This window comes from Mycobacterium asiaticum (assembly GCF_001673635.1).
Classification (GTDB): Bacteria; Actinomycetota; Actinomycetes; order Mycobacteriales; family Mycobacteriaceae; genus Mycobacterium; species Mycobacterium asiaticum_C.
Genome location: NZ_LZMH01000040.1, coordinates 1 through 57671, shown reverse-complemented (window position 1 = coordinate 57671; position 57671 = coordinate 1). Strand labels below are relative to the sequence as shown.

51 protein-coding genes and 4 pseudogenes (1 of these 55 running past the window's edge) are annotated in these 57671 nt (G+C 66.6%); 20 read left to right on the top strand and 35 right to left on the bottom strand.

Translation table 11 applies throughout. From position 1 onward, the window contains the following. Together A5645_RS11775 and A5645_RS11770 are read left to right on the top strand one after the other, a co-directional pair. A pseudogene (locus A5645_RS11775) lies at positions 1 to 299 on the top strand (serine/threonine-protein kinase) (its annotated part extends 706 nt beyond the left edge of the window); the annotation flags it as partial. 87 nt (positions 300 to 386) lie between these two features. Then, positions 387 to 1361, top strand: a complete 975-nt coding sequence (locus A5645_RS11770) for an alpha/beta hydrolase (protein WP_065129610.1) — start codon at positions 387 to 389, stop codon at positions 1359 to 1361. 39 nt (positions 1362 to 1400) lie between these two features. Here the strand turns inward: A5645_RS11770 and A5645_RS11765 are convergent, their stop codons facing one another. Next, positions 1401 to 2660, bottom strand: a complete 1260-nt coding sequence (locus A5645_RS11765) for a fatty acid desaturase family protein (RefSeq protein ID WP_065129609.1) — start codon at positions 2658 to 2660, stop codon at positions 1401 to 1403. A 291-nt stretch (positions 2661 to 2951) separates the two neighbouring features. Between A5645_RS11765 and A5645_RS11760 the strand changes: the two genes are divergently transcribed. Next, on the top strand, positions 2952 to 3449 hold the full coding sequence (locus tag A5645_RS11760; protein WP_065129608.1) for a nitroreductase/quinone reductase family protein: 498 nt from the start codon (positions 2952 to 2954) through the stop codon (positions 3447 to 3449). Positions 3450 to 3461: 12 nt separating this feature from the next. Here the strand turns inward: A5645_RS11760 and A5645_RS11755 are convergent, their stop codons facing one another. Beyond that, positions 3462 to 4211 carry an SDR family NAD(P)-dependent oxidoreductase gene (locus tag A5645_RS11755; RefSeq protein WP_065129607.1) on the bottom strand — a complete coding sequence of 250 codons (750 nt, stop codon included), beginning with the start codon at positions 4209 to 4211 and terminating at the stop codon, positions 3462 to 3464. 189 nt (positions 4212 to 4400) lie between these two features. Here A5645_RS11755 and A5645_RS11750 point away from each other — a divergent pair, with 189 nt between their 5' ends. Together A5645_RS11750 and A5645_RS11745 are read left to right on the top strand one after the other, a co-directional pair. Beyond that, positions 4401 to 6449, top strand: a complete 2049-nt coding sequence (locus A5645_RS11750) for a serine/threonine-protein kinase (protein WP_155767970.1) — start codon at positions 4401 to 4403, stop codon at positions 6447 to 6449. A gap of 135 nt (positions 6450 to 6584) precedes the next feature. Beyond that, a pseudogene (locus A5645_RS11745) lies at positions 6585 to 7433 on the top strand (alpha/beta fold hydrolase); the annotation flags it as partial. A 165-nt stretch (positions 7434 to 7598) separates the two neighbouring features. Here the strand turns inward: A5645_RS11745 and A5645_RS11740 are convergent. From A5645_RS11740 to A5645_RS11730, 3 genes are all read right to left on the bottom strand, one after another. Then, entirely contained in the window at positions 7599 to 9251 is a 1653-nt protein-coding gene (locus A5645_RS11740) for a PE domain-containing protein (protein WP_065129605.1), read from the bottom strand. Positions 9252 to 9335: 84 nt separating this feature from the next. After that, on the bottom strand, positions 9336 to 10112 hold the full coding sequence (locus tag A5645_RS11735; RefSeq protein ID WP_065038443.1) for an enoyl-CoA hydratase: 777 nt from the start codon (positions 10110 to 10112) through the stop codon (positions 9336 to 9338). 60 nt (positions 10113 to 10172) lie between these two features. Further along, entirely contained in the window at positions 10173 to 11648 is a 1476-nt protein-coding gene (locus A5645_RS11730; protein WP_065129604.1) for a flavin-containing monooxygenase, read from the bottom strand. 86 nt (positions 11649 to 11734) lie between these two features. On the opposite strand from A5645_RS11730, the gene A5645_RS11725 reads away from it, so the two are divergent. Continuing rightward, a complete protein-coding gene (locus A5645_RS11725; RefSeq protein WP_065129603.1) occupies positions 11735 to 12745 on the top strand; it encodes an AraC family transcriptional regulator in 1011 nt (336 codons plus the stop codon). On the opposite strand, the gene A5645_RS11720 is transcribed toward A5645_RS11725, so the two are convergent. Then, positions 12746 to 14206, bottom strand: coding sequence for a WS/DGAT/MGAT family O-acyltransferase (locus A5645_RS11720; RefSeq protein WP_065129602.1), 1461 nt, complete (start codon positions 14204 to 14206; stop codon positions 12746 to 12748). A 151-nt stretch (positions 14207 to 14357) separates the two neighbouring features. Between A5645_RS11720 and A5645_RS11715 the strand changes: the two genes are divergently transcribed. From A5645_RS11715 to A5645_RS29285, 3 genes are all read left to right on the top strand, one after another. After that, positions 14358 to 15113, top strand: a complete 756-nt coding sequence (locus A5645_RS11715) for an MBL fold metallo-hydrolase (protein ID WP_065129601.1) — start codon at positions 14358 to 14360, stop codon at positions 15111 to 15113. 288 nt (positions 15114 to 15401) lie between these two features. Then, the gene (locus A5645_RS11710) at positions 15402 to 15869 is read left to right on the top strand and encodes a lipoprotein LpqH (protein WP_065038448.1); all 468 of its coding nucleotides are present in this window, start codon (positions 15402 to 15404) and stop codon (positions 15867 to 15869) included. Between the two features lie 38 nt (positions 15870 to 15907). After that, the gene (locus A5645_RS29285) at positions 15908 to 16882 is read left to right on the top strand and encodes an MAP_0585 family protein (protein ID WP_366663763.1); all 975 of its coding nucleotides are present in this window, start codon (positions 15908 to 15910) and stop codon (positions 16880 to 16882) included. 70 nt (positions 16883 to 16952) lie between these two features. On the opposite strand, the gene A5645_RS11700 is transcribed toward A5645_RS29285, so the two are convergent. From A5645_RS11700 to A5645_RS11680, 7 genes are all read right to left on the bottom strand, one after another. Beyond that, positions 16953 to 17837 carry an alpha/beta fold hydrolase gene (locus A5645_RS11700; protein WP_216638301.1) on the bottom strand — a complete coding sequence of 295 codons (885 nt, stop codon included), beginning with the start codon at positions 17835 to 17837 and terminating at the stop codon, positions 16953 to 16955. Between the two features lie 9 nt (positions 17838 to 17846). Then, entirely contained in the window at positions 17847 to 19466 is a 1620-nt protein-coding gene (locus A5645_RS11695; RefSeq protein WP_065129600.1) for an MFS transporter, read from the bottom strand. A gap of 116 nt (positions 19467 to 19582) precedes the next feature. Next, positions 19583 to 19744, bottom strand: coding sequence for a hypothetical protein (locus tag A5645_RS27735; RefSeq protein ID WP_155767969.1), 162 nt, complete (start codon positions 19742 to 19744; stop codon positions 19583 to 19585). 33 nt (positions 19745 to 19777) lie between these two features. Next, positions 19778 to 19942 (bottom strand): hypothetical protein, encoded by a 165-nt coding sequence (locus A5645_RS28140; RefSeq protein ID WP_172830522.1) that lies wholly within the window; start codon positions 19940 to 19942, stop codon positions 19778 to 19780. Between the two features lie 61 nt (positions 19943 to 20003). After that, positions 20004 to 22277 (bottom strand): serine/threonine-protein kinase, encoded by a 2274-nt coding sequence (locus A5645_RS28330; protein ID WP_065129599.1) that lies wholly within the window; start codon positions 22275 to 22277, stop codon positions 20004 to 20006. 247 nt (positions 22278 to 22524) lie between these two features. Then, complete coding sequence (locus tag A5645_RS11685; RefSeq protein WP_155767968.1) at positions 22525 to 23214, bottom strand: GAP family protein; 690 nt, start codon at positions 23212 to 23214, stop codon at positions 22525 to 22527. A 35-nt stretch (positions 23215 to 23249) separates the two neighbouring features. Continuing rightward, a complete protein-coding gene (locus A5645_RS11680) occupies positions 23250 to 24410 on the bottom strand; it encodes a TDT family transporter (RefSeq protein WP_065129597.1) in 1161 nt (386 codons plus the stop codon). A gap of 76 nt (positions 24411 to 24486) precedes the next feature. Here A5645_RS11680 and A5645_RS11675 point away from each other — a divergent pair, with 76 nt between their 5' ends. Both A5645_RS11675 and A5645_RS11670 read left to right on the top strand, forming a co-directional pair. Further along, positions 24487 to 24726 (top strand): hypothetical protein, encoded by a 240-nt coding sequence (locus tag A5645_RS11675; protein WP_065129596.1) that lies wholly within the window; start codon positions 24487 to 24489, stop codon positions 24724 to 24726. A 12-nt stretch (positions 24727 to 24738) separates the two neighbouring features. Next, positions 24739 to 25116, top strand: a complete 378-nt coding sequence (locus A5645_RS11670) for an integrase (RefSeq protein WP_065038454.1) — start codon at positions 24739 to 24741, stop codon at positions 25114 to 25116. 11 nt (positions 25117 to 25127) lie between these two features. On the opposite strand, the gene A5645_RS11665 is transcribed toward A5645_RS11670, so the two are convergent. Together A5645_RS11665 and A5645_RS11660 are read right to left on the bottom strand one after the other, a co-directional pair. After that, positions 25128 to 25859 carry a DUF2510 domain-containing protein gene (locus A5645_RS11665; protein WP_065129595.1) on the bottom strand — a complete coding sequence of 244 codons (732 nt, stop codon included), beginning with the start codon at positions 25857 to 25859 and terminating at the stop codon, positions 25128 to 25130. 58 nt (positions 25860 to 25917) lie between these two features. Next, complete coding sequence (locus A5645_RS11660; RefSeq protein WP_065129594.1) at positions 25918 to 26577, bottom strand: LppP/LprE family lipoprotein; 660 nt, start codon at positions 26575 to 26577, stop codon at positions 25918 to 25920. A gap of 247 nt (positions 26578 to 26824) precedes the next feature. Between A5645_RS11660 and A5645_RS11655 the strand changes: the two genes are divergently transcribed. Continuing rightward, positions 26825 to 28393, top strand: a complete 1569-nt coding sequence (locus A5645_RS11655) for an LCP family protein (protein ID WP_065129593.1) — start codon at positions 26825 to 26827, stop codon at positions 28391 to 28393. Positions 28394 to 28522: 129 nt separating this feature from the next. Here A5645_RS11655 and A5645_RS11650 read toward each other — a convergent pair whose 3' ends face one another. From A5645_RS11650 to A5645_RS11635, 5 genes and pseudogenes are all read right to left on the bottom strand, one after another. Further along, complete coding sequence (locus A5645_RS11650) at positions 28523 to 29308, bottom strand: SDR family NAD(P)-dependent oxidoreductase (protein ID WP_065129592.1); 786 nt, start codon at positions 29306 to 29308, stop codon at positions 28523 to 28525. 27 nt (positions 29309 to 29335) lie between these two features. Continuing rightward, positions 29336 to 29896, bottom strand: a pseudogene (locus A5645_RS28690) (GH12 family glycosyl hydrolase domain-containing protein); the annotation flags it as partial. Positions 29897 to 30091: 195 nt separating this feature from the next. Next, positions 30092 to 30826, bottom strand: a pseudogene (locus A5645_RS28685) (cellulose binding domain-containing protein); the annotation flags it as partial. Between the two features lie 217 nt (positions 30827 to 31043). Next, positions 31044 to 31877, bottom strand: a complete 834-nt coding sequence (locus tag A5645_RS11640) for an SDR family oxidoreductase (protein WP_065129590.1) — start codon at positions 31875 to 31877, stop codon at positions 31044 to 31046. Between the two features lie 53 nt (positions 31878 to 31930). Then, positions 31931 to 32875 (bottom strand): enoyl-CoA hydratase, encoded by a 945-nt coding sequence (locus tag A5645_RS11635; RefSeq protein ID WP_065038461.1) that lies wholly within the window; start codon positions 32873 to 32875, stop codon positions 31931 to 31933. 139 nt (positions 32876 to 33014) lie between these two features. On the opposite strand from A5645_RS11635, the gene A5645_RS27725 reads away from it, so the two are divergent. The 3 genes from A5645_RS27725 to A5645_RS11625 are packed head-to-tail and all read left to right on the top strand — an operon-like array spanning position 33015 to position 35308. Continuing rightward, positions 33015 to 33179, top strand: coding sequence for a hypothetical protein (locus A5645_RS27725; RefSeq protein ID WP_099051228.1), 165 nt, complete (start codon positions 33015 to 33017; stop codon positions 33177 to 33179). Continuing rightward, positions 33179 to 34678 (top strand): alpha,alpha-trehalose-phosphate synthase (UDP-forming), encoded by a 1500-nt coding sequence (locus tag A5645_RS11630; RefSeq protein WP_065129589.1) that lies wholly within the window; start codon positions 33179 to 33181, stop codon positions 34676 to 34678. Before A5645_RS27725 ends, A5645_RS11630 begins: the two co-directional genes overlap by 1 nt. A gap of 51 nt (positions 34679 to 34729) precedes the next feature. Continuing rightward, positions 34730 to 35308: a hypothetical protein gene (locus A5645_RS11625; protein WP_065038463.1), complete on the top strand. Its 579-nt coding sequence runs from the start codon at positions 34730 to 34732 to the stop codon at positions 35306 to 35308. Position 35309: 1 nt separating this feature from the next. Here the strand turns inward: A5645_RS11625 and A5645_RS11620 are convergent, their stop codons facing one another. The 12 genes from A5645_RS11620 to A5645_RS11565 form a co-directional block, all read right to left on the bottom strand. Beyond that, on the bottom strand, positions 35310 to 35801 hold the full coding sequence (locus A5645_RS11620) for a mammalian cell entry protein (RefSeq protein WP_065038464.1): 492 nt from the start codon (positions 35799 to 35801) through the stop codon (positions 35310 to 35312). After that, positions 35801 to 36598 (bottom strand): Rv1363c family protein, encoded by a 798-nt coding sequence (locus A5645_RS11615; protein WP_065038465.1) that lies wholly within the window; start codon positions 36596 to 36598, stop codon positions 35801 to 35803. Before A5645_RS11615 ends, A5645_RS11620 begins: the two co-directional genes overlap by 1 nt. Before the next feature lie 39 nt (positions 36599 to 36637). After that, positions 36638 to 38308, bottom strand: coding sequence for a virulence factor Mce family protein (locus A5645_RS11610; RefSeq protein ID WP_065038466.1), 1671 nt, complete (start codon positions 38306 to 38308; stop codon positions 36638 to 36640). Between the two features lie 10 nt (positions 38309 to 38318). Beyond that, the gene (locus A5645_RS11605; RefSeq protein WP_065038467.1) at positions 38319 to 39476 is read right to left on the bottom strand and encodes an MCE family protein; all 1158 of its coding nucleotides are present in this window, start codon (positions 39474 to 39476) and stop codon (positions 38319 to 38321) included. Beyond that, positions 39473 to 40930 carry a virulence factor Mce family protein gene (locus tag A5645_RS11600; RefSeq protein ID WP_065038468.1) on the bottom strand — a complete coding sequence of 486 codons (1458 nt, stop codon included), beginning with the start codon at positions 40928 to 40930 and terminating at the stop codon, positions 39473 to 39475. The genes A5645_RS11605 and A5645_RS11600 overlap by 4 nt, the downstream gene beginning before the upstream one ends. Then, complete coding sequence (locus A5645_RS11595; protein ID WP_155767967.1) at positions 40927 to 41988, bottom strand: MCE family protein; 1062 nt, start codon at positions 41986 to 41988, stop codon at positions 40927 to 40929. Before A5645_RS11595 ends, A5645_RS11600 begins: the two co-directional genes overlap by 4 nt. Beyond that, entirely contained in the window at positions 41978 to 43030 is a 1053-nt protein-coding gene (locus A5645_RS11590; RefSeq protein ID WP_065038469.1) for an MCE family protein, read from the bottom strand. The genes A5645_RS11595 and A5645_RS11590 overlap by 11 nt, the downstream gene beginning before the upstream one ends. Then, complete coding sequence (locus A5645_RS11585) at positions 43030 to 44232, bottom strand: virulence factor Mce family protein (RefSeq protein WP_065129588.1); 1203 nt, start codon at positions 44230 to 44232, stop codon at positions 43030 to 43032. Before A5645_RS11585 ends, A5645_RS11590 begins: the two co-directional genes overlap by 1 nt. A gap of 5 nt (positions 44233 to 44237) precedes the next feature. Further along, the gene (locus tag A5645_RS11580) at positions 44238 to 45080 is read right to left on the bottom strand and encodes an MlaE family ABC transporter permease (protein ID WP_065038471.1); all 843 of its coding nucleotides are present in this window, start codon (positions 45078 to 45080) and stop codon (positions 44238 to 44240) included. A 45-nt stretch (positions 45081 to 45125) separates the two neighbouring features. Further along, positions 45126 to 45890, bottom strand: coding sequence for an MlaE family ABC transporter permease (locus A5645_RS11575; RefSeq protein WP_065038472.1), 765 nt, complete (start codon positions 45888 to 45890; stop codon positions 45126 to 45128). A gap of 236 nt (positions 45891 to 46126) precedes the next feature. Next, positions 46127 to 47035: a 3-oxoacyl-ACP reductase gene (locus A5645_RS11570; RefSeq protein ID WP_065129587.1), complete on the bottom strand. Its 909-nt coding sequence runs from the start codon at positions 47033 to 47035 to the stop codon at positions 46127 to 46129. A 34-nt stretch (positions 47036 to 47069) separates the two neighbouring features. Continuing rightward, positions 47070 to 47261, bottom strand: a complete 192-nt coding sequence (locus A5645_RS11565; protein WP_065038486.1) for a ferredoxin — start codon at positions 47259 to 47261, stop codon at positions 47070 to 47072. Between the two features lie 225 nt (positions 47262 to 47486). Between A5645_RS11565 and A5645_RS11560 the strand changes: the two genes are divergently transcribed. The 4 genes from A5645_RS11560 (at position 47487) to A5645_RS11545 (ending at position 52068) form a co-directional block, all read left to right on the top strand. Beyond that, entirely contained in the window at positions 47487 to 48668 is a 1182-nt protein-coding gene (locus A5645_RS11560; RefSeq protein ID WP_065129586.1) for an acyl-CoA dehydrogenase, read from the top strand. Between the two features lie 24 nt (positions 48669 to 48692). Continuing rightward, positions 48693 to 49790: an acyl-CoA dehydrogenase family protein gene (locus tag A5645_RS11555; RefSeq protein ID WP_065129585.1), complete on the top strand. Its 1098-nt coding sequence runs from the start codon at positions 48693 to 48695 to the stop codon at positions 49788 to 49790. Positions 49791 to 49891: 101 nt separating this feature from the next. Then, positions 49892 to 51397 (top strand): long-chain-fatty-acid--CoA ligase FadD17, encoded by a 1506-nt coding sequence (gene fadD17, locus A5645_RS11550; protein WP_065129584.1) that lies wholly within the window; start codon positions 49892 to 49894, stop codon positions 51395 to 51397. Then, positions 51394 to 52068, top strand: coding sequence for a serine hydrolase (locus A5645_RS11545; protein WP_065129583.1), 675 nt, complete (start codon positions 51394 to 51396; stop codon positions 52066 to 52068). Before fadD17 ends, A5645_RS11545 begins: the two co-directional genes overlap by 4 nt. On the opposite strand, the gene A5645_RS11540 is transcribed toward A5645_RS11545, so the two are convergent. From A5645_RS11540 to A5645_RS11530, 3 genes are read right to left on the bottom strand one after another with little or no spacing between them, the layout of a single operon-like run. After that, positions 52054 to 53601 carry an acetolactate synthase large subunit gene (locus A5645_RS11540; protein WP_065038478.1) on the bottom strand — a complete coding sequence of 516 codons (1548 nt, stop codon included), beginning with the start codon at positions 53599 to 53601 and terminating at the stop codon, positions 52054 to 52056. The genes A5645_RS11545 and A5645_RS11540 overlap by 15 nt on opposite strands. Then, a complete protein-coding gene (locus A5645_RS11535) occupies positions 53598 to 54428 on the bottom strand; it encodes an amidohydrolase family protein (protein WP_065129582.1) in 831 nt (276 codons plus the stop codon). The genes A5645_RS11540 and A5645_RS11535 overlap by 4 nt, the downstream gene beginning before the upstream one ends. Positions 54429 to 54440: 12 nt before the next feature. After that, positions 54441 to 55214 (bottom strand): fructosamine kinase family protein, encoded by a 774-nt coding sequence (locus A5645_RS11530; protein ID WP_065129581.1) that lies wholly within the window; start codon positions 55212 to 55214, stop codon positions 54441 to 54443. 414 nt (positions 55215 to 55628) lie between these two features. Between A5645_RS11530 and A5645_RS11525 the strand changes: the two genes are divergently transcribed. Further along, positions 55629 to 57671 (top strand): PE family protein (locus A5645_RS11525; RefSeq protein WP_155767966.1); only part of this gene is annotated, 2043 nt, incomplete at its 3' end.

Sequence of the window (57671 nt, the reverse complement as noted above, 5' to 3'; positions counted from 1 at the left end):
CCCCGGCGATCGGAACCCGGCGTCCTGACTTGACGGATTTAGGCCCCGTTTTTTGCAAGGCTCTGGCAAAGTCGCCGGCGGACCGTTACGACACCTGCGTCCAGTTCGCTGACGAGCTCGCCGAATTACTCGGAACCGTGGCTGAGGCAACGGGCGCCACTGACGCAACCGCGGCCGCCATTCCGGCGGCAAAGCGCAAGCGCCCAGAACGGCCGGCGCTCGTGCCCGACGAACCCACGAGAACGCAATGGAGGATCACGGTCGCGCTGCTGCTGACCGTAAGTATCTTTGCGGTGGTCCTGTTGGTAGTCCATTTCCTGTGACCACCGGAGCAATCGGACGAGGCGCGGGCAAGGCCGTCGGCCAAGTAGGCGACTGCTGAATAGATGCCGTACACCAACGTGATCGACCCGCAATTGCGTAGGCGGGCAAGGCTGTTCCGGGTGCTGATGGCCAACCAGGACGAACGTAGGCTGCGGCGCATGCGCCGCATCGAAGGCGCCATCGGGCGATACGCCCAGCGCCGCGCGGTCTCCGGGATACAACGTCAGATTGAGTGGATCCCGCGCGCCGACGGGTCCCGGCTGCGCGTCGTGGTGTACACCCCGCTCGAGCCGCAACGGGGCGTCGCCGGTGTGCTGTACCTGCACGGCGGCGGCTACGCGCTTGGCTCGCCCGACCTGGAGGCGGTGGGCTGCCGAGCGCTGATCGAGCAGAGCGACTGCGTGGTCGTGTCACCGGACTACCGGCTCAGTACCGAAGCCCCCTACCCGGCGGCCCTGGAAGACTGCTACGCCGCGTTGATCTGGTTGCGGGACAACGCCGAACGCCTGGGGGTGCGCAGCGACCAACTGGCCGTATTCGGGGGCAGCGCCGGCGGCGGATTGACCGCAGCAGTGACGCTGTACGCGCGAGACAAAGGCGAAGTGGGTATCGCATTTCAGATGCCGCTGTATCCCATGATCGATGACCGCGCCGGCACACCGTTCGCACAACACAACGACGCACCGGTGTGGGACGCGGCGACGAACAAGGCGGCGTGGCAGATGTATCTCGGTGATTTGTATGGCACAGAACATGTTCCGGCCTACGCCGCACCGGCCCGCGCCACCGACTTCCGCGGGTTGCCGCCGACATTCACCTTCGTCGGTGACATCGACACGTTCCGCGACGAGACGATCGCCTACATGGAAGGGCTGAAGGCGGCGCAGGTTCCCACCGAGTTCCGGGTCTTCCCCGGCTGCTATCACGGCTTCGAAGGCTTCGCCGGCAAGGTGGAAATCAGCCAGCGGGCAATCCAGTACCGCAACCGCTGGTTCCGGTATGCACTCGACACCTACTTCTGCGCACAACCCGGCTGATCGGTGCCTGTGCCGGCGCGAAACCACCAGCGCCGCACATCAGCGGATCATCGGCTCCCACGACCCCTTGGCCTGTCTGCGTCTCATGGTCACCCGCTGGCGTAAAGCCGTACGCAAACCGATTCGACCCGACAGGGACGCGTGGGCGTCAGCCGGGACCGGCCGCATCGGAGCAGTCAGGAATCTCCGTTCCGATGCGGTTTCCGGCGCGTCATCGGACGTCGCCTTCATAAACCTGTCGGGTAAGGCCAATTTGTGAATGGTGCGGGTCGTCAAAAAGAGTTGGCGAGCCAGCGGTCCGCTTGTGTAGGGCAGGTCGTACTTATTGCACAACGCCTGTACGCGCTCGGCGATCTCGGCGTAGCGGTTACTGGGCAAATCGGGAAACAGGTGGTGTTCTATCTGGTAGCAGAGATTGCCGCTGGCAAAGGCCAACATTGGGCCGGCATCGAAGTTCGCCGTACCGAGCATCTGACGTAGGTACCAGTCAGCTCTGCTTTCGCCCGCTAGGACGACGGCGTCGAACTTCTCCGCGCCGTCGGGGAAGTGTCCGCAGAAGATCACCATGTATGCCCACAGGTTGCGCAACAGATTCGCGGTTGCGTTTGCGGCGAGGATCCGAGGCCACCGCGCTCCGCACAGCGCTGGGAACACAACAAAGTCCTTGACGAGCTGGCGCGCACTCTTTATCAGCAAGGCATTCTTGGCGTCCGGCGCTCCGGCGACGGCCCGCGGCGCAGTACGTGCTGCGCGCAGGCCGTGCAAAGCGACACCCCATTCAAACGTAATGGCCAACAAGATGTTTCGCAGCGGCTGGAGCAGATGACGACCTTCCCACGGCTGATCACGGGTTACCCGCATGAACCCGAAGCCCAGGTCGTCGTCCATGTCCAGGACGTTGGTGAATACGTGGTGGCGATAGTTGTGGGAATACCTCCACTGCGCCGATACGCCCGCCATGTCCCACTCCCAAGTACTGGAGTGAATCTTGGGGTTTCTCATCCAATCCCACTGGCCGTGGCCGACATTGTGGCCGATCTCCATGTTCTCCACACATTTAGCGAAGGCCAGAGACGCCGCGCCGATAACCCAACCCGCTCGGGAGCGGCTGATGCCGAGTATCAAGCGCGACGCCACCTCGAGCGCTCTCTGGAACGCAATGGTGCGGTGAATATATGCCGCGTCGCGTTCGCCGCGCGACATCTCGATGTCCTGGCGGATTTGATCCAGTTCTGCCCCGAGCGCCTCGATATCGGCTGGGCTCAGATGCGCGTACTGTGCGATATCGGTAATCGCCATCAGATGATGTCCTCGCTTTGCAAGCGGCGCCATCGTCTTCGACGGAGAGCACGCAATGGGCACGGCCCTTCAGGTGTGCCGAGTCCTCTTGACAGTACCCGAGCGGGGCGGCGCACCTCTCGGATCCGCGCGGCGAGCCCCTGAGCAGGGAGATCCCGACCTTGTCGCTGTCATCGACACAGCGCCCATGGTCAAGGTTGTCGCGGATTCTTCCGAAGCCGGCGCACGGGAGGGGGCAATCTCATAAGAATGGGTCAATACATCTGACCGCCGCCGGAGGGGAGCAATTTGATGGGGGACGCCGACGCCGCTGCGATTCGTGCGCAGCGCGCCAACTGGATGCAGCACCACCTGGCGACGTACCTGAACTCCGGCGGCACTCAAGGCCATATCGTCGATCTCAGCGACCTGGGCGGTCGCGAACTGACGACGCACTGCCTGATCAGGTACACGGGCCGCAAGTCCGGCAAGACGTACATCAAGCCCCTCATCTACGGCAACGTCGGCGGTGAGGTCGTCATCGTCGCGTCCAAGGGGGGCGCCGACACGAACCCCGAGTGGTACCTCAACATCGTGGCCGGCAAGACCATCGGGGTGCAGATCGCCACTCAGGCGTTCGAGGCCACCTGGCGGGAGCCCGAAGCCACCGAGCGTCACGACGTGTGGGAGTACATGTGCCACCTGTACCCGCCGTACGTCGCCTATCAGCGGTCGACGAGCCGGCACATCCCGCTGGTGATGTTGCGGACGGTGCGGTCGATCGACGTGTTCACGCCGGGACCTGGCTGAGGATCGCTACTGCTAGACGGTGAGGTAGCCGCCGTCGACTGCGAGGGTGGTGCCGGTGACGTAGGAGGCCGCGGCGCTGCACAGGAACAGCACCGCCGGGGAAATCTCTTCAGGCAATCCCATACGAGCCATCGGGATGTGCCGTATCTCGGGGTCGAGCAGTTCCGGGATGCCCGTCATCGGTCTGGTCATGCGGGTTTGGATCAGCCCGGGCGCCACCGCGTTCACCCGGATACCGTCGTCCACCCAGCGCCGGGCAAGGTTCTTGGTGAAGGCGACCATTCCGGCCTTTGCTGAGCTGTAGGCGGGAACCGCGACAGCGGACACGAACGCCGACATGGAGGCGATGGTGACAACGCTGCTTCCGCCGGTCATGCTGCTCGCCTTCAGCCGTTCGTGACAGGCCATGTTCAACCGCATGTGAGCGAACATGTTGACCGCTACCGATCCGGCGAATCCATCGGGATCCCATTCGTCCCTATGACCGGCGTAGGGCGCGCCCCCGTTGTTGATGAGGACGTCGAGGCTGCCGAGCGAGGCAGCGAGGGCATCGATCGAATCGTGTTCCGACAGTTGGCATTGCGCATATGTGAAGCCGCTGAGGTCGGCACCGGAATAGTCGTTCGCCGATGCCCGTGTGCCGGTGATCGTGACCGTGGCTCCCGCTGCTGCAAAATCAGACGCGATCGCATACCCGATGCCGCGCGTGCCGCCGGTGACCAATACGTTCGCACCGGTGAAGTCGAAGCTCACCGTGTTCATTACGCGGACCTCGATTCGTCGGTCGACCGGCCGATACCGGCGTTTCCATTACAGCAACTGTTACCGACGTCTGGGCTACGTGTGCGCAATATATGACATTTCTTTGAGTTCTCGAGATCTGTTCGCGCACGTTGACTTTCCGGCTTGAATCAGTTGGCTGAGGGGTTTCTACGTTTTTTCAGGAGGATCGTGGAAGAAGAGGGGACGCCGTTCGGCCGTTACCGGCTGCTCGAACTGCTGGGCCGCGGCGGCATGGGCGAGGTATGGCGGGCGTACGACATCGAAACTCAGCGCGTGGTCGCGGTGAAGGTGCTGCCGCCGAACCTGGCCGGCGATCCGGCATTCGTGCAGCGGTTCCGCCGGGAGGCGCTGGCCGCCGCGGGCCTCAACGATCCACACGTCGTCCCGATCCACCACTTCGGTGAGATCGAGGGTCGCCTCTATGTGGACATGCGGCTGATCAACGGCCGTGACCTGCAGAGCATCATCGCCGAAGGCCCAATGGATCCCGCGCGTGCGGTGAAGATCATCGAGCAGGTCGCCTCGGCGCTGCACGACGCACACCGGATCGGCCTGGTGCACCGTGACGTCAAGCCCTCCAACATCCTGGTCACCCCGAACGACTTCGCTTACCTGATCGACTTCGGCATCGCCAGCGCGGCCGGGGAAACGCGAATGACGGGTACCGGCAGCGTAATTGGGACTTGGGCCTACATGGCCCCGGAGCGGTTGAGCAGCGGCGCGAATGACCCGCGCAGCGACACGTACGCGCTGGCCTGTGTCTTCCACGAATGCCTGACGGGCAGCCAGCCGTACCCGGGCCGGAGCATCGAGCAGCAGATCGGTGGCCATCTGGGGCTGCCGGCCCCGCGCCCGTCTACGCTTCGGCGGGGGCTGCCGGTGCAGCTTGACGGCGTCATCGCGATCGGGATGGCCAAGAATCCGGACCAGCGCTATTCCACACCGACCGAGCTGGCCGCCGCGGCCCGCGCGGCCATCACCCAACCGACGACGACGCATAACACCGGGTCGCGCGGAGCAGAGCCGGCCCAGCACGACTCCCAGACCGTGGCGCTCCCGACGGGCGCACCGCGCAACTACTACCCGGCTGCGCCCAGCGGCGTATCACACACCGACCCGACGCAGTACCGCCGATACGGCGCCGGCTCTGACGCGCCACCGCCCGGCCCGTCGCGCGCCAGTACCGCGCTGCCGCCCCCCGAGCCCCCGGCGAGCCCGCACGGGCCTGCCGCCGAGCCGGCGAGGCCGGCGAAGCCGGCCGCCAAATCGGATCCCAAACGCCGCAAGGTCATCCTGGCCAGCAGCATCGCGGCGGTGATCGTGGTCATCGGCCTGGTCGCCGCCTTCGCGCTGACCAAGAGCGGCCCCGGTGGCGGCGGCCCCACGACCGCGCCGCTGGCCAACAGTGGCCCGCTCACCGGCACCTACACCCTCGCGTTCGGTCAGAGCATCGGTCTGAACGGGAAGCCGGAGCCAGGGCAGGACCCGGCGGGGAACGAGACGTGGAAGTTGCGGTCGATGTGCGGCGCGAAGGGCTGCGTGGCCACCGGTTCGCGGAGCTCCGGGTCCTTCAAGCACCCGACCAGCCTGGTGTTCGACGACATCAACGGGCGCTGGGTCGCGGTCACGCTGGACACCGAGCGGTGCAACAACCACGACATCGAGGAGTGGCATTGGATCTATCTGCTGCCCCGCCCGGACGGCAGCATGGCCGGTGAGTGGATCGACGACTCGGTGGAGTGTTACAGCAAGCGCAGTGTGACGTTCACCCGAACCGGTGACGCGGATATCGCCGGGCTGCCCGACCCGGCCGGCTTGCCGGCCCGGGTGGCGTCCCCGGCGCTCGGACTGCGCGGGTTCTACCGCTCGAGGGTGACCACAGCGGCCGGTCAACCCAAGCTGGCCGATCAGGATTTCAGCGTCGACACGTTCTGTCTGCGCGCCGGCGACCGATGCCTGAGCCGTTTTGTGCTGACCGATTTCTCTGACCACCAGTTGTTCATCTACGCCAACAACGCGTGGACGGAGAACTCGGAGGAGGACGTGCCCTGCCCGGCCGGCGGGACCAGTCATGTCCGCATGACGGGTGTGTTCCCGCTGCCCAAGCCTGCGCAGGATCCCGTCACGTCGATCTCCGGGCACGGCATGGAGGATGCGACGGGCAGCGCGTGCAAGGGCGGTCCCTACGACCAGGTCTTCACCCGGATCAGGGACTGAAAGCCGCTTCGGCGCTCGTCGGAAAACGGCGCCAAGCATGCCTTTAGAAACTCCCAAGAATGTTGCAAGGCCCGCGCCACAGACTCACTTCACCAGGAACTAACCGTTCACACCGAAGTGACCTAGCAGGCCAAAATGAGCAACCTCCGAACCATCACATTGCACGGCGACCGCGTCGCATACCGCGACGAAGGCGCCGGTGAGGTACTGCTGTTGATCCACGGCATCGGCGGCAGTTCGAACCACTGGCGGTCGATCATCCCGACCCTGTCCAAGAAGTACCGCGTCATCGCTCCGGATCTATTGGGGCACGGTCAATCCGACAAGCCCCGCGGCGACTACTCGCTGGGCGCGTTCGCCGTCCTGCTCCGCGACTTCCTGGACGCCCTCGGTATCTCCCGGGCGACCATCATCGGCCACTCCCTCGGCGGCGGAATCACCATGCAGTTCGCCCACCAGCACCGCGACTACTGCGAGCGGATGATCCTGATCAGCAGCGGCGGCCTCGGCGGCGAGGTGAATCGCATCTTGCGCCTGGCGTCGCTGCCGGGCTCCGAATTCGTTCTGGGGCTCGTCTCCTCGAAGCCGGCGATCAAAGCCCGCCGGGCCTTCTCCGCGCTGAAGTCCGACGACCCGAACGCCCTACGGCTGCACGAACACTGGGAAGCCCACGCCGCGCTGGCGAACCGGGAGAACCGGCAGGCGCTGCTGCGGACACTGCGGGCGGTCGTGGACCGTCGGGGTCAGTACGTCTGCGCCTTGAACCGGCTGCACTTCAACGCCAGTGTGCCGGTGCTGATCATCAGCGGCGACCGGGACCCCGTGATCCCGGTTGCACACGCCTACGCCGCACACGAGAAGATGCCGCACAGCCGGCTACACATCATTCCCGGTGCCGCACACCATCCGCACGCGGAACAAACCGAGACCGTGGCCACTCTGATCGAGGACTTCATCGAAGCAGACGGCCGGCACATTGAGACTCCGGCCGCGGCGGCGCCGGTCTCGCTCAGCGACTGGTCGGCCTCGACCCACACCGGGTCGGGCCCGCGGTCGCGTGCGGTTGTCGAGCGCATCAGTCGGCGCCGGTCCCGCCGGCACCTGCAAGCGGTCCCGACGGTCGACGAATACCGTTGCGGCTGAGCGCGGTTAGGCGACCGCGTCGACCAGGTCGCGGGTCACCGCGAACGGGTACTGGAAGGTCGCCGCGCCGACCTGTTCGGCGCCATCGCGGATCTCGCTGAGGATCGTCGTCGGATCACCGGTGAAGAGCGATTCGAAAATGTCCCAGGCCGCATATTGCGGCGCCGTGATGAGGTTGCGGAAGTCGACGAACAACTTCGTCGGCAAGTTCGCCGGGGCGATCGGTATGCCGTCCCAGCTGTTCATGGTCCAGCCGCCGCCCGGGCTGCCGGTGACCACCACCTGACCGGTGTTCGGCAGCGTGTGGGTGAGCAGCAGCAGAGGATTGGGGTTGTCGACGTTCATCAGCGTGCCGACACCGATGGTGAACGCACTCGAGTATGCGACCGCGGGGGTGCCGCCGTTCGCCATGGCGTTGCCGTACATGGCGTTCATCGCGGCGGTGAAGTTGCGATTGAAGACGATCCCGTTGATGTCGGGACCCAACCCCAGATTCGGGAAGAGCGGGAATCCGAGCGTCCATGCCAGGGGCCCCACCAGATACAGCACGCCGATGGGGATCTGCGGCATGCCCTCCATCCAGCCGGCATTGATCTCGTTGAGACCGGGCAGGATCTGCGGGTTCGCGAACAACGCGTTAGCAGTCTCCTGGGTGCGCAGCAGCTGCGACGCGAAGATCCCCGAGTATTGGTTCGCCGGCGCCAACAGAGCGGCGACGTTCGCCGCCTCCTGCTGCCCGAGCGGCGTAAGCGAAACACCGGGTATGGCGGTGTCGATCCAGCCGTCGAGGTTGGCAAAGGTCTGACCGTGCCGCACGAAATCGATGACGACCGGTTGTTGACTGCCCACCACCGCGGCGGTTCCGCCCGTGCCGATGAACAACCCTCCGCGTCCATCCGGAGCGCCGGGCCCACCGAGGCCGCCGTTGCCGAACAACAGCGCCTGGCCACCGGCACCACCGGGGCCGCCGCCGATGCCGCCGTTGCCCATCAGCCAGCCACCGGCGCCACCGATACCGCCGGTGCCGCCGCCGAAGCCGGCGCCGCCAGGGCCGCCGTTGCCGATGAGTCCGGCGTTGCCGCCGTTGCCGCCGGGCGTCATGCCGGCGGTCGCGCTGTAACCGGCGCCGCCGTCACCGAACAGCAAACCGCCTGCACCGCCGTTGGGGTTCGCCGCCGTGCCGGGGGCTCCGTGGCCGATCAGCGCACGCCCGAACAGCATTGTGGTCGGGCCATTGATGATCGGATCGAGCGCCTGACCGTATGGGCTGCCGATCCAGGCGTTGCCGGCGGTGTGGACTGGACCGTAGACGAAGGTTTGGAACCCGTTGGCAAGGGAGGTGTCCAGGGTGGCCGCCGCGCCCTGGATCGAGGCGACGATAGCCGCCTCGGTGTTTGCGTACGAAACTGCGGACGCGCTCAGCGTGGCCACGAATTGCTCGTGGTATGTCGCCGCCTGCGCCGCGGCCGCTTGGTACTCGTCGGCGTAGTTGCCGAACAGCGCCGCGAGTGCCGCCGACACCTCGTCGGCGCCGGCCGCCGCCAGGGCGGTAGTCGGGGCCAGCGCGGCGAGATTGCCGGTCAGCACGGCCGAGCCGATCTGCGCCGCATTCGCTGCCGCCGTCTCGAAAATGTCCGGCGCCAAGAGCACAAAAGACATAGCCATACCCCCAGTGCTGTCGCGTAGAGACATCATGGGCCTTGAGCCAGCAATAGATGGCTGAATCGAAAGAAAAATGTGGCCCTATTTTTGACGCTTGCGGGACAGAAACGCCTGCATGTGCTGCTGCGGCTCGCCGGTCAAAAACGAACGGCCGAATTGTTCGACGCTGTCTTCGATCGCCCCGTGAATCGTCATGTCGAACCACTTATTCAGCAGACGTTTTTGTTGCCGCACCGCATGCGGGCCGAAGCCGGCGAGTTTCGCGGTCAACTCGGCAATGCGGATATCCAGCATTTCCGGTGCCAGCACTTCGTGCACCAAGCCCCAATCGGCGGCCGTCCGGGCGTCGATGGTTTCGCCGGTCATCAGCAGCCAGGCCGAGTGGGACGCGCCGATCAGCGCGGGCATCAGCGCCGCATGGATCACCGACGGGATCCCGACGGCCACTTCCGGCATGCCGAACCTGGCGCCGGATTCCGCGATGCGCAGGTCGCAGCACATCGCGACTTCCAGGCCGCCGCCGAGGCACCACCCGGCGAGTCGGGCGATGACGGGAAGGGGACAGTCGCGGATCGCCTCGCACAACCCCGCCAACCGGCGGATGAACACCTCGGCGGTGGACTGATCAAGGGTGACCATTTCGTGGATGTCGGCACCGCCGATGAAAGCCTTCTCCCCCGCACCGCGGAATACCACGACCCGCGCATCGGTATCCGCCCCGATGGCACGGAATGCGTCGGTCAGAGCCGAGATCGCCTCGCTGCCGATGATGTTCAGCGGACCGGCAGCGGTCAGCTCGATGGTCACCCGGCCGTCCTGGCGGGTGGATCGGACAAAACGGCTTTCGATTGTGTCCATGCGCTCGTTTTCGGCTCGACTCCGATGGTGGACACCCGAGCATAGGATTCGGCTGCCCCGCTACGCGACCGCCTCGGCGGGCACCCTGCTGAATTCGAGTACGCCGTCCTCGATCGGGTCCTCGAGCAGCAGCTGGCAATCCTTCTCGTAATGATTCAACGTCTGCCACGGCAACTTCGAACCCTGCCGCGGCAATATGTTTTTCGCGCGCGCAATGTACCCGGATTTCAAGGTGTCCATCACGCCGATGTCGGTCTTACAGCCGTGCAGGTCGCGCGGAGTCACCACCGCATAGCCGTTCAGATCCATGTGGCCGAGTAGCCGGGCCACGTACGCGCCGGCAATGTCGGACTTCAGCGTCCACGGTGCATTGGTATAGCCCATCAGCCAAGCAAAATTCGGGAGGTCCTGGATCAAGACCGCCTTGTAGACCATTCGGTCATAGAGGTTGACAGGTCGCTCGTTTACCGACAGTTGCATACCTCCCAGCATCTGCAGGCTCAGACCGGTCGCCGTGACGATGATGTCGGCCGGGATCTCCCGTCCTGATTTAGTCAAAATACCTGTGGCAGTGATGGATTCGATCTCATCGGTAACGATCGATGCGGCGCCGGAGGTGAGCGTCTTGAACAGATCACCGTCGGGGGCCATGCACATGCGCTCGTCCCATGGCTGGTATCGCGGCGTGAAATGACGCATGTCGAAGCCGGGTCCGAGCTGGTGTTGCACCAACAACAGCAAGAGACGTCTACTCAGGTGCGGCCAACGCCGGCATGCCGAATAGACCCGGCGCAGCAGAACGATGTTGCGCCTGCGGGCCAGGGCATAAACCCGTTCGGGGCGAACAAATCTCGCCAGCCACTGCGAAATCTTGTCGACCGAGGGCAGCGATAGGACGTAGGCGGGTGAACGCTGCAGCATGGTGACGTGGGCGGCGCTACCGGCAAGCGCCGGTACCAGCGTGACTGCCGTCGCACCGCTGCCGATCACGATGATGTTCTTGCCGGCGTACTCCAAATCCTCGGGCCAGTGCTGCGGGTGCACGATGGGACCCGAGAACCGGTTCGAGCCCGGCAGCGCGGGCAGGTAACCGGTGTCATGGTCGTAGTAGCCAGTGCATGCGATCAGGTAGCGGCAGCTGTACCTGCAGGTCTCGCCGGTCGTTTCGCGGTGCGCGGTCAACGTCCACCGGCCATCCGTCGAGGACCAGTGCGCGGCAACGATCCTCAACCCGTAATGAATCTTCTCGTCGACGCCGTAGGCAGCCGCCGTTTCGGCGATGTACTGCCGAATGGCTTCGCCCGACGCCAGCACCTGCGGATTCCGCCAGGGCCGAAATTCGTAGGCCATGGTGAGCATGTCCGCGTCAGAGCGGATTCCCGGGTAGCGAAACAAGTCCCACGTGCCACCGATCCGCTCGCGTCGCTCCAGGATCGCGATCGACCGGCCGGGTTGGCGCGTCGTCAAGTGACATGCCGTCCCGATACCGGACAGTCCGGCACCGATGATCAGAACGTCGAAGTGCTGTGTGGTCATAGCATTCAGGATGAGCGCCGCCGAGACCGACGGTCTTGACACGTTCCGACACTTCTTTATCATTTCCCGACACCGGGAGGTGATACATGAGCAGCCTGGTTCGTGCGACCGCCATGCGGGGCTATCCCGACCTGGTCCGAGAGCTGGGCGGTGACCCGCTCAGCTATCTCTCGCGATTCCACATCCCGGTCGGGATTGAGGAAGAGGAAGACGCGTTCATCCCTACGCCGGCGTTCGCGCGCATGATCGAAACGACCGCTGAGGAACTGAAGTGCCCGGATTTCGGGCTTCGCCTCTCTCGCATAAGGGGTCTGGACGCCGTCGGGCCCGTGGCAGTGATCCTGCGGAACTGCGACACGGTTCTGGAAGCCATGCAAACCAGCGCGCGCTATAGCTATGCGCATACCGCCGGGGTCAGAATCACCTCGGCCCGTCCCACCGAGACCGAAGTCCGGATGATTGTGGAGCAGGTTGAACCCGGTCTGCCGTACTCGTTGCAGGCGTATGAGATGAGCGTGGGTTTGATGGTGCGGACGAACCGCATCCTGGCCGGACCGCACACTCCGATCACGGTCTCATTCGTTTATGACCAATTCGGCTCCGACGCGGCCTACCGCGAAGCGCTGGGCTGCCCGGTGCGCTTCGGCCAATCCTGGTGCGGGGTAGAGCTTCCCAGTTACGTGCTGCAGCAACGCATCAACCACGCCGATCCTGAGGCCAGGCGCATAGCCATCAAGTATCTGGAGGCGACATGCCTGCCGAGCACGGCACCGCTGTCGGATCGGGTGGCCGAGTTGGTCCGTCGGTTGCTGCCCCTCGGGCATTGCAGCGGTGAGGTCATTGCCGACAGGTTGGCCGTGCATCCGCGAACACTGCAGCGGCGGTTGGCAACGGAAGGCACGAGCTGTCAGGACGTCATCGACCGGGAACGTCGCACCCTGGCGGCGCAATATCTTGCCGAGCCCCGGTTGCGGCTGGGTCAGATTGCGAGCCTGCTCGGCTATACCGAGCAGAGCGCGCTCAACCGTTCCTGCCGGCGTTGGTTCGACAAGACGCCGCGAGAGTGCCGGCAGGAGTGGGCCGGCGGGGCTGAATAATCAACCCGCGTCCTCCAATTCGTCGAGCGCTTCCCCGGTGTAGACCGCCAGCCTTTGCAGGTGCGGCAGCGTGTCTCGACAACCGATGAACCCGAAATTCAGGGTGCTGGCATAACTCTGCAGCGTGACGTTGAGCGCCTGACTGTGCGCCACCAGCGAGACGGGGAACGAGGCCTCCATCCGACTGCCCCGCAGGTAAAGCACGTCCTGGGGACCAGGCACATTGCTGACGCAAAGGTTGAACGTATAGGGCCACGGCGTCTTCACCCCGGTGAGGGTGCTCGCCAGCTGCATCCCGAACGGCGCCATCAGCGCCGCGGTGTACGCCAGGATCGCTTCCCGATTCATTTTCGCCAGTTCGGCTTTCGCGATTCGGGTGGTGGTGGTGACGGCGCGTAGGCGTTCGATCGGGTCGGCGACGTCGGTGCCCAACGTCGCCAGGATCGTGGCCACGGCATTGCCGCCACCCTCGTCGTCCTTGGGACGCACGTTGACCGGCAGCATCGCGATCAGTGACTTGTCGGGCAGCTCGCCGAGCTCGTCGAGGAACCGCCGCAGACTGCCCCCGACGATCGTCAGCGCGACATCGTTGACGGTCGCATCATGGGCCGCCCCAATCTTTTTCAGCCGGTCCAACTCGTACTGCTGGGTCGCGAAGCGGCGGTTTCGGCTGATGCGGGTGTTCAGGATCGACCGCGGCGCCTGCACCGAGCCGATCAGGTTGCGGTATTCGTTGTCGCTTCGCAGCTGGGTGTTGATGATGGCTTTGGTCAGGTCCAGGGTGGACCGGCCGGCGCCGGCCACTGAGCCCATCGCACTGCCCACCCCGCTGACCACACCACCGAGGTTGTTCACCACGCTGCCCACGCTGCCTAGCAGACTTCCGGCAATGCCGCCGCCGGATTCCTCCTTGGTCGCCGAGACCCGCCCGGGCGTGGGAATGTTGAAGAACAGCGGATGGGTGGTGTCGTGCGGGTCGGTGGACAGACTGCGCGCCAGCATCTTCTGCCCGGTGTAGCCGTCGACCAGAGCGTGATGCATCTTGACGTAGAGAGCGAAACGGCCGCCTTCGAGGCCTTCGATGAAGTGCATCTCCCACGGCGGACGGCGCAGGTCCAGAGCGTTACTGTGCAAGCGGGACACCAGGATTCCGAGTTCGCGCTCATCTCCCGGGCTGGCCAGCGCCGAGCGCCGCACATGGTAGTCCAGATCGAAGTTGTCGTCGTAGACCCACGACTGGATCGGGCTGAACAACAGGTCCGGCTGGCTCAACTTGAGATTCCACGGATCCACGACCGTGCTGGCCTTGCTCTCGTCGACGAGCTGGCGCAAGAAGTCCTTCGGTGCGTCGGGCGGCGGCGTGAAGGGCATCAGGCCACCGACATGCATCATCGTGCTGGACGTCTCGGCGTAGAGGAAGAACATGTCTTGCGGACCGAGCCGCCGGGCGGTCTTGCCCATGGCCTACTCCTTCTATCCCTGTCGCGCACTCACCGAAACAACCCACCAGTTTGTGACCGTAGTCGAAACCGAAGGCCCGCGGATATGCGAAAAAGGCTGCCGCCGACTCGGCCGCCGCGGGAGGATGGAGCCCCAGCCCGGAGGAGGGCGCATGCGATCGCGGGTCCAGCTACTGCCGGTGACGGAGCAGGTGTGGTGCTTCCGCCAGCGCAGCTACGTCTGTTGTTCGTACGCGGTCGTGGACGACGACGGCGTTGTCCTGGTCGACGCCGGAATGACGTCGGATGCGGCCCCTATACTCAACGGCCTGGACATGCTGGGGCGGAGTCCGGCCGATGTGCACACGATCCTGTTGTCTCATTGGCACAACGATCATGCGGCGGGGGCTGCACGGATGAAGACCTTGTCGGGCGCCCGGGTTCACTACCACGGAGGCGACCGGTCGTACTTCATGCGGGAAACCGCGCGCGGTGGTTTCCCCGGTTGGTTGAGCAAGCAGGTTCCCGAACGCGGTCCACTCGTGCTGGCCCGCGGGCTCTTGAGCGCCGCGACATCCACAGCCGTGGCGGCGGATGTGCTGGTGCGCAACGGCGATCTGCTGCTGGGCCAGTTCCGAGTGTTGGAGACGCCGGGTCACACGCCGGGCCATGTCGCCTACTTCTACGAACCCGACGGCGTGCTGTTCGCCGGGGATGCCCTGGCGGTGGTCGGCGGCAAGCTGCGGTTCATGGCGCGGCCGGTGACCCTCGAGCTGGACGACGCCCGCGCGTCGATGGCGGCGTTCCTGCAGTTACCGATTCGCTACGTATGCCCGGGGCACCGCGCGCCGCTGACCGAAAATGTCGCTGCGCAGCTTGATTCGTTGCGAGAGCGAGTGGCCGCGCCCGGCTGGCCACTGCTGGGCTAGTAGCGAGGCACCCACCCCGCAAGCCGGCGCGCCGCTGCAGAGACGAGCGGTTGCCGGACGCCGTCCCTTGGGGACGCGCGCTGGGCCGCACCGTCAGCATCGACATCTTCCACGACAGAGTGCGCAAGCTGGACAGATTTTTCGTTCCAACGTTTACAAAATTTTGGTTCGGGGTATCTGGCTGTCAATTTCTATGACGTGTATATGAGTTTCCCGCAAAGCGCGGTAAGTTTGCCGATACCTGGGCGCCGCGACGAGTGGGCACCCACGGCGCAGAGGAGTACTGCGATGAAGCGTCCGATCGTCGTCGCCGCGGCCGGCCTGGTCCTCGTGGCCGCTGGTTGCGCAGGGTGTTCCAGCAACAACTCTGACAAGGGTTCGCCGAGCCCCGGCCCAGCCGCCCCAGCGGGTCCACGGGTGATCGTTGACGGCCAGAACCAGAATGTCAGCGGTCCGGTTACCTGCACCCCGAACGGTGAAAACATCAATATCGGTGTCGGCGACGTGGCCAACGGCATCGGTGCGGTGGTGAGCACCGGTAGTCCGCCCATAGTTCACGCAGTCGGCCTAGGTGCCGTCAACGGTGTGACACTCGGCTACTCCGACGCCGCGCCGGGTCAAGCCGGCAATGCCGGGGCGGCGGTAAGCGGCAAGTATTACCAGATCAAGGGCACTGCGACCGGTTCTGACGTCAGCAACCCAGCCCAGCCGAAGACGCTCACCAAGCCGTTCGAATTGGACGTGACCTGCCCATAACGGGGGTTTAGACATCGCGGGCTCAAGCCCGAGAGGGGATGCAGCAAATGTCCATCAAACGTGTCGCAGCGGCCGGGGCCGCGGCGGTGGCGGTGAGCCTCGGCATTTCCGCGACAGCGATCAACGCAGGTCTGGCCAACTCGGCGCCGCAGGACCCCTGCCCGAGTTGGAACAAGGCCTGCAGTGGTGGCACCACCGCCAGCCCCAACCCCGGCCCCAACCCTCCTGGCTACGGAGGCACCGGGACCGTGCCGCCACCGGGATCATCTGTGCCCGGTGCCGGCACCCCGCCGCCTTCAACGTCGAAGCCGCCGAGTTCGACTCCGCCCCCGTCAACTACGGCGCCGCCGCGCAGCACAACGACGCAGCCGACGACGACAGCACCATGGAGTTCCACGACGGCGCCCACCACAACCTCGGCACCATGGGGTTCCACCACACCGCCCACCACAACCTCGGCACCATGGGGTTCCACCACACCGTCCACCACAACCTCGGCACCATGGGGTTCCTCCACACCGCCGACGACCTCAGGTCCGTGGGGCTCGACGACGCAACCAGGCGCGAGCACTTCCTACCCGCCGACCACTACCCCCGTCCTGAACGCGCCTACCACTCAGCCGCCGCACCCGCCCTACATTCCGCCGCACGGCGACTACTCACGCGGCACTGTGCAAATCGGCGGTCCCATCGACCTCACAGTCGGGTTCTACGTGCCTGGACTGGGGGCCCCGCCGCCACCGCGACCGAGCGGGTATGGCTGGAACAACGGCGCGGCGCCCGGCCACCCACCGCCACACTGGGAAGGACCTCCGCCGTCGAACGGCTGGGACGGGGCACCGCCCCCGGGCGGCTGGAACCGCCCCTGGGAGGGGCCGCCGCGTGACGTCAGCTACGGCCAGCAGTATTTCGCCCCGTTCAACTACAACACCTACACCGTCCTGCCAGTTTTCAATTGGCAATACGGAGGATGGGGCTACTGGTTCATGGGCGTGTGGGTTCCTTTGTACTGACCTGTACTGACCCGCACCTGGCACCGCTAACTATTGCGGCGACCTGACCGGGCCTGACGGGTAACTCCGATCAGCCCGTGGCGACATGCCGGTCTAGGAAATCCAGTACCGCGCCGGCAAAGACGTCGTTGCGATCACCGGCCACCATGTGGCCGGCCCCGCGGACGTCGGTGAACTCGACCTGCGGGAAGCGGGCGAGGAATTCCTCTGCGCGTTCCTGGCTGACCAAATCGCTCATCTTGCCCCGCACCAACAGCATCGGCACGCCGTCGCGCAGGATCGACTCGACGGCGTCGTGCATGCGATCGGGGTCGGTGACCTCGATGGGCGGGTGAGCCGCGGTGCCGTTGATGAACCGCGGATCCCAGTGCCAGTACCAGCGATCGCCGCGGCGGCGCAGGTTGGTGGTCAGCCCATCGAGATCGGTGGGCCGGGGCCGGTGCGGGTTGTATTCGGCGATCGCGTCGGCCACCTCGTCCAGCGAGGCGAAGCCCGTTTCCACGCGGTCGGACATGAAGTCGTGGATTCGCGCCGCGCCCGACTGCTCCATGTTGGGCACGATGTCGACCAGCACGATGGCACTGGCGATGCCCGGCGTGAGCTCGCCGGCCAGCAGCATCGAGGTGAACCCGCCGAGCGAGGCACCCACCAGCACCGGCTTGGCCGGCAGCCCGCGCAACACTTCCTCGACATCGCGGGCAAAGCTGACCACCCGGTAGTCGCCGTCGTCGGACCAGTCGGATTCGCCGTGGCCCCGCAAATCGACCGTCACCGCCTGGTAGCCGCGTTCGGCGACGGCCGCGGCCGCCTTTGCCCAGGAGCGGCGGGTCTGCCCACCGCCGTGCAAAAACACCACGGCCCGCGCTTGGGGGTCGCCCTGGCGGTCAGAGACGATGCGTAACCCGCCGGGTCGGTGGGTGATGAACGGTTCGGCAGCGCTGGAGACCGGAGCCATCAGGAAATACTAAGAGGTCGGGTGGCCTCGTAACCGGGATGACAGCCGACGACCACGCAACCGACGCACCGCGGCCAGCCGTTGACCGTCACGTCCGGGAGCGAACAACGGGATGGTGCAGGCCGCGACGGCGACGATTGCGGCCATGACCGCGTATGACGAACTGGTGGCCGCCACGAAGGCGTCCTTGCTGCGCTCCGCCAATGCAAGGCCTTGCGGTCCAAGGTGATTGGCGACCGCTAGCGCCTTGGTCAACGAATCCGACGCCGGACCCCGGACCGGTTGGGGGAGGTCACCGAGCGCACCCGCGATGCGATGGCTGTAGCTGCCGGCCAGGATCGAGCCGGCCAGGGCGATGCCCAGCGCGCCGCCCACCTCGCGGGTGGCGTCGTTGACCGCGGAGGCCACCCCCTGCTTCTCGTCCGGCGCAGCGCCCATGATCGCCGAAGTCGTTGGGGCGGTGCATAACCCGAAGCCGGTGCTGATGATCATCAGGGGCCAGCAGATCTGGAGGTAGGAGGAGTCGGCGGTCAGCGTGCACATGCACAAGAAGCCGATAGACACCAGCACCATGCTGGCGAAGACGACCACACGCAACCCCAGCCTTAGCAGATACCACGACGACAGCAGCGACAGCGCCAGCAACGGCACCGCCATCGGGCCCAGCGCCAGCGCGGCGATCAGCGCGGAATAGCCCTTCACCTGTTGGAGGTACTGCACCACCAGGAAGAACAGCCCGAATGTGGCCAGGAAGACCATGGTGATCGTCGCGGCGCCGGTGCCGAAATAGGGATTGGCGAACAGACGGATGTCGAGCAGCGGATCACGGCGCCGAAGCTCGATCACCCCGAATACCACCGCCAGCGCCGCCCCAGCGATCAGGCAGCCGAAGACGCGGGGATCGCTCCAGCCGTGCGCGGGTGCCTGCAGGATGCCGAACACGAACACCGCGACCGCCGCCCCGACGGTGGCTGCGCCCGGCACGTCCAGCCGCGGCGCGTCGGGGTCGCGCGACTCGGCGATGGTCAGGGTGAGCAGGAAAACCACCAACCCGCCGATCGCCAGGGTCCAGAAGATCGAGCGCCAGTCCCAGAACTCGACGAGCAGCCCTGCACCGATCATGCCGAACAGCCCACCCGATCCGGCGACGCCGGCCCAGATGCCGACCGCTTTGGTGCGCGCCTCCGGCGGGTAGGCCACTGTCAGCAACGACAGGGTCGCGGGCATGACAAAGGCGGCACCGGCCCCGGCCAACCCGCGGGCCGCAATGATCTGCACCGGGCTGTCGAAGATCAAGGGCGCGGCGGATGCGATCGAGAAGATGGCGACGCCGATAAGTAGGGCACTGCGCCTGCCGTACCGGTCGCCGATGGCGCCGGCGGGCAACAGCAGGCACGCGAGCAACAGCGTGTAGCTGTCCACGATCCAGGTCAGTTGCGTCTGGGTGGCCCCCGTGGCGGCTGCGATGTCGCTCAGCGCCGTGTTCAGGGCGACCATCGACGCGATGACGAGGGCCACCCCCGCGCAAGCGATGAACAGCGTCCACCCCCGTCGCGCACGGGAACCCTGCGCGAAGGAGTTCGGTGGCTGATCGGAGCGTTTGAGGGTTCTGACCGCGAAACCAGTCACGGGCCCTGCTTCCGTTGCAGTGGACAGCAGTAAAACAAGACTGTCAGTCTCGTAGCGAGACTCCCGGTCTCAGTACCCGCTGAGGCGCGCCGGAAAACGCGTCGGGGTCACGCGGTTTAAGCGCCGCCCGCCCGACCCGGTAACAGCCGGAACAGTCGACGGGCGATGCGGGTCAGCGGATTGTCCGAAGAATGCTGCGCATCCTTGATCCTGTTCAACGTCTGCTCGCCCTCCACGGCGTAGTCCTTCACTGATTCGTCGCCTTCTTCTGCGCGCATGAAACTCTCCTTGGTTAAGCGGGTTGACAAGCGTCACGCCGGAGTGAGCCGCTCGGGCGGGTCCTGCGGTGGTAGCCGCTCCGGCGGTTCGGATGGCGTGAGCCGTTCCGGCGTCTCCGACGGGGTGAGGCGTTCCGGCGCCTCTGCGGGCGTACCCCGTTCCGGCGTCTGGGGTCCGGTTGAACGTGCGTCGATCATCAACGGCTCCTTGCTGGACTCCCTGGTGCCTACCCGCGCTACCGGGGGGCCCAAACAGACGTCAGTCGCCGGTGCGGGTGAACTTCATCTCGTACGGACCGCCTTTGCAGGCGCTGCCCGATTCATCCTTGGTGCCGCTCCCGGCCAGCACGGCTATCGGGTCCTGCGGGGGCTCCGGCAGCGGGAACGTGCCTTTGATCTTGACGTGCGAGGTGCCGCCGGCCGGGCAGGACGCGTCGTACTCGTCGTCGCGGGTCCAGACGTCATTGGCGAATTGCAGCAACTGGGTGCCGCTGGTGCCGTTCCTGACGAACCGGCTCAGGCAGCGGTCTCCGGTACGCAGACAGATGGTGTCGACGGTGTAATCGGCTTCCTGCGGCTTCGGGGCGTTGGCGCCGGTGTAGGTGGTCAGCAGGTGGTAAGCGCCGTGCAGCGCCTCGGCAGGGGACACGACGCGCGCGCGCTGCTCGGCTGGGTCAGGGAGGCCGCCGAGTTCAGCGTCGCCGGTTCGGGTGAACGTCACCGACCGCTTGCTGTAGCAATCGAGGGAATCGGTGATCCACTCGCCGACCAGGGAGCCGTCGGATTGCGGCTTCAGCCAGACGTAATTCCACTTCTCGATGCTCTTCTCGTTGCATTTGCCGCCTTCGAGAGCGATCGCGATCCAGCGTCCCCGAACATCGTCGAACACCAGCTTGGGAGTGTGGTTGTAGGGCCCGTCGGTGCGCTGCGCCGTCGCGACGCACCCACTCCCGCCCTTGCCGGTGCAAGCGGAACGCAGCACCCACGTCTCCTGGCCGGGCGGTTCGGAATTCGCAACCTCCTTGCCCGCCAAAGACATCTTCGGACCGAAGTCAGCGGTGTAGGTGCCGGTGAACGGGCCGCCGTTGGACGGCGGCGTCGCTTCTTCGGTGCCCGACCGTTCGGTCGCCTGGCCGCTGCCCGGGCTGCCGCCACCGCCGCTCAGGGCGATCACGGCGACCACGGCGATGACGGCGAGCAGCGCACCGACCCCCGCCAGGATGAGCGGGGTGCGGCGCTTGCGCTTCGGTTTGCCGCCCTGCTCGCGGTTCGGTCTGCTGCCCGGATCGCGGCTGGGGCCGCTGTCCGGGGCGGCCGCTGGAGCGACTACCGGGAACGGGACGGGTGTGGGCGGGTCACTCGGGTGCCGGTAGAGCGTCGGCTCGTCGTTGATCGAGTGATGCTGGTTCGGGTCCGTGCTGGGCCGGCGTTGAGTGGGATCGGTGGGCGGCCGCTGCGGGGACGGATCCGGCGCCGGGCGGTACGGATTGGGGTCCGACGGCGGGCGGTAGGGGGCCGGCGGCGGCGACTGCGGGCGGCGCTGATTCGGGTCCGGCGGTGGGCGCCGCGGCGGCTCGCCCGGGGGGCGGCGCTGCGACTGGTCGGGGTAGGCCGGGCCGCCGCGTCGCGGCGCGGGGGGCGGCTGCCTCGGCGGACCGGGTGGCGGTGCGAGCTGGGTGCGCTGCTGGACGGGTTCGGGCCGGCGCAGCGGGATGGGGCGCGTTCCGGTCACCGCTTCCCGGGCGGCGGCCGCCATGTCGGTGACCGTCGGGTAGCGCTGCTCGGGATTCTTGGCCATTGCGGTCGCGATCACGTTGTCCAGCTCTTCGGGTATGCCGCGCCGCAGCGTGGACGGCCGCGGCGGCGGCAGGCTCAGGTGCCCCCCGATCTGCTGTTCCAGGCTGCTGCCGGGGAAAGGCTGGCTGCCGGTCAAGCACTCGTGCAGCACGCAGCCGAGCGCGTAGGTGTCACCGCGCGGGTCGGTCTGACCGGAGGTCACCCGTTCGGGCGCCATATAAGCCCAGGTGCCGATCACGTTGCCGGTGCCGGTCATGTGGGAATCCCCTGCCGCCCTGGCGATGCCGAAGTCGATCAGGTAGGCGAAATCGTCCTCGGTGACCAGGATGTTGGACGGCTTGACGTCGCGGTGCACCAAGCCGATCCGGTGCGCGGCGCGCAGCGCGGAGGCGATCTGTTCAATGATGTTGACCGCGCGTTCAGGTTCCAGCGCGCCATCGGCGATGATGTCTTGCAGGTCGCGGCCCACGACCAGCCGCATGTCGACGTACAGGCGTCCGTCGATCTCACCGAAATGGTGGATGGGCACCACGTGCGGGTCGTTGAGACCGGCCGCCGCCAGGGCCTCCCGGCGGAAGCGCTGTTCGAACGTCGGGTCGTTGGCGAGGTTGGCGGTCAGCACTTTGACGGCGACGACGCGTTGGGTCTCGGTGTCGTAGGCACGCCAGACCTCACCCATGCCGCCCCGGCCCAGCAATTCAAGGAACTGGTAGCGGCCGAATGTCGTGCCTTGCACTCGGCCCCCTCAGCGAAAACCAGATGATACTTCGGCAAATACATTAAAACCGCACCCGCAGGGACGCACGGCCGTCTTCAAGCTAAACATGAGAAACGACCGCCCGACAGCGTGTTCGATCAGCCGGCTTTACCCCCTGAGCGGAGAAGACCTGACGCTGGACGGCAGCAACGTCAACGTCAGGATGAGCGCCGCGGCAACCAGGGCCAGCACCCTGCCGGCGGCCGCGACTTTGTCACAAGCTTTGTCACAAGGCCTTGGCACCGTTGTAGAGCACCATCAACCCGATGAGCACCAGGACGGCGCCGAGCATTGCCGCATGGTTCTTCGACATCCAGTCCTTGAGTCTGGTCAGCGGTTCGTCCAAGCGGTCCCCGGCACTGACGTAAGCCAGGATCGGGATCGCCACCGTCGACGCGGAGACCACGACGAACACCGCGGACGCGAGGAATTTGCCGCCGGCATCGAACCCTCCGGTGCCGATGGCCACCCCGGCCGCCAGGCACAGCAGCGACACCTCCAGCCGGACCACCGTCAGAATCAGGGCCGTCACGCCGGCCCGCACCGGCGTGATGGTGCCGAACGCCCTCATCCAGCGCGGCTCCTGGGACTCGCGGTGCCGGGTCAGCCAGCGATAGATGCCGAACAGGATCAACGCCGACCCGAGCACGACACGCAGCCAGGACGCCCAGGCCGGCGGCGTCTTCTGCAGACCACCGAGCAGCCCGGCCGCCGAGACGAAGATCGCGGTCAGCGCGCACAGCCCCAGCAACCAGCCGCCCAGGAACGCCAACCCGGTAGGACGCGGCCGCGGCGAATGCAGGACCAGCACCGCCGGAATGATCGTCAACGGCGAGACCGCAATAACCAGAGCCAACGGGATGAGAGCCGTCAGCACCGAGCTCCAATGTCCTGTCACGGGCAGCAATCTTCCCACGGGGCAGTCAGCCGAAGCCCGAATTGACGCAAAGCTCAGTTTGCGTCGGCCGCGGCGTCCTTGCTGGCCTTCACGGGATCCGAACTCGGCGGCAGCTTGAGCAGAGTGCCGCCCACGCTGCCCTGCGCGGTCCGGACCGTCACCAGGATCCAGGTCAGCAGCAGGCCGAGATAGGCGATCATCGCGGCCACCCGAAACGCCGGAAGGTGGGTGTGGACGGCCAATTGCGAGGTACCTGTGACAAAGGTGCCTACCGGGAACGTCAGGCTCCACCACGTCAGGGCGAACGGCATGCCACGTCGCAGGGTGCGCACGGTCAGGGCGGTGGCAAGCGCGATCCACAGCACCGCGAAGCCCCACACCGGCACGCCGAAAATGATGGCGAATGCGTTCATCGCTTCGGACAGTCGGCGGTCGACCGCACCGGTGGACGCGGCCGCTGCCAGCAGTCCCGCGGCAGTGACGGACTGCCCGAGCGGGCCGAGCACGATCCACAACGTCGGCACCCGCGTCGACCCGGACGTACCGTAGAGAACCAGGCGACTCCAGATCATCGCGATGATGTTCGCCGATGCCAGCAGCGACAGCCCGAACATCGCGTAGCAGCCGTAAAGCATGGTCTCGCGGCCCGTCCCCGGCGGCATGTGCGGAAGCAGCAAGGCTCCCGTCGCTGCCGACACCATCGGCGGGACGACCGGCATCAGCCAGCCGCCGAACGCTGCGTCGGGCTCGACGTGCAGCTGGGTGAACATCAGGAACGGGATGCTCACCGCGGTGAACAGACCGCCCAGCGTGCCGGCCGTCCACAACACCCAGTCCAGGTCGACGGCGATCTGCTCGCCGATCAGGTCCCCGGAGACCAGCACGGCACCGGCGCCCACGGTCATCAGCGCCATCGGAGCGGCCCCGTAATAGTGGGCCATCTGCGGGTTGCGGGCGTGGGTGCGCGCGACCTTCGGGTTCCGCAGCCAGTGGCCGCCCACCAGCACGATGAGTACGACCAGCAGGACCGCCGCGAACACCCACACCCCGTGGGTGAACCCGCGCAGCCCCGGCACGTGCACGGGCAGGGTGGCGCCGGCGATGGCAACTATCCCGGTGCCCATCACCGAGGCGAACCAGTTGGGTCCGATGTTGCCCAGCACCTCGACGCGCGGGTGCGCCGACGACGCGTCGTCCGGGCTCACGGTGGCCATAGCTGAGCAACCTACTGCCGCGGCCGGTCGTACACTGCGGTCAGGGCAGGCTTGACGAAACGAGGTTCGTATCTCGATGAGAACGCCCCTGGTGATCGGGATATCCGTGCTGCTGGTGGCGGCAGCGCTGGCGATGCCGATCAAGCAGCGGTGTGGCGCGCCCGGCCGCACCTGCGCGACCGCGGTGGACGCCGACGGCAACGTCCACTACTACTACGAAGTCGAGCCAGTGGCGGTATTCCTGTTGGAAAACGTGTTGGGCTCGGATATCCCGGTCTTCTACACCTCAGGTGAAGAGGTCGAGAGAGCCAGATAGACGGGAGGACAGGTGCGGATAGCTGCGCTGGTGGTGTCGGCGTTGATGCTCGGCGGTGCCCTCGCGTCGGTACGGATGACGAACGTCGCGCTGGTCACCGCAAGCGAGGACTTCTGCGCCGCGCACTACCTGTGCCCTTCCGAGCCGCCTGCCGACGGCGCCGACCAGGCGACCGCAGAACGCCACGTCGTCGACGGCTACGTCGCCAAGCAGGCCAGTTGCACGCCGGACCTGCCGGCGGACCCGCAATCGGTCACCTGGGATCCGCCCGGCTTCCGGCCTGGGACCGGCGGCTCGGGGAACGTCAATGACGCGGATCCCAGTCTGGGCGGCCACTTCGTCGCCGACTACGTCAACGGCCGCTGGCACATTGACTATCAGTACTGCTGACGGGTGTCCCGTCAGGCGCGGCACACCTGCGGCGCGAACTGGACGGTTGTCGTCGACGGCGTATTGAACTGAGCGCGCAGCGTCAGCTCCGGGGACACTGGCTGGCTGGCGACGTCGAACCGGTTGAGGTCGAGCAGCATCTCGACCGTGTCCGGCGCGGTGATGCGAGCGTTGGTGTCCCGGTCGAAGCGCATCCGGTTCTCCCCCGGGCTGGCCGTCCGCGTGCTGGTGATGGCGAGGTCGTTGGTGTCGGGCTCGGGACCCAGTTCGGCGAACGGGGTGCCGTTGTTGGCGATGCTGTAGGTCAGCACGTAACCCACGAACCGGGTCGCGCGGGTCCCGATCGGCACCGGGGGCAGCGGTTGGGCGAACCGAACCGCCAGTTGCAGCACGCTGCCCCGCGGGTGCTTGACGTCCACCGAGGACACCGTGATCTTGGGCGGCGGAACGTGCCCGCTCTCGGTGCGGCAACTGAGGCGGTTGGGCAGCCGTGCCCAGTCGTCTCGTGGCGAGGAAGTGAACACGGTGAAGCCGACGGCGATCAGCGCCACCACGAGGGCCAGTGGAAGCACCACCCGGAGCCCGATCGGCAGCACCGCCCAGCCCCTGCGCACCCGGGCTGCCAGGCCGGTGGGCGCCCCCGATGTCCGACGGTGGGTGGTCCACCCGGCGCCGTCCCAGTAGCGCTGGCCGCCGGACCCATCGGGGTCGACGTACCAGCCTGCCGGTGGCGAAGTTGGCACTGTCGCTCCATTCGATGCGGGAGAAGGCGGGCGGATCAACTACTCAGTACCGAACGGCTCACGGCGGTGAATCGAGCGACACCGGTGGTGTGTCGAGCATCTGGACCTTGTCGTCGCGCCACTGGTATCCGACCGTGGTCAGGGTGCCGTCGGGGCAGCTGTCACAGCTTTGGCCGGTCCGATAGGTCAGCACCACGGTCTTCCCGTTAGATGCCGGTGCCTCGAGTTCGGTGAACGAATACGCGTTGGGTGTCGCGGTCCCGACGAAGTCGCCGCGGTGAAACAACAGCGCCAGATCGGGGGCGCTGCGGGTCGCGTCGCGCACGGTCACCACCACGCCCGACAGCTCGGCGCACGGGTCGTAATTGCCCGACAGCACCTTTGGATCCCATTGCTTGCCGGTCTTGCGGTCGGGCGGAACCTTGGCCAGCGCCGCGGCGAGCGCCGCTGCCTGGTCGGGTCCGCACGGGTCCGTCGGCGCGCTGCCGGCGGCCGACGTCGGTGCGGCGGCGGTGGTCTGCTGCGGCGAGTCGGCCGCCCGCTGCGGGGCGTCCGCATGCTTGGCCACGTAGGTCGCTACGGCGGCGATCACGACCACGGCGATGAGCGCGGCGACCAGCCAAACGGCCCGGCCCGTCGATGGCGGCGTGGTGTCCAGGTCGTCGGACGGGTCGTAGGCGGGCGGCGGCCAGTCGGGATCGACGTCCTCAGCAACCATCCCAGATGCCGACCTTTCCCGTTGTGATCCCCTCCGGACGTGCCGAATTGTAGCCGAATGCGCTGGTCGCAGAAGTTTAGCGGCGCCGAGGCGGGCTACAGACACGGGTGAGCCTGCGCACAACAGCGACTTCGTGTTGGGGCCGTACAGCAAGCTACCGCATACTAGACGGCATGCGTCGAACGACTTCACCGCAAACCGCCGGCCGCGCGCCGGCCGGTTTCGCGGTGCTTGGTCGGGGGCGCTAGTGGGGCGTTCGGGCGGTGCGCACCGCCTGAAGAATCAACGTGCCGCCAAGCAGCCGTCGCGGGTGCGCAAACGGTTGTCGCGCGCTGTCATGGCGCTGGCCTCCGCGGTTGCGGTGGGAATGACGGGTGCCGGCTACTGGGTGGCGCACGGCGCACTCGGCGGAATCACGATCTCGCAGGCGCTGACCGCCGAGGACCCGCGGTCGACCGGCGACAGCATGAACATCCTGTTGATCGGGCTGGACTCCCGCAAGGACCAGGAGGGCAACGACCTGCCCTGGTCCATCCTCAAGCACCTGCACGCCGGGGATTCCGATCAAGGCGGCTACAACACCAACACGCTGATCCTGGTGCACGTCGGAGGCGACGGGAAGGTCGTCGCGTTCTCCATCCCACGTGACGACTGGGTGCCGTTCAACGGCGTGCCGGGCTACAACCACATCAAGATCAAGGAGGCGTACGGGCTCACCAAGCAGTACGTCGCCAACCAGCTCGCCAACCAGGGGGTGGGCTCGCAGCGCGAACTCGAGGCGCGGGGCCGCGAGGCCGGCCGGACCGCGACGCTGCGCGCGGTGCGCAGTCTGACCGGTGTCCCGATCGACTACTTCGCCGAGATCAACCTGGCGGGTTTCTACGACCTGGCCCAGACGCTGGGCGGGGTCGACGTGTGCCTGAACCACCCCGTCTACGACTCGTACTCGGGGGCCGACTTCCCCGCCGGACGTCAGCGACTGGACGCCTCCCAGGCCCTGTCCTTCGTGCGGCAGCGGCACGGTCTGGAAAACGGCGACCTGGACCGGACCCATCGCCAACAGGCTTTCCTGTCGTCGGTGATGCACGACTTGCAGGACTCGGGCACCTTCACCAACCTGGACCGGCTCAACAGCCTGATGGCCGTCGCCCGCAAGGACGTGGTGCTGTCGGCCGGCTGGGACGAGGGCCTGTTCCGCCGGATGGGCGAACTGGCGGGCGGCCCCGGTCAAAGTCAGGTCGAGTTCCGCACCCTGCCGGTCGTCCGCTACGACAACATCGACGGCCAGGACGTCAACATCATCGACCAGGCCGCGATCAAGGCGGAGATCGCCGCGGCGTTCGGGACGGCGACGCCGTCCACTGCACCCGCCACCACGAGCGCCAAGCCCAACCCGTCGACCGTCGTCGACGTGATCAACGCCGGCAGCATCAGCGGTATGGCCAGCCAGTTGTCCACCGCGTTGAAGAAGCGCGGCTATACCGCCGGCCAGGTCCGCGACCGCGAGTCGGGTGACCCGTCGTACACGACGATCCAATACGGGGCGGGCGCCGAGGCCGACGCGCAGAACATCGCCACTGTGCTCGGCGTCGACGCGCCCAAGCAGCCGGACTCCAGCATCTCGCCGGGGCACATCCGGGTGACCGTGGACACCAACTTCTCCCTGCCCGACGCGGACGACACGACCACGAGCACGACGACGACCACGACGACCAGCAAGGCCAACACGTACTACTACAACGGCACCGCCACCACCTACCCGACGCCCGATCACGGTAAGCCGATCGACGGCGGCGGGGTGCCCTGCGTGAACTAGCGCGAGCGGGCTCACCGCGTTGCCGCCGGTTGTCGCTTACCCGCCCAGCGTCACGCCAGTGTGGCTCTCGACGTCGGCCGTTGTGCCAGCGTGACGCTCGACGGCGAACGGGCGGGAGACGACCGCGAATTACGCGTGGGTGCCGCCGTCGATGCGGATTTCTGTCCCGGTGATGAACGCGCCGTCCTCCGACACCAGCATCGCGATGACACCGGCGATCACGGACGGGTCCGCCATGCCGGCGCCGCTGGATGTCTCGGTGGTCGGCAGGATCGGCATCAGCCGGCTGAACAGCGTCCAATCGGCGTCCTTGGGGATGTAGCCGCCGGTGGCGTCGGTGATGCCGGACTTGATGCTGCCGGGCGCCACGCACACCGCGCGCAGCCCGGCGCGGGCATATTCCAGCGCCAGCGCATGGGTGAAGGACTGGACCCCGCCCTTGCTGGCCGCGTAGGCCGCCATATACGGGTGGGCGAAGGCGGCCGAGGTGGAGCTGAAGTTCACGATCGTGCTGCGCGGGTTGTCCAGCAGCTTGGGCAGTGCCTCGCGGACCACCAGGAAGGTGCCGGTGAGATTGACGGCGATGATGCTGTTCCACAGCTCGAGGGTGGTTTGGTGAGTGTGGGCGGCCCGCAGGATGCCGGCCGCGTTGACCAGAGAGTCCAGACCGCCCAGCGTGTCGACGGCCGACCGCACACCCGCGATGACCGACTGCTCGTCGGCGACGTCGATCTCGTAGGTGGTCAGCCGATCACCGGCCGCTCCGGCTTTGTCCCGGGTGCGGGCAAGCCCGTCCGCCCCGATGTCGGCACCCACCACCGCGGCGCCCTCATCCAATAGGCGCACCACGGTTGCCTGACCGATCCCCGACCCGGCGCCGGTCACCAGGATTCGCTGGCCTTCCAGTCGTTTCACGGCACGAGCCTAACGCCCGTGCAGCCGTTAGTTGACGTTCGCGGAGAACGAGTCGACCCCCAGGCCCACGCCGCCGCTCCACGGCTCGAAGCCGGCCTGGATGCTGGTCAGGTACCACGAGTCGTTGATCGACTCCATGGTGCTGGTGTGGTCGACGAAGTCCATCACGTCGAAGGTCCAGACCTCGATCGGTTCGGTGGCGACGTAGGACATCACGTTGTTCTGTCCGTTACTCCCGTCCCAGACGACGAACGTCTTGCCGTTGATCGTCGTGTTGCCCACCGGGGAGCCGACGGGCTGGATGGGGCCCTGGTGGTTGAACCAGATCATGATCTCCTGGTCGTTGACCCCGGTGGTGGTGTAGGTGGAGTCCAGCCAGATGTCGTAGGACGCGTTCCAGGTGCCGGTCGGGACGTAGTTGTAGTCGATGCTGGTGGTCGCCGAATTGATCTGCCCCAGCTGGATCGGCAGGTTGGTGCCTATCGACGAAGTGCCGTAGTGCACCCCCTCGTAGATCGACGGGTATCCCAGCGGGGCGCCGTTGGTGGGCGCCGATCCGTTCATCTGGGTGATGGAGAAACCGGTGGGGGTGACGTTGATGGTCTGGCCGGCTGGGTTGTTCCAGGCGTTGTTCTGCACGACGTACCCGCCGGTGACCGTTGTCGTCCCGTACTGAGTCGAGATGACCGTGCCGCCGGTCGGCGTGGTCGGCGTGGTCGGCGTGGTCGGCGTGGTCGGCGTGGTCGGGGTGGTCGGGGTAGTCGTGACGGGGCTTCCGTTGATCAGCGAGCTGGACGGCGGGGCGTAAGCGCCGCTGTGCGCGGCCTGAAAGCCGACATCGATCGATGTGCCCGGCGCAATCGTGGCGTTGTGGTCGACCGGGGTGAAGGTGTACTGCTGCCCCGAAGACGCCAGTTGCCCACCCCACGCGCTGCTGATGGCGGAGCCGGTGGGCATGGTGAATTGCAACTGCCAGTTGTTTATCGGGGTGGCCGTGGAATTGGTGATTGTGTACTTCCCGATGAAGCCGCCATCCCACTGCGACGCGGTTGCATACTTCGCGGAAAGTCCAATCGGGGTAGGTGTAGTGGGTGTAGTGGGTGTAGTGGGGGTGGTCGGCGTCGTCGGTTCGGTCGGGACCGCGGTGGGTGGAGCTTGCGGCGGGCGACCACCATTGGCGAGCAGGCCGGCAATCCCTTGCAGTTGGCGTTCCGCGTTTTGCAGAGAAGCCACGATGGCCGCCTCGGTGCCGGCATACCAATGCGCCGCCGCGGTCAACGCCTGCACAAACCGGGCATTGATGGCCGCGGTCAGCTGGTTGCTGATCGCCTGATACTCGCGAGCCTGCACATTGAGGAAATCGGTGATGGCCGCCGAAATCTCGTCGGCGCCGGGTCCCAGCAAACCCGTTGTGGTGGCCGCGGCGGCCGCATTGGCCGTCTTGAGCGATGCGCCGATACCTGCCACATCGGCGGCCGTCAGCGTCAGTAACTCCGGTTCGACAATCGCGTATGACATGTCAAATTCCTTAGATCAGGAAACAATATTGGCGCTATAACGGGCATATCTCGAACCAATAACGGAACGTATATCGCAGGGACCGTAGCAGCAGAATCGTGCCAGCGCATGCGGAATCGCCATTTGTTCAAGGCAGCGCGTGCTGTCAATGAGTTTTACAAAATGTCACTGCGGCGCATTGTTGTAACGCCAAAATGCCGCGACGGGCGAAATCGAGTCAGACCACGCCGCGCAATGCGTCGCCGCCGAACATGGGCTCCATCATTGCGGAGTAATCCGGGCCGCGGCGCAGGATATGGCCGCCGTCGACGTTGATGCACTGGCCGGTGATGAAGCTCGCGGCATCGCTGAGCAGGAACATTGCCAGGTTTGCCACATCCTCGACTTCGCCGACCCGAGGCAGCGGCGTGCACTGCGCGTAGTCCCCGCTGATCTCCGGCGACTGGATGACGCTCGCATCGACGAGATCGGTGCGGATCAGGCCCGGCCGGATGCTGTTGACCCGAACCCAGGACGCCCCGAGTTCGTCGGCGGCCAGCTGCATCATGTGGTCGATGGCCGACTTGGTGACGCCGTACGGCCCGAACCAACGGTGGGTGTTGCTGGCCGCGATCGACGAGATCCCGACGAACGACCCGCCGCCGCCGCGCACCAGCTCGCGCGCGGCGTGCTTGAGCACGTACATGGTGCCGTTGACGTTGAGGTCGACGGTGCGCCGCCACGCGTCGGAATCGGTGTGGGTGATCGGCCCGACGGTCAACGAGCCACCCGCGCTGTGCACGACGCCGTGCAGGCGCCCGTGCCACGCCGTCACGGCGTCCACCGCGCGGGCGACCTCGTCCTCGTTGGTGACGTCGGTGGGCTCGTAACGCACCGCACCGGGCAGCTGCAGCCCCTCGATTTCCTCGACGGCACCGGCCAACCGGTCGGCATTGCGGCCGACGATCATCACGGACGCGCCAGCGGCAACCAGCCCGGTGGCCACCCCCTTGCCGATGCCGCTACCGCCACCGGTGACCAAGTACGTGCGGTCCTGGAAAGAAAGCTGCACCCGGGGCCCTTCCGCCGAAACTGAAACAGGTTCTAGCTATCGAACCACGGGCGCTACGGGGTATCGCGGCGGGCGACCTTGGTGGGCCGGGCGGTGCGCCAATCCTCGACGTCGGGAGGCAGTCCGACCGGCATGCGGTTCTCGTTATGTGCCGCCCAGTGCGCGTGGCCGAGTTCGTGCACGTGGAACGCGTGGCGCAGCGCCTCGGTGAATCCCATCGCGTCGGCCGCGGCGTTGACCGAGGCCTTGACCAACAGCGACGCCATGGTCGGGCGCTCGGCGATGCGCCGCGCGAATTCCAGCGTCTTCTCTTCGAGTTCGTCGACGGGGAAAACCTTGGACACCATGCCCAGCCGGTAGGCCTCGTCGGCGTCCAGCGAATCACCGGTCAACAACAGCTCTTTGGCCTTGCGCGCCCCGAATTCCCAAGGGTGCGCATAGTATTCGACACCCGGCATGCCCAGCCGGACCGCTACCACGTCGCTGAACTTCGCGTTGTCGGCCGCCACGATCAGATCGCACGCCCAGATCAGCATCAGACCGGCCGATATGGCGTTGCCCTGCACCTGGGCGATGGTGATCTTGCGCAGATCGCGCCAGCGCCGGGTGTTCTCGAAGAAGAAGTGCCATTCCTGGTGGTAGAGCTTCTCGACGATCGGTTCGAGCGTGGACCCGTGCGAGCGAAACGTCGGGTGCTGCTGCGGGCCGGGTTTGCGTTCCAGCAGCGCCGCCTCCGAGCCCAGGTCGTGGCCGGCCGAGAAATTGCGCCCGCGAGCGGCCAGGATGACCACCCGCACCGTGTCGTCGGCCTCGGCCCGGCTGAACGCCTCGTCCAACTGAACCAGCAGCCCGCGGTTCTGCGCGTTGTGGGCGTCCGGTCGGTTCAGCCAGATCCGCGCGATACGACCCTCGTCGAGGGTTTCGTAGGCGACGAATTCCGGCGCCTCGGCCGCCTCCGCCTTGCCATCTTGAGCGCTGGCCTGATCGGAAACCGTCATTTCGCCCACCTCACTTGTCACCGGCTTGCCGTTACAGATTACGGCCAGTATGTAAGCGGCTGGTGGCCGGGCCGGGTGACCGGACCGCCAAACAGGTGCTCGAAGCAGGCTCAACCACCGCTTGACATAGCATTGGCTGATGCCAACGAAAACGGATCATGGTGACATCGGTGACGTGGAACCGCTGGCCGACAGCACCGCGAGCCAGGCCAGGCGGGTCGTAGCCGCTTATGCGAACGATGCCGACGAGTGCCGCGTCTTTTTGTCCATGCTCGGTATTGGGCCGGCAAAGCACGAGAGCTGATGGCTTCCGGGGGCGGTCGCACCTCGAAGGCCAAGAGTCCGGGTAAGTCGGCGGGCTACGGCGATTCCGACTTCGTCGTCGTCGCCAATCGGCTGCCGGTCGATCTGGAACGGCTGCCCGACGGCAGCACCACCTGGAAGCGCAGCCCGGGGGGGTTGGTCACGGCCCTGGAGCCGTTGCTGCGCAAACGCCGCGGCGCCTGGATCGGATGGCCGGGCCTGGTCAGCGACGACGTGGAACCAGATCAGGAGCCGATCGTTCAGGACGAGCTGCAACTCCATCCGGTGTGGCTGAGCTCCGAGGACGTCGCGGAGTACTACGAAGGATTTTCCAACGCCACGCTGTGGCCCCTGTACCACGACGTGATCGTCAAGCCGACCTACCACCGCGAATGGTGGGAGCGCTACGTCGACGTCAACCGCCGGTTCGCCGAGGCCACCGCACGGGCGGCCGCCAAGGGCGGCACCGTCTGGGTACAGGACTATCAACTGCAACTCGTGCCGCAGATGCTGCGCAACCTGCGACCCGACCTGACCATCGGGTTCTTCTTGCACATCCCGTTCCCGCCGGTGGAACTGTTCCGGCAGATGCCCTGGCGCAACCAGATCATCGAGGGCCTGCTCGGCGCCGACCTGGTCGGGTTCCATCTGGCCGGCGGCGCGCAGAACTTCCTGGTCCTGGCCCGGCAACTGATCGGAGCCAACACCTCCCGCGGTTCGGTGGGGGTGCGGTCCCGGTTCGGCGAGGTGGAATACGACTCGCGCACCGTACGGGTGGGCGCATTCCCCATCTCCATCGACTCCGGAGCGCTGGACCAAGCCGCCCGCGAACGCGGCATCCGGCGCCGGGCCCGCGAGATCCGCGCCGAGCTGGGTAACCCGCGCAAGATCCTGCTCGGCGTCGACCGCCTCGACTACACCAAGGGCATCGACGTACGACTGAAGGCCCTGGATGAGCTGCTCGCCGAGGACCGGGCCAAACGCGACGACACCGTGCTGATCCAGTTGGCCACGCCCAGCCGGGAGCGGGTGGAGAGTTACCAGATCCTGCGCAATGACATCGAACGTCAGGTCGGCCACATCAACGGCGAGTACGCCGAGGTCGGCCATGCCGTGGTGCACTACCTGCATCGCCCGGTCCCCCGCGACGAGCTGATCGCGTTCTTCGTCGCCAGCGACGTCATGCTGGTGACCCCGCTGCGGGACGGGATGAACCTGGTGGCCAAGGAGTACGTCGCGTGCCGCAGCGATCTCGGCGGCGCCCTGGTGCTGTCCGAATTCACCGGGGCGGCATCGGAATTGCGGCAGGCGTATTTGGTCAACCCGCACGACCTCGAGGGCGTCAAGGACGCGATCGAGGCGGCGCTTAACCAGTCCGACGAGGAGGGGCGGCGCCGCATGCGCGCGATGCGGCGCCAGGTCCTTGCGCACGACGTGGACCGGTGGGCCCGGTCGTTCCTGGAAGCGCTGGCCGAACCGCGTTCCAGCGGAGACGAATAACAGCCACGCCGAGCCATGGTGTTAGTGGCGGTTGGCTGTGATACTGGGCGAGTGAACCTCCGTCGTGGACTGGCCGCCGGCGCCGTCGTCAGCACGGCGATTGCAGTAGGTATGGCGCTGGATTCGGAAAGCCCGGCCTACGCGATCGGCCCGCCGCCCGATGGTACGTACGCCTACCAGCAAGCCGGTGTCTCCGGCGCCAGCTGGACCATCTCGGCGCTGTGCGATCAGCCCAACGGCACCCGCAACATGAACGACTACTCCGATCCGATTGTCTGGGCGATGAACTGCGCGCTGAACGTGGTCAGCACCACGCCGGCGAACAACACCCGCGAAGAGCACCTGCAGAACTTCAGCGCCCGGGCCCGAATGAGCAGCATGCTGTGGACGTTGCAGGTCAGCAAGCCGGAGGGGGTGACCTGTCCGGACGGCAGTTTTGCCCAGACCAGCGAGACCTACGCGTTCAGCGACGAAACCCTCACCGGCACCCACACCACGCTGCACGGCGCGGTGTGCGGATTGCAGCCGGACATGAAGAAGGAACCGTTTTCCTTGGCGCTGGCCGGGGCGCCGCCCAGCCCGGTCGAGCGATACCCGTTGCGGTGCAATGAGATTGCGATCTGCTTCTGAGTTAGATCGGCGTGATGTAGGCGATCAGCCAGTGACCTTCGATGCGCTTGAAGTCGACCCGTAGCCGACTACCGTCGTAGAGCGGCTGGCGGGACTTGTCGGTCACGATGCGGTTCATGTAGACCATCACCGATGCCGAATCGCGTTTGGCGGCCATGACTCCCACGCCCACGACGTTGGCCTGAACCACCACCTCACGCTTCTTGGCCTCGGGAATGATCTGGTCGTTGACGCCCCTCTTGAATTCCTGGCGGTAGTCGGGTGTGAGCAACGGATAGGCGTCGGCGAGGGTGCGCTCGACGGTCTGGAAGTCATAGCCGAAGAACCGGGGGATCTCCTTTTCGGCGAGCTTGGGCAACACCGCCCGGGCCGCCTGCTCGCCCTGGGTTTCCACCCGCTGCCAGTAATACCAGCCACCGAGGGCCGACAGCGTCACCACCAGCGTGACCGCGAAACTCGCGGCGGTGATGAACAACCACCGCAGCCAGCGCATCAGTTGCCTCCATCGGGATATTTCAGGTCATAGCCGGTCATCCGGCCGGACTCGTCCTCGTGGACGATAACCCGCAATCGGTAGGGCATGGAGGGTTTGTTCACGCCGTCGATGTCAGCGACGGTGACGCGCACCGCGACCAGCACCGACGCGTTGTCACTGACCGCGTCGATGCCTTCCAGCGCGGCCCCGTTGATCACCGCCTCCGACGTGGCATTGGTGGAACGGAACAGCCCCTTGAGGTTGTCGACGTTGTTGTTGGCGCTGAGCATGCCGCGAAGCGGGCCGCTGGTCCCGTTGACGAACCGGTTGACCGCCTCGTCGATGGTGTCCGGCGTGTAGCTGAACATGTTGACCACGGTCTGCCGGGCCGCGTCGACGAAGCGCTGCTCCCGGGCCTGCCGCGCCTGCGCGTCGCGGTGCTGCAGCACCAGGACCGTCACGCCCCAGGCCAGCCCGGCGATGGTCAACACCGCAGCCGCCAGCGAGACCCAGCCAACCATCGCGGCGTGGGCTCGGCGTCGCGGCGGCGGGCGCAGGGTCGTCGGCGACTTGCCGGCCTTCTTGGCGGCGGCCTTGGCTTTCGCCTTGGCTTTGGCCTTCGTGCTGGATTTGCCTTTGCCCTTGCCTCTGGTGGCAGATTCGGTATCCGCTGTTGTATCGGCTTTGGTCTCGAGGGTGACGGTCGTTTCCGGGCTGACCGATGCCTCGGCCGCCTCGGCCTCGACTTTCGGCGGGCCCGCCGCACGCGATGCCCGACGGCGGACGCGTTGCGTCGTCGACTGCTGTTCTGCCACTACTGATCCATCGAAGCGTGTGTCGTCAAAGCGCGCTGGTCACAGGGGCTTGGGCGCGAGCATCAAATCCACCCAGTTCTCCGCGCTGGCGGTACCGGCGATACCGGACGCGAAGATACCAGTGCCGCCCGCCGGATCCTGGAACCGGCCGGTCGTGGGGTCATAAGTGGTGTACGCCGGACCGCTGGCCTGGGGTTCCGCACCCGTCCCCAACGGTGGTGGCGGCGGCTCCAGATACCTGGGATACGGGAGCTGCGGCGGCAGCGGCGGATAGTTCGGCGGCATCCAGGACGGGTTGCCCGGCGGCGGCCCGCTGTCGTTGGGTGGCGGCGGGTCGTAGGCCGGTTGGTGCGGCGCCGGGCCGGGACCCGGTGTCACCCCTGGCGGGGGCGGACCGACGACCGGGATGCCCGGATCCGGGTCGGCTCCCGGGGGGATGAACGGGAAGTGGTTGGGCGGCAGGATGTTCAGCCCGTTGGTGACCGGTGTCCCGTAGGGGATCGGCGGCCCGCGCCACGGGTTGGTGCCGATGGGCACATAACCGCGGGGGTCCCGGCACAGCTGCACGGTCGGGGCTCGTTTGCCGGGGAACTCCTGGCATGGGTAGTTGCGCGCGCCGCGCACCGCGCTGGCGTCGTTCTGGGCGGTCTTGCAGTACAGGTCGCGGGGAATCTCGCGCACGGTCTCGTCGGCGGGCGTACGGATCAACGGCGAGGGTATGAAGCCGGTGTTGCACTGCGGCGGGTCGTTCAGGTCGAGCTTGAAGTCCAGCTTGGCGCCCTCATCCTGAGGCTGGCCACCGGCCGCGGTGGTGATCGCGGCGAACAGCGCCGGGAAAACCACCAGCAGCTGTTCGATGGTCTTGTGATAGATCACGCCCACCCGGCCCAGGTTGGCCATGTTCGCCGCCAGCGCCGGGAACGAGGGGCGAATGCCGGAGAACGTGTTGTTGGCCTCGTCGAGTGCACCTGGCGCGGTGGCCAGCGTGTCACGCAAGCGCGGGTCGGCCTGGCGCACCTCGGAGGTGAACCGCGCCAATCCGTCCGAGAGTGACCGGATGTCGGCACCGGCGCGCACCTGGGCCTGTAGGAACGGGCCGGCCTGGTCGATGAGCTGGGAGACCTGCGGATAATTGGCGTTGGCCTCGTCGACCAGCAACCGCGCCGACTCGACCAGCCTGGCCAACTCCGGGCCGGTGCCGTTGGTCGCGACGAACGCCTCGTGCAGCACCTCGCGCAGGCGCGTGTCGCCGAGACTGTTGACGAGTGTCTCGGCCTGCTTGAGCAGGTCGGCGACGTCCTGGCCGATGCGGGTGTTGCTCCGGTCGATCTTGGATCCGTTGCGCAGCTTGCCCGGCGCCGGATTCGTGGGCGGCACCAGGTCGATGTACTGCTCACCGATCGCCGACACGCTCTTGACGGTGGCGGTGACGTTGGACGGAATCGGGGTGCCGCTGTTGAGCCGCATGTCGGCGGTGACACCGTTCGGATTGAGCCCGACCGACTCCACGCGCCCCACCGCCACACCGCGGTAGGTGACGTTGGCGTTCTTGTACAGACCGCCACCGGCGACGAAATCGGCACTGACACCGTAGGTCCCGATGCCGAACGTGGCCGGCAACCGCAGGTAGAAGATCGCCATCACGACCAGGGTGATGACGGTGATCACGGCGAAGATGGCCAGCTGGATCTTGGTGAGTCTGTCGATCATGTTCCCGCCTCTACTGCGCCGCCGTGCCGGGCGGAATCTTGAACGGGTCGGCCGCCTGTCCGGACAGGTTGGCCAGTTCGCCGGTCAGGAAGTCGGGCGGGTTGAGGACTTCGTCCATGTGCATCATGTTCGGGTCCAGCGCATAGGACGTGGTGAAGAAGGTTTCACCGAGGCGGCGCAGGGTCAGGTCGAACGTGGTGAACACGTTGAGGTAGTCGCCGCGCACCGCCTGCTTGATGCCGAAGTTGGGGAACGGGAACGTCAGCATGATCTGCAGCGCGGTGACGAAGTTCTTGCGGCTGTCGTTGAGCGCCTTGATCACCGAATACAAATCTTTGAGGTCGGCGGCCAGGTCGGTCTTGGTCTTGGACAGCACGTTCGAGGTGACCAGCGCCAGCCGGCGTAGCGCCGTGAACGCTTCGACGATGTGGTCCCGGTTCTTGTTCAGCACCCGGATCGCGTCCGGCAAGGTGTCCAGCGCGCGGCCCAGGTTGTCCTTGTCGCGCGCCAGGATTGAGGAGAACCGGTCGAGGCCTTCGACCGCGGTGATGATGTCGTTCACTTGCCGGTTGAGGCCGGACGCCAGCTCGGCCAATCGAGGCATCAGATCACGGAACCGGCCCTGCCGGCCGGCGACGGCCCGATACGTTTCGTCGGTGATCTCTTCCAGCGCGCCGACGTTGCCCTTGTTGACCACCACGCCGAGCGCCGAGAACACTTCCTCGGTGGTCGGGAAACGACCGGTGCGCGACTCCGGGATTCGGGACCCGTCTTTCAGCTTTGCTTTTGACGGCGGTTGGTCGGTCGGTTCGGCCAGTTCGACGTGCAGCGACCCCAGCAGCGAGGTCTGCGCGACCTTGGCGGTGGCGTTCGCGGGCAGATTCACGTTCTTGTCCAGCGCCAGCTTGACCGCGGCGTAGAAGGATCCGTCGGCGCGCTGCTCGGCCGAGATCCCGGACACACTTCCGACGGTGACGTCGTCGACCATGACCGGAGAGTTCTGCGGCAGGGTGGCCACGTCGGGCAGCTCGATGGTGATCGAGTATGCGCCGAAGCCGTGGCCGGCGGTACCGGGCATGTTGAGCGAGTTCAGGCCGCCGAAGGAACAGCCGGCCAGCAGGGTGCTGCTCGCGGCAATCACGGTGCCGCGCAACCAGAGTCGCTTCATCGGCCGGCTCCTTGCTCGGCCGGCAACGGCGCCACCGCCCCGGGCGGGGCCACCGGGCCGGGCGCTGGGCCGGGCGCGGCCGCAGGTGCCGCGGGCGCGGGACCCGGCGCAGGCCCGTATCCCGGCGGCGAACCCGCCGGTCCGGGGCCGGGTCCCGGAGCCGTCGGGACGAACAAACTCTGCAGGTCGGTGGTGTTGCTGCCGGGCGCAGGTGTTCCCGATCCCTTGGCGGGGATCCACGTCAGCTCCGGAACCGGGGTCCGGGCCTTGGCCTCGGTCGCGGGAGTGTCATAGATGATCTGACCCTTATAGGCCGTGATCGTGTTGAGCGGGTGGAACATGATCGGCGGGAAATTTGCGGTGAGCCGGCGCAGGACCGGTCCCAGGCGTTCGCGACAGAGCTCGGCGCGACGGAAGTAGTCCGGCGACGACGGACCACCCTGGGTGTCGAACGAGCCACCACAGATGAACTGGACCGGGTTGGTGAAGTTCGGCAGCGAGAGCAAACCGTTCAGGGTGCCTTGGGCGGGGTCGTAGATGTTGTAGAAGTTGGTGATGCCCGGGCCAGCCACGTGCAGGACCTGCTCGATGTTGTCGCTCTGCTCGCTCAACGTCTGGGTGAAGTCGGTGAGCTGATTGACCGTGTCGATCAGCGTCGAGTTGTTCTCGTGCAGGAATCCCCGGACGTCCGACAAAGCCTGGTTCAGGGTGGCCAGGGTGTTGTCCAGGTTGCGTGAGCTGTCGGCGAGTACCTGCGAGACCGATGCCACGTGGCCGGCGAACTGCACGATCTGCTCGTTGCTCTGCGACAGCGCATCGATCAAAATCTGCAGGTTCTTGACCGTGCCGAAGATGTCGTTGCGGGAATCCCCAAGGCGCCCGGCGACTTGCGAAAGTTCCAGCAGCGCACTGTGGAACGAGTCGCCGTTGCCGTTCAGGGTGTCCGCGGCCTGGTTGATCGCCTGGCCCAAGGGACCCTGCATCTCGCCCGCGGCGGGGCTGAGCTGGACCGACAGCTTCGTCAGGGCTTCCTTGACCTCGTCCCACTCCACCGGCACCGCGGTGCGCGACAGATCGATGCTGGCGCCATCGGACAGGGCGGGACCCTTGGTGTAGGCCGGGGTGAGCTGAATGAACCTGGCGGCCACCAAATTCGGCGACATGATCACGGCCTTGGCGTCCGCGGGGATCTTGACGTCCTCGGAAACGTTCATGGTGATCTTGACGTCGGATGCCCGCGGCTCGATCGATTCGATCTCGCCGACCGGGACACCGAGGATGCGCACCTCGTCACCCGGGTACAGGCCGACCGCGGAGGTGAAGTAGGCGGTGAGCTTGCGGCCGCCGCCACCGGCGGAGAACAGCGTGTACGCACCACCCAGTAACGCCGCCACCAGCGCGATGATGGTGACCGTCCGCAGTCCCTTGCGCCCGAAGCGCTGTTTGGTGGTCATGGCGACTTCGGCCTGATCGTCCAGCGCTCCTGGATCATGCCGCGCAGGTAGTCCGCGAGGCTGTCCGGAAGCTTGCCCGGCTGGAAGACGAAGTCGAACATCATCGCGACCGCCGGCGCCGGAATCGCGCCGTACACGTTGACATTGAAGCCCGGTCCGGAGCTCACGACCTCACCCAGCGTGGTCGCGTAGGTGGGCAGGCGCTTGAGGGCTTCGGTGATGTAGTCGCGGCGCTCGTTGAGGTTCGACAGAACCTGGTTGACTTTCGTCAACGCCGGGCCGAACTCCTTGCGGTTGTCGTTGACGAAACCGGACAGCTGCGCGGACACGTCGTCGATGCCGGCGATCAGCGCACTCAGCGCGGCGCGTCGCTCGTCCAGCGCCGCGAACAACTGGTTGCCGTCGTTGACCAGGCTCCTGACTTGCCCGGCGCGCTGGGAGAGCACGGCCGTCACCGACTTCGCGTGCGCCAGCAGGGTTTGCAGCGCGTCGTCGCGGCTGTTCAGCGTCCGGGACAGGGTCGTCAGACCGTCCAGCGTCCCGCGCAGTCCCGGCGTCGCGTCATGCAGCGTCTCGGTGAGCACCCGCAAGGCCTGCTCGAACTGAGGCTTGTTGAGGTTGTTGGCGTTCTGGCCCAGATCTTCCAGCGCACCGGCCAGGGTGTAGGGAGTGGTGGTGCGGCTCAACGGAATCGACGTCGCATGACCCGATCCGGCGGGACTCACCGAGATCGAACGCTCACCCAGGATGGTGTCGGTGCGGATGGCCGCAAGGGACTGGTCGCCGACGTTGACGTGCCGGTCCACGTCGAACACGATCTTGGCGCTGTCGCCGGCCAGGCTCACCTCGGTCACCTTGCCGACCTTGACGCCGGAGACCAGCACGTTGTTGCCGGGCCTGATGCCGCCCGCGTCACTGAAATACGCCTGGTAGCTGCGGCCCTGCGGCCAGAACGGCAGTTTGGAGTAGCCGAACGCGACGAGCATGACGGATACCACCACGACCAGCCCGATGGTTCCGGTGCGCAGGGGGTCGCGATCCCGTGAGCTACTTGGCAAAGGCGCACCTCCCTTTACTGGGATCGACCGAGCCGCCCAGGCCCAGTCGAATGTCCGAACCGGCCGGCCCGTTGATCTTGATGGTGACCGAACAGAAGTAGATGTTGAAGAACGATCCGTAGGTGCCCAGCGCGGCTAACCGAAGGTAGTCCTCGCCGAGTTGCTCGACGTCGTTGTTGATCTCGGCTTTGCGAGTGTCCAATTCGGTGGCGAACGGCCGGGCGTTTTCCAGCACGCCCTGCAGCGGCCGGCGCGACGTTTGCAGCACCTCGGTCAGGTCGGTCACCGTGGACGACAGCGGTGGAATGGCGCCGGCGATCGGATCGCGATTCTTGGCGAGCCCTTCGATGAGCTGCTGGAGTTGGTCGACGCTGGCCGAGAACTTGGCGCTACGCTCGTCGACGGTGCCCAACACCGTGTTGAGGTTGCTGATCACGTCGCCGATGAGTTGGTCGCGCTTACCCAGCGTCGACGAGAAGGAGCTGGTGTCGGCCAGCACGCTGGCCAGCGCGCCCCCCTGGCCCTGCAACAACTCGATGACGGCGCTGCTGATCGTGTTGATCTTGTCGGCGTCCAGGCCCTTGAGCACGGGTTTGAGGCCGCCGAGCAGCGCGTCCAGGTCGAGTGCGGGCTGGGTGTGCTGGGCGTTGATGGTGCCGCCCTTGGGCAGCTTGCGTAGCTCGCCCGGGCCGGACGTGATCTCCAAAAACCGGTCGCCGACCAGGTTTTCGTAGCGGATCACCGCGCGCGTGGACGAGTACAGCGTGTAGCGGCTGTCGACACCGAACTCGACGTCGACGGTGTTGTCCGGGTTGAGTTTGACGCCGGACACCGCGCCGACCGGCACGCCGGCGATGCGGACCTTCTGGCCCCCCTTGAGCTTGGACGCGTCAATGAAAGTGGCGTGATAGGTGCTCTCGGAGCCGAACCGGAAATCGCCGAAGACCACGACCAGAGCCGCGCTCACCAAAAGCATGACGACGGTGAAGACGCTGACCTTGATCACCATCGACCGGTGCGATGGCATACCGCCGCCGGCCATCAGAAGTCGTCCCGTTCCGCGAAGGCGCCGTGGAACAGGAACTGCAGGGTGGACGGCGCGTCGAACTGCAATTCGGTGTATGGCTCGTACGGGATGAGCGCGTTGTCGGTGACCAGGAACGGGGCGCGGTAGAACGACCCGCCGGTCTGCTTGGTCGGGATGTCGGGCAGGCCACGGCAGTTCGGGCCGCCGGACGCGTTCACGATCGGCAGGCTCTCCGGGTAGGTGTAGGCGGGTGCGCCCAGGACGAAGCTCGACGAGGTGAACAGGCCGGCCTTGCGGACGCCGATCAACGGTGCGAATTCCTTGACGCCGCGGTCGATGCCGGCCAGCAGGCACCCGAACTCCGGCGAGTAGTCCGCGGCCACCTTCAGCGGGGCTCGCAGCCGGTTGATGGTGGCGATCAGGTTCTCCTCGGCCGGCGCCAACGTCTCGTACCCGTTGTTGGCCAACCCGATCGCGGCCAGCAACGTGGTGTTGAGGTTGTTCTGCTGATCCACCACGGTTCGGCTGATGGTGGGCAGGTTGCCGATCACCGTATTGAGGTCGGGCGCGGCGTCGCCGTAGTAGCCCAGGGCGAGCCCGGCCTGGCGGAAGTCCTCCTGCAGCGCGGGCAGCTTCGGGTTGGCTTGGCGGGTAAGGGTGTTGAGCCCCGTCAGGGTCGCGCCCAGGTCGTCGCCGTGGCCGCGCAGACCTTCCGAGAGCGCGCTCAGCGTCCCGTTCAACTCCACCGGGTCCACCTTGTGCAGCACGTTCATCAGCGACTGGAACAGCGTGTTGACTTCCAGCTGAACGGCTTTGGCCTCGACCCGCGCCCCCGGACGCAGCGAGGTCTGCGCCGGCTCCTTGGGCGGGATGAACTCCACCGATTTGGCGCCGAATATCGTATTGCCGCCGATGTGCACCGTCGCGTTCGACGGGATGTAACGCATTTCGCCGCTGTTGATGGCCAGCGTCAGTCGGGCCTGGTCACCGCTGTAGGTGATTTCCTCGACCTTGCCGACCTGGATGCCCCGGAACTTGACTTTGGCGCCCTTCTCCATCACCAACCCGGCCCGCGGTGACGAGACGGTGACGGTTTCGGTCGACGTGAAGGCGGCCGTATAGGACAGGTAGGTCAGTACGGCCGACGCGACGAGCAGACCAGCCAGCACCGCCGCGGCCACCCGGCCCGCAGTGCGTCGTGATCCCGTGTCTGACATCGTCGTTACCCCGAAAGATTGAAGTTGCCGGAGGAGCCGTAGACGGCGAGCGAGATGAACAGCGTGATGACGACCACCACAATCAGCGACGTACGAACCGCCTGACCGACGGCAATGCCGACGCCGACCGATCCGCCACTGGCGTTGTAGCCGTAATAGGTATGGACGAGCATGACGGCGATCGACATCGCGATCGCCTGCGCGAACGACCAGAGCAGGTCGGACGGGATCAGGAAGGTGTTGAAGTAGTGGTCATACAGGCCCGCGGACTGCCCGTTGATGAACACCGTGGTGAACCGGGCGGCGAAGAACGCGGCCAGCACCGAGAGCGAGTAGAGCGGAACGATCGCCACCAAGCCTGCGATCAGCCGCGTCGACACCAGGTAGGACACCGAGTGCACCGCCATGCACTCGACAGCGTCGATCTCCTCGGACACGCGCATGGCGCCCAGTTGGGCGGTGGCGCCGGCGCCGATGGTCGCCGCCAGCGCAATCCCGGCGATGACGGGCGCGACCACGCGGACGTTGAGGAAGGCCGAAAGGAACCCGGTGAGCGCTTCGATGCCGATGTTGCCCAGCGACGAATAGCCCTGCACCGCGATGACCCCACCGGAGGCCAGGGTGAGGAACGCCGCGACGCCGACGGTGCCGCCGATCATGATCAACGCGCCCGCGCCGAGCGTCATCTCGGCAATCAGCCGAATGGTCTCCTTGCGGTACCGGGTGAGGGCGTTGGGGATGTAGCGCACCGTCTCGCCGTAGAACAACGCCTGCTCGCCAAAGTTGTCGACCGGTTCTTGGAACCTCGAGAAGAAGTTGCGCAGGCGAAAGGTGACGTCGTAGCTCATCGCATGCTCACCATCGCTCGTCCGTCGTCATTCGTTACCTCGCCCCTACTTGGCCGAGATTCTGACGCCGATGGCGGTCATCACGACGTTGATCACGAACAGACAGATGAAGGCGTACACGACGGTTTCGTTGACGGCGTTGCCGACGCCCTTGGGTCCGCCTTTGACGGTCAGGCCGCGGTAGCAACCGACCAGGCCGGCCATCACCCCGAACAGCAGGGCTTTGACTTCGGCGAGGATCAATTCCCGCAGCCCGGTCAACACCGTCAGACCGTTGATGAACGACCCCGGGTTGACGCCCTGCAGAAAGACGGAGAAGGCGTAGCCGCCGGACAAACCGATGAGGCAAACCAGCCCGTTGAGCAGCACCGCCACCAGCATCGAGGCCAGGACTCTGGGCACCACCAGTCGCTGGATCGGGTCGATGCCCAACACGCGCATCGCGTCGATTTCCTCGCGAATGGTGCGGGCGCCGAGGTCTGCGCAGATCGCGGTGGCGCCGGCACCGGCAACCACAAGCACGGTGACGATCGGGCCCAACTGGGTGATGGTGCCGAATGCGGTTCCGGCACCGGACAAGTCGGCCGCGCCGATCTCACGAAGCAGGATGTTCAGGGTGAAGGCGACGAGCACCGTGAACGGGATGGAGACGAGCAGGGTCGGAACCAGGGACACCCGCGCGACCATCCACGTCTGGTCGAGAAACTCCCGGAATTGAAAAGGCCGCCGGAAGGCGGCGCGCGCTGTCTCTATTGACATCTCGAAGAACCCGCCGACGCCCCGGGCCGGTACGGCAAGCTTCTGCAACAACCCGGGTCCCCCAATCTGCTGCTCGCGGCGAATCGTTATGCCCTGAACACACCGTTGGTTGACTCGTTGCTTGGTGTGAGCCGGCTCATACTAACTAGAACAAGTTCCGGGTGTCGATGAACCCCGGAATATTTTGCAGCAAATATGCCTAGCTGGTATTTCCTCTCTATCTGTGCTGACCTGGCCGCCGGCCTGCAAGCCTGCGAGCCGGTGGCGCGCCTCTTATGGCGCTTGCGTCAACTCATCACACTGGTGGCGGCGAAATTGCGTTCCGGGTCGCGACCAGCAAAGTAATCCTGCAACGTCGCGCTGAGCTGTCCGGGCTCCCAGGCGGCGGCGTCCGCCTGGAACTGGTGCTCCACCGTCGGGGCGGCCACCAGCGTCACCCGGGGACCGTAGACGATGAACACCTGGCCGTTGACCTCAGCGGCGGCCGGTGACGCCAGGAACTGCACCAGGGTCACCACGTGGTCGGGCGAGAGCGGGTCGATGTCGGCGTCCTCAGGCGCCTCGCCGAACACGTCGGCCGTCATCGCGGTGCGCGCCCGCGGGCAAATCGCGTTGGCGCACACGCCATACCGGCCCAGCGCCCGCGCCGCCGAAAGGGTCAGCGCCGTGATGCCCGCCTTGGCGGCGCCGTAGTTGGCCTGCCCGACCGGCCCGACCAGTCCGGCCTCGGAGGAGGTGTTGATGATGCGGCCGAAGACGCGGCCCTCCGCGCTCTGTTTGGCCTTGCCGCGCCAGTAGGTGGCGGCGTTGCGGGTGAGCAGGAAATGACCACGCAGGTGCACCGCGATCACCTGGTCCCAGTCCTCGTCGCTCATGTTGAACAGCATGCGGTCGCGGGTGATGCCGGCGTTGTTGACCACGATGTCCAGGCCGCCCAGGCCGTCGGCGGTGCTGACCAGTTCATCGGCGGTGGAACGCTGACTGATATCGCCGGCGACCGCTATCGCTTTGGAGCCTGCCGCGCCGATCTCGTCGATGACGTCGGAGGAGTCCAGGCCCGCGGCGATGTCGTTGACGACGACGGTTGCGCCCAACCGGGCGAGCCCGATCGCCTCGGCCCGGCCCAGGCCCGCGGCGGCACCGGTCACCACCGCGACCTTCCCGGACAGATCGGTCGCGTTCGTGCTGCTACTCAATTTATGAATACCTCTAGTCTCGGTTCAGGCGGGGTTAGTCGCTGCGCAACAGCGCGGCGCGTGGGCATTCGGCGATCGATTGCTCCGCCAGATCTTCCTGGTCGGGCGGGATCGGATCGGTCTTCACGACCGCGTAGTCCTCGTCATCGAGGTCGAAGATATCCGGTGCGATTCCCAAGCACACGGCGTTACCTTCGCAACGGTCACGGTCCACTTTCACTCGCACGGCATCCTCCTTGAACCTGGGCTGGGAGTTCGGAAACACGCCTTGCCAACTCGATGTCCAACTCGATCAGTATGTAGCAACACACTAGGGCTCCGGTACGTCTGAGGATAGGGTCGCTGGATTCCAAGACTAGAACGTGTTACAACCGGGGAGACGAATGGGTGGCCGCCGCGTGCGAAGCGGCCCTTGGTTACCAGCACGATCGCTTGATCGGAGGCGGCAGCAATGCGCATCAGTTACACCCCTGACCAGGAGGAGCTGCGGCGCGAACTGCGTTCGTACTTCGACAAGCTGATGACCCCCGAGCGTCGCGAGGCGCTGAGCTCGGTCCAGGGTGAATACGGCACCGGAAACGTCTACCGGGAGACCGTTGCGCAGATGGGCAAGGACGGGTGGCTCACCCTGAATTGGCCCAAGGAGTACGGCGGCCAGGACCGGAGTCCGATGGACTCGCTGATCTTCACCGACGAGGCCGCTTTGGCCGGCGCCCCGGTGCCGTTCCTGACCATCAACAGCGTGGCACCGACGATCATGGCGTTCGGCACCGAAGAGCACAAGAAGTTCTTCCTGCCCAAGATCGCCGCCGGAGACCTGCACTTCTCGATCGGCTATTCCGAGCCGGGCGCCGGCACCGACCTGGCCAATCTGCGCACGACCGCAGTCCGCGACGGCGACGAGTACGTGATCAACGGCCAGAAGATGTGGACCAGTCTGATCGCCTACGCCGATTACGTCTGGTTGGCGGTGCGCACCAACCCCGAGGCCAAGAAACACCGTGGCATCTCGATGCTGATCGTGCCGACCACCGCCGAGGGTTTCTCCTGGACGCCGGTGCACACCATGGCCGGACCCGACACCAGTGCCACCTACTACACCGACGTGCGGGTACCGGTGACGAACCTGGTCGGTGAGGAGAACGCCGGCTGGAAGCTGGTGACCAATCAGCTCAACCACGAGCGGGTCGCCCTGGTCTCCTCGGCGCCGATCTTCTTGGCACTGCGTGAGGTGCGCGAATGGGCACAGAACACCAAGGACTTCGGCGGCGCACGCGTCATCGACTCGGAGTGGGTGCAGATCAACCTGGCGCGCGTGCACGCCAAGGCCGAAGTGCTCAAGCTGATCAACTGGGAACTGTCGTCCTCGCAGAGCGAATCCCTGTCGCCGGCCGACGCCTCGGCCGCCAAGGTGTACGGGACCGAGTTGGCCACCGAGGCCTACCGGCTGCTGATGGAGGTGCTGGGCACGGGCGCCACCTTGCGCCAGGACTCCCCCGGCGCCCTGCTGCGCGGCCGGGTGGAACGGATGCACCGGGCGTGCCTGATCCTGACCTTCGGCGGGGGCACCAACGAAGTCCAGCGCGACATCATCGGCATGGTCGCGCTGGGCCTGCCGCGAGCCAGCCGCTGATCTCCCTGTAAAGGACGGACATTCATGGATTTCTCGACAACAGAAGCGGCCCAGGACCTTGGGGGCCTGGTCGACACCATCGTCGACTCCGTTTGCACGCCCGAGCATCAGCGCGAGCTGGACAAGCTCGAGCAGCGGTTCGACCGGGACTTGTGGCGCAAGCTCATCGACAGCGACATCCTGACCAGTGCGTCCGCCACCCAGGTGGGCGGCGACGGTTTCGGCGTCCTGGAGCAGGTCGCGATCCTGGTGGCGCTCGGCCACCAACTGGCGGCGGTGCCGTACCTGGAGTCGGTGGTGCTGGGCGCGGGGGCGCTGGCCCGATTCGGCTCCGAGGAGCTGCGGCAGGGCTGGGGCGCGCCGGCGGTGCAGGGTGAGAAGATCCTGACCGCCGCGCTCGACGACGAGATGGGCGAGGGTCCGGTGCAGGCCGCCGCGGAATCCGGCGGGCACCGGTTGACCGGCAGCCGCACCCAGGTTTCCTTCGGCCCGGTGGCGGACGCTTTCCTGGTGCCCGCCGAAACCGCTTCCGGCACGGCTGTTTTCCTGGTCGCCGCGGACGACCCGGGGGTGACGGTGACGCCGCTGCAGACCACCGGCCTGCGCAGCGTCGGGCATCTGGCGCTGGACGGCGTCGTGGTGGACTCCGCCCGTCAGGTCGGCGGCGCCGATGTGCTCGTCTGGCTGCGGACGATTTCCACCCTGGGCCGCAGCGCCTATCAGTTGGGTGTGCTGGAGCGCGGCCTGCATATGACCGCCGAATACGCCCGCACCCGTGAGCAATTCGACCGTCCGATCGGCAGCTTCCAGGCGGTCGGTCAGCGGATGGCCGACGGCTACATCGATGTCAAGGGGCTGCGGTTGACGCTGACGCAGGCCGCCTGGAAGGTCGCCGAGGACATTCCCGCCGAGATCGATGTTGCCTCAGCGGCATTTTGGGCCGCCGATGCCGGGCATCGGGTGGCGCACACCATCGTGCACGTGCATGGCGGCGTGGGTGTGGACACCGATCATCCGGTGCACCGCTACTTCCTGGCCGCTAAGGAGACCGAGTTCGCGCTGGGTGGCGCCACCGGGCAGTTGCGGCAGATCGGTCGTGAGCTTGCCGAGACGCCCGCCTGATCCGGTCTGCCTTGCGCCGAGCTTGAAGCTGGCCTCACGATCGAGACCGAATGTGAAACTAGCTTCCCGTTCGCGAGACCGAACGGGGGCGACGTGAGTTCATGAGCCCTGATCCAACGGTCACCGACCTGCTGGTGCCACTGGCCGAAATCGACGATCGCGGCGTCTATTTCGAGGACTCGTTCACCAGCTGGCGTGATCACCTGCGGCACGGTGCGGCGATTGCCGCGGCGTTGCGGGCCCGGCTCGACCCGGCGCGGCCACCGCACGTCGGGGTGCTGCTGCAGAACACCCCGTTCTTCTCGGCGATGCTGGTGGCCGCCGGGATGTCGGGCATCATCCCGGTCGGGCTGAATCCCGTGCGGCGTGGCGCGGCGCTGGAACGCGACATCAAGCACGCCGATTGCCAACTGGTGCTGGCCGACTCCGAATCGGCGGCGACGCTGGATGGTATCGATTACGTCGATGTCGACTCCGTCGCGTGGGCGAATGAGGTTGCCGCTCATGCAGATTGTCCGCTTACTTTCCAATCCGCCTCGGCTGCAGACCTTTTCATGCTCATCTTTACTTCGGGAACCAGCGGTGAGCCGAAAGCGGTGAAGTGCAGCCACGGCAAGGTGGCGATCGCGGGTGTGACGATGTCGGGGCGCTTCGGGTTGGGACCCGAGGACGTCTGCTACGTGTCGATGCCGCTGTTCCACTCCAACGCGGTGCTGGTGGGCTGGGCGGTGGCGGCCGCGTGCGGGGGCTCGTTGGCATTGCGGCGCAAATTCTCCGCGTCCGGTTTCTTGCCTGATGTGCGCCGGTACGGCGCCACCTACGCCAATTACGTCGGCAAGCCCCTGTCGTATGTGCTCGCCACACCCGAGCAACCGGATGACGCCGACAACCCGCTGCGCGCGGTATACGGCAACGAAGGCGTGCCGGCCGACATCGAACGGTTCGGGCGCAGGTTCGGTTGCGTCGTGCAGGACGGGTTCGGCTCCACCGAAGGTGGCGTGGCGATCGCCCGCACCCCCGACACCCCGGCGGGATCGCTCGGCCCGCTGCCGGAAGGAATCCAGATCGTCGACCCCGACACCGCTACGCCGTGTCCGGCCGGTGTGGTCGGTGAATTGGTGAATAGCACCGGTCCGGGGCGCTTCGAGGGGTATTACAACGACGAGGCGGCCGAGGCCGAGCGGATGGCCGGCGGCATTTATCACAGCGGCGACCTCGCCTACCGGGACGATGCGGGGTACGTCTACTTCGCCGGCCGGCTCGGCGACTGGATGCGGGTCGACGGCGAAAACCTGGGCACCGCCCCGATCGAGCGGGTACTGATGCGCTATCCCGACGTGCAGGAGGTTGCGGTGTATCCGGTGCCGGATCCGGTTGTCGGTGACCAGGTGATGGCAGCCTTGGTGATGGCGCCCGGTGGGGAATTCGACGAGTCGAAGTTCCAGGCCTTCTTGGCCGAGCAGCCCGACCTGGGGCCCAAGCAGTGGCCCTCCTATGTTCGGGTCAGCGCGGGACTGCCCGGGACGGTGACGTTCAAGGTGCTCAAGCGTCAGCTTTCGGCCGAGGGGGTCGACTGCGCGGACCCGGTGTTCCGGATCCGCCGGTGAGCAACGAAATTACTCCGAGCTTCGAGGAACTTGCCGCGACGACTCCTGCGCGGGTCGGGGTCGCGTTGGCGAACGGCACCTCAGTGCGTTCGTTCGGCTGGTGGTCCACCGGGGTGGCGTGGTCGACGATCAAAGTGCCGCTGGCCATTGCGGCTTTGCGCGATCATCCGTCGGCCGCAGAACCGTTGGTCGCCAAGACGATAACGGAATCCGACAACCCCGCCTCCGAACAGCTGTGGTCCCTTCTTGGGGAACCCGCGCAGGCCGCACGGCGGGTTCAGGCGGTGCTTGCCGAGTGCGGGGATCCGGGCACGGTGGTGGAGTCCCGGCGGCTGCGGGCGCCGTACACCGCGTTCGGACAGACCCGGTGGTCCCTGGAGCGGCAGGCGAGGTTCGCTGCCGGGCTGGATGATGCTTTCGTGCTCGATTTGATGCGCAGCCTGGTGCCTCGGCAGCGCTGGGGGTTGGCCGCCGAAGGTGTTACGGCCAAAGGTGGTTGGGGGCCCGGCGTCGAGAACGGCTACCTGGTGCGCCAGTTCGGCGTCATTGTGCCGGGACAGCTCGGCGCGGCATTGGCGGCCGACGCGGCGACGTTCGAAGACGGTGTAGCTGCGCTCGGCCGGCTGACGGAATGGCTTTTCAGCCGGCTGGGTGACCTAACCGAGCAGTGACGGCACCACCGCGTCGATCAGATGCGGGCCGGGCTCTGCTCCGGCGTCGCGTAACGCGTCGGCGAGCTCCTCGGCGGTGGTGACCCGGCGCGCGGGCACCCCCATGCCTTCGGCGATCTTGACGAAATCCATGGACGGCCGGGAGATATCAAGCAGATCCAGCGCCTTGGGACCGGGTGCGGACCCGGCGCCGACCCGTTGCAGCTCGAGCCGCAGAATGTCGTAGGCGCCGTTGTTGTAGATGACGGTGGTGACGTCAAGATTCTCCCTGGCCTGCGTCCACAAGCCCGAGATCGTGTACATGGCCGACCCGTCGGATTCCAGGCAGAGCACTGGGCGGTCAGGCGCGGCGACCGCGGCGCCCACCGCTGTCGGGATCCCGTAGCCGATCGCTCCCCCCGTGAGGGTCAACCAGTCGTGCGCCGGCGCGCCGGCAGTCGCCTGAGCCAGCAACACTCCCGAGGTGTTGGACTCGTCGACCACGATGGCCCGCTCCGGCAGCAACGCGCCGATCACGTCGGCGGCCGAGGCGGACGTCAGCTGGCCCGACGGCAGTTGCGGTCGAGACGCCGGCGCCGGCGGGGCCGTCGTTCCGGGCGCCAACTCCTCGGCCAGCGCGGCCAAAGCCACACCGGCGCCGGTGGCTTCGGCCAGCACATGCACTTCACAACCGGCAGGCACCAGATCGCTGGGCATGCCCGGGTAGGCGAAAAACGACACCGGCGACTTCGCGCCGGCCAACACCAGATGTTTGGCGCCGTCCAATTGAGCCGCGGCAGCTTCGGCGAAGTAGCCGAGCCGCTCGACGGCCGGCACTCCGGCGCCGCGCTCGAGGCGGGTGGGGAATGTCTCGCACAACAGCCGGGCACCGGTCGCCTCAGCGATGCGTGCGGCGGCCGCCAGCCCTGCCCCGCGGGTGGCGTCACCCCCGATAAGGATGATGGTCGGTTCGCCCGAACGCAGCACCTTGGCTACGGAACCGTCGTCCGTGGCTCCCCCCGACCAGGTCGACGAGGCAGGCTTGACGGGTTCGGCGCCGTCGGACCACGAGGCGTCCGCGGGCAGGATCAGCGTGGCGACCTGCGCACCGGACCGGCTGGCCGCGATCGCCTCGGCCGTGTCGGTCGCGACGTCGGCGGCGGCGGTGCTGCGCCGGACCCAGCCCGAGACGGTCCCGGCGAGGGCATCGATGTCGGATTCCAGTGGGGCATCGTACTTTTTGTGATACGTGGCGTGGTCGCCGACGACGACGACCATCGGCACCCGGGCGCGCCGGGCGTTGTGCAGGTTCGCCAGGCCGTTGCCCAGGCCCGGTCCCAGATGCAGCAGCACGGCCGCCGGCCGGTCGGCGATGCGGGCGTAGCCGTCGGCGGCGCCGGTGGCCACGCCCTCGAAAAGGGTTAGTACGCCGCGCATTTTCTCGACGCTGTCCAGCGCGGCGACAAAATGCATCTCCGAGGTTCCCGGGTTGGCGAAGCACACGTCGACGCCGCCGTCGACCAAGGTGTTGATCAGGGCCTGGGCACCGTTCACGTGACTACCTTTCGTCGCAGCTGGAAAACCCGCTCGGCATTGTCGTGCAGGAAGTCTCGACGAGCCTCGTCGGTGAGCCCGAGTTCGTCAAGAGCCGCCAGGGCGTGGCTGTGGCTGATCATGGGATAGTTGGTGCCGAACAGCACTTTGCGTTGTCCGGTACCGGTTTTCATGAAACTTACGAGTTCATGTGGCAGGCGCTTAATCGTGTACGCCGATGTGTCGATGTAGACATTCGGATGCTTGCGAGCAACCGCAACCATCTCTTCAGTCCACGGGTAGCCGACGTGCCCGCACACGATGACCAACTCCGGAAAGTCGAGGGCCACCTGGTCGATGTAGGGAATCGGGCGTCCGGTTTCCGACGGCATCAGCGGCCCGGTGTGGCCCACCTGCGTGCAGAACGGCACTCCGGACTCCACACATTGCGCGAACAAAGGGTAGTAGCGGCGGTCGGTGGGCGGCGCGTTCCACAGCCAGGGCACTACCCGCAGGCCGACGAACCCATCGTCGACGCGGCGCCCGAGCTCGCGGATGGCGTCCATCGGGCGGTCCAGGTCAACGGCGGCCAGACCGGCGAACCTGTTCGGGTGCAACCGGATCCAGCTTTGCACCTCGTCGTTCGAGACGAGGTCTTGACCATGCGGTCCCCGCCAGGCACTGAGGAGTCCGAACTCGACGTTGGCGGCGTCCATGGCTTGAATCGTCGTCTCGATCGGGATGTCGGTATCCGGAATGGACCCACCGGTCCAGCGTCGCAGCGAGGCCAACATGTCACTGCGCAGGAACCGCTGTGTCGGATGCTGCATCCACACATCGATCGCCATCGAGGTTCGAGGTTAGCGCGAGGCTTCCGCGGCTGCGCGTGCGGCGGCGTGCGTCCTGGCCGAGTAACTCGAGCCGAATAGCACCACGTGCGCCAGCAGGGGGAAGAGCTGGTGTAGCCCGATCCGGTGGCGCCAGCCGTGCGTCAGCCGATGAACCTGTTGATAGCCGGCCAGGATCTCGTTGTAGTGCGGGCACCCAAACAGTGTCAGCATGGCCAGGTCGGTTTCACGGTGACCGGCGTGGGCCGCCGGGTCGATCAGCACCGCTCCGTCGTGCGTCCACATCACGTTGCCGCTCCACAGGTCTCCATGCAGGCGAGCCGGCGGGTCGTCGTCGTCGAAGTCGCCAGCTCGGCACCGCACCACCACCGAATCGATCAGCTGGCGGGTCATGGGCTCGAGGCGCGGCGCTGCGAGCTGAGCCATCGGAATCAATCGTTCCTCGGCATAGAACTCACCCCAACGTGGGTGCCGTCGCAGCGACATCGGCAGCGGCTGGGACAACGGTCCGAAGAAGCCGGGCCCGTCCCACGCATCGGGCCCGGCGCCGAATGCGGGCGCACCAGCGTCGTGGGTGACGGCCAGGTGACTGCCGAAATCCCGCGCCGCCTCAGGCGTCGGCGGAACCGAGGCGAGCCGGCGCAGCGTGAGGCTGCTCTGTTCGACTGAGACGATCTGTGCACATGGCACTCCCCCGGCAGCGCCGGAAAGCCAGCGCAACCCCGCGGCCTCCCACGCGAAGTAGCCGGCGGGCACGCCTGGGTGCCGTTTGACGAAGTCAGTCACATCGGTCCGGTGATCGGCACATGGGGATGGACTCTAGACGGCGTCGTGGACCGTCTCGATATTTGCCAGGCGGGGTGCGCGTCGGCCGGATTTCGGCCGGGCGCTGCGGATCAGCCGCGGCTCTCGAGCGACAACCGGCACACGGCGAAAGACGTACTTACTCGGCTAGCGGACTTGCCTTACCCGTAAAGAGCTAACTGATCAGTAGCCATCTAGCCCGGAGTCACGCAGATCGTCTTTGGGACTGCCTTCATGAGACCTGTCGAGGCGGTATAGGGGCGCGGATCACACTAATAGTTTTTGATTTGCCGAAACTGGCGACATGGAGATGGTTTTTTACTAACATCTGCGTAAGCGATCCCGGCGTGGAGCGAAAAATGTGAACTTTGACCCTCCTGCTGGGAGCTTCGTTTAATGTCCTTCGTTTCGGTCTCGGCTGACAGTGTCGCGGCGGCCGCCGCTGACCTGGCCAGACTTGGATCGTCGGTCAGCACGGCGAACGCTGCCGCCGCAGCCTCGACCAGCCAGGTGTTGGCAGCTGCGACCGACGAAGTCTCGCTTCGCATCGCGGCCCTATTCGGCGGGCATGGCCGGGAATACCAAGCCATCAGCGCGCAGGTTGCGCAGTTCCACGATCAGTTCGTGCAAAACTTGCGCGCCGGGGCTGGCTCATACCTGTGGACCGAGGCCGAAAACGCGCATCAGGCTTTGCTGAACGCGATCAATTCGCCCGTGCAATCACTGCTGGGCCGTCCGCTGATCGGTGACGGTGCCAATGCGACAACCCCGGGCGGTGCCGGCGGAGACGGCGGGATCCTTTTTGGTAACGGCGGCAGTGGTGCCGCTGGAGCGGTCGGCCAGGCCGGTGGCGCCGGTGGATCGGCCGGCCTGATCGGTGGTGGCGGTACGGGCGGCACCGGCGGGCTCGGCGCCAGCGGTGGTGCCGGGGGTAGCGGTGGGTGGCTACTCGGAGTTGGCGGACAGGGTGGTGCCGGCGGCATCGGCGGCGGCACCGGCGGTGTTGGTGGCAACGGCGGGTTCCTGTGGGGCGGCGGGGGCAATGGTGGTGCCGGCGGGATCGGCGGCGGCACCGGTGGCGCGGGCGGCCGCGGCGAATGGCTATTCGGCGCGGCGGGTGACGGTGGCGCCGGCGGCGCCGGTGGAGGAACCGGCGGCGCGGGCGGCGACGGCGGGTTCCTGTGGGGCGGCGGCGGCAATGGTGGTGCCGGCGGCATCGGCGGCGGCACCGGTGGCGCCGGTGGTCGCGCCGAGCTGTTGTTCGGTACCGGTGGCGCCGGTGGGGGGGGTGGCGCTGGCCTGGATGGTGGTACTGGCGGCAACGGCACCGCCGGTGGAGCAGGCGGTGCCGGGGGCGCCGGTTGGCTCCTCAGCGGCGGCGGCGCCGGCGGTGCAGGTGGGGCCGGCGGCGCGGGCGGGATAGGTAGCGACGGCGGTGCGCTCGGTGGCACCGGCGGTATGGGCGGCGCCGGGGGTGCCGGTGGCGTCGGTGGTCACGGCGCGCTGTTCCTCGGGCGCGGAGGACACGGTGGCATTGGCGGCGCCGGTGGCCTCGGCGGCATCGGCGGTAGCGGCGCCCACGGCGACTTGGCTGGTTTGGGCGGTGTCGGTGGCGGCGGCGGGACCGGCGGCGTCGGGGGTATCGCTGGCCAAGGTGGAGCCGCCGGTGCGGCGGGACTCTTGAGTTGCGGCGGTGCAGCGGGCGGTGCCGGCGCCAACGGCACGGGCGGCGCGGGCGGTGCCGGCGGTGCGGGCTCCGCAGGTACCAATGCTGCGGCTAATTCTGGCGCCGTCGGCGGAACCGGTTTCGCAGGCGGTGCGGGCGGTGCCGGCGGTGCTGGCGGTGGAAGCGGTGCCAGTCAAGGCGTCGGCGGCGTTGGCGGTGGGGGTGGGATCGGCGGGGCCGGCGGCGCAGGTGGATCGGGGCTTACTGGCCTCAACAACGGCGCAGGCGGTGCCGGCGGAATCGGCGGAACCGGCGGCGACGCCGGATTGGGCGGCACCGGCAGTATTCACGGCGCTACGGGGGCGGCCGGTTCCGGCGGTACCGGTGGCACGGGCGGCGGTGGTGCGGCCGGGGCCGCCGCTACAACATACGGGGGCGCGGGCAGCCAAGGCGGTACCGGCGGCGCAGGTGGTACCGGCGGGGCAGCCGGCAATGCCAACGGTGGTACCGCAGGCACTCAGGGCGCGGGCGGCGCGGGCGGCACCGGCGGGCTGGGCGGCGCGGGCGGCACCGGCGTCACCGGTGCGGCGGCATCGACATTCGGTGAGGCCGGCGGTGTGGGCGGTACCGGCGGCACCGGCGGGGCAGGCGGTCTCGGCGGTGCTGGCGGGACGGGTTCCAGCGCAGGCGCGGCCGGGGGTCAGGTCGACGACCGCCGAACCGACGGCGGTGCGGGCATCAGACCGCCCACCGATGGGGATGCTGGCCAGTTG

Bases quoted from the DNA above. Each gene is read 5' to 3' on its own strand.
- A5645_RS11770 (WP_065129610.1), top strand. From the start codon at position 387: ATGCCGTACACCAACGTGATCGACCCGCAATTGCGTAGGCGGGCAAGG.
- A5645_RS11765 (WP_065129609.1), bottom strand. From the start codon at position 2,660: ATGGCGATTACCGATATCGCACAGTACGCGCATCTGAGCCCAGCCGAT.
- A5645_RS11760 (WP_065129608.1), top strand. From the start codon at position 2,952: ATGGGGGACGCCGACGCCGCTGCGATTCGTGCGCAGCGCGCCAACTGG.
- A5645_RS11755 (WP_065129607.1), bottom strand. From the start codon at position 4,211: ATGAACACGGTGAGCTTCGACTTCACCGGTGCGAACGTATTGGTCACC.
- A5645_RS11740 (WP_065129605.1), bottom strand. From the start codon at position 9,251: ATGTCTTTTGTGCTCTTGGCGCCGGACATTTTCGAGACGGCGGCAGCG.
- A5645_RS11735 (WP_065038443.1), bottom strand. From the start codon at position 10,112: ATGGACACAATCGAAAGCCGTTTTGTCCGATCCACCCGCCAGGACGGC.
- A5645_RS11730 (WP_065129604.1), bottom strand. From the start codon at position 11,648: ATGACCACACAGCACTTCGACGTTCTGATCATCGGTGCCGGACTGTCC.
- A5645_RS11725 (WP_065129603.1), top strand. From the start codon at position 11,735: ATGAGCAGCCTGGTTCGTGCGACCGCCATGCGGGGCTATCCCGACCTG.
- A5645_RS11720 (WP_065129602.1), bottom strand. From the start codon at position 14,206: ATGGGCAAGACCGCCCGGCGGCTCGGTCCGCAAGACATGTTCTTCCTC.
- A5645_RS11715 (WP_065129601.1), top strand. From the start codon at position 14,358: ATGCGATCGCGGGTCCAGCTACTGCCGGTGACGGAGCAGGTGTGGTGC.
- A5645_RS11710 (WP_065038448.1), top strand. From the start codon at position 15,402: ATGAAGCGTCCGATCGTCGTCGCCGCGGCCGGCCTGGTCCTCGTGGCC.
- A5645_RS29285 (WP_366663763.1), top strand. From the start codon at position 15,908: ATGCAGCAAATGTCCATCAAACGTGTCGCAGCGGCCGGGGCCGCGGCG.
- A5645_RS11700 (WP_216638301.1), bottom strand. From the start codon at position 17,837: ATGGCTCCGGTCTCCAGCGCTGCCGAACCGTTCATCACCCACCGACCC.
- A5645_RS27735 (WP_155767969.1), bottom strand. From the start codon at position 19,744: ATGCGCGCAGAAGAAGGCGACGAATCAGTGAAGGACTACGCCGTGGAG.
- A5645_RS28140 (WP_172830522.1), bottom strand. From the start codon at position 19,942: ATGATCGACGCACGTTCAACCGGACCCCAGACGCCGGAACGGGGTACG.
- A5645_RS11680 (WP_065129597.1), bottom strand. From the start codon at position 24,410: ATGGCCACCGTGAGCCCGGACGACGCGTCGTCGGCGCACCCGCGCGTC.
- A5645_RS11675 (WP_065129596.1), top strand. From the start codon at position 24,487: ATGAGAACGCCCCTGGTGATCGGGATATCCGTGCTGCTGGTGGCGGCA.
- A5645_RS11660 (WP_065129594.1), bottom strand. From the start codon at position 26,577: ATGGTTGCTGAGGACGTCGATCCCGACTGGCCGCCGCCCGCCTACGAC.
- A5645_RS11635 (WP_065038461.1), bottom strand. From the start codon at position 32,875: ATGACGGTTTCCGATCAGGCCAGCGCTCAAGATGGCAAGGCGGAGGCG.
- A5645_RS27725 (WP_099051228.1), top strand. From the start codon at position 33,015: ATGCCAACGAAAACGGATCATGGTGACATCGGTGACGTGGAACCGCTG.
- A5645_RS11630 (WP_065129589.1), top strand. From the start codon at position 33,179: ATGGCTTCCGGGGGCGGTCGCACCTCGAAGGCCAAGAGTCCGGGTAAG.
- A5645_RS11620 (WP_065038464.1), bottom strand. From the start codon at position 35,801: ATGCGCTGGCTGCGGTGGTTGTTCATCACCGCCGCGAGTTTCGCGGTC.
- A5645_RS11610 (WP_065038466.1), bottom strand. From the start codon at position 38,308: ATGATCGACAGACTCACCAAGATCCAGCTGGCCATCTTCGCCGTGATC.
- A5645_RS11605 (WP_065038467.1), bottom strand. From the start codon at position 39,476: ATGAAGCGACTCTGGTTGCGCGGCACCGTGATTGCCGCGAGCAGCACC.
- A5645_RS11600 (WP_065038468.1), bottom strand. From the start codon at position 40,930: ATGACCACCAAACAGCGCTTCGGGCGCAAGGGACTGCGGACGGTCACC.
- A5645_RS11590 (WP_065038469.1), bottom strand. From the start codon at position 43,030: ATGGCCGGCGGCGGTATGCCATCGCACCGGTCGATGGTGATCAAGGTC.
- A5645_RS11585 (WP_065129588.1), bottom strand. From the start codon at position 44,232: ATGTCAGACACGGGATCACGACGCACTGCGGGCCGGGTGGCCGCGGCG.
- A5645_RS11580 (WP_065038471.1), bottom strand. From the start codon at position 45,080: ATGAGCTACGACGTCACCTTTCGCCTGCGCAACTTCTTCTCGAGGTTC.
- A5645_RS11560 (WP_065129586.1), top strand. From the start codon at position 47,487: ATGCGCATCAGTTACACCCCTGACCAGGAGGAGCTGCGGCGCGAACTG.
- A5645_RS11555 (WP_065129585.1), top strand. From the start codon at position 48,693: ATGGATTTCTCGACAACAGAAGCGGCCCAGGACCTTGGGGGCCTGGTC.
- fadD17 (WP_065129584.1), top strand. From the start codon at position 49,892: ATGAGCCCTGATCCAACGGTCACCGACCTGCTGGTGCCACTGGCCGAA.
- A5645_RS11535 (WP_065129582.1), bottom strand. From the start codon at position 54,428: ATGGCGATCGATGTGTGGATGCAGCATCCGACACAGCGGTTCCTGCGC.